Origin of the sequence: Enterococcus sp. AZ035, assembly GCF_050548325.1 — a bacterium.
GTDB lineage: Bacteria > Bacillota > Bacilli > Lactobacillales > Enterococcaceae > Enterococcus > Enterococcus faecalis.
Genome location: NZ_CP172958.1, coordinates 1 through 57671 on the forward strand (window position 1 = coordinate 1; position 57671 = coordinate 57671).

50 protein-coding genes and 1 other annotated feature are annotated in these 57671 nt (G+C 38.1%); of the genes, 43 read left to right on the forward strand and 7 right to left on the reverse strand.

What is annotated here, in order from left to right; all coding sequences use genetic code 11:
* The 14 genes from dnaA (at window position 1) to IGL32_RS00070 (ending at window position 17273) form a co-directional block, all read left to right on the forward strand.
* Window positions 1-1344 carry a chromosomal replication initiator protein DnaA gene (gene dnaA, locus IGL32_RS00005; protein ID WP_002356013.1) on the forward strand — a complete coding sequence of 448 codons (1344 nt, stop codon included), beginning with the start codon at window positions 1-3 and terminating at the stop codon, window positions 1342-1344.
* A gap of 201 nt (window positions 1345-1545) precedes the next feature.
* A complete protein-coding gene (gene dnaN, locus IGL32_RS00010; RefSeq protein WP_002356014.1) occupies window positions 1546-2676 on the forward strand; it encodes a DNA polymerase III subunit beta in 1131 nt (376 codons plus the stop codon).
* A gap of 578 nt (window positions 2677-3254) precedes the next feature.
* Window positions 3255-3500 carry a S4 domain-containing protein YaaA gene (yaaA, locus tag IGL32_RS00015; protein WP_002356015.1) on the forward strand — a complete coding sequence of 82 codons (246 nt, stop codon included), beginning with the start codon at window positions 3255-3257 and terminating at the stop codon, window positions 3498-3500.
* Window positions 3487-4614, forward strand: a complete 1128-nt coding sequence (gene recF / locus IGL32_RS00020) for a DNA replication/repair protein RecF (RefSeq protein WP_002356016.1) — start codon at window positions 3487-3489, stop codon at window positions 4612-4614. The genes yaaA and recF overlap by 14 nt, the downstream gene beginning before the upstream one ends.
* On the forward strand, window positions 4611-6560 hold the full coding sequence (gene gyrB, locus IGL32_RS00025; RefSeq protein ID WP_156210211.1) for a DNA topoisomerase (ATP-hydrolyzing) subunit B: 1950 nt from the start codon (window positions 4611-4613) through the stop codon (window positions 6558-6560). Before recF ends, gyrB begins: the two co-directional genes overlap by 4 nt.
* 55 nt (window positions 6561-6615) lie before the next feature.
* Window positions 6616-9117, forward strand: a complete 2502-nt coding sequence (gyrA, locus tag IGL32_RS00030) for a DNA gyrase subunit A (RefSeq protein ID WP_002361457.1) — start codon at window positions 6616-6618, stop codon at window positions 9115-9117.
* Between the two features lie 174 nt (window positions 9118-9291).
* Window positions 9292-9594, forward strand: a complete 303-nt coding sequence (gene rpsF, locus IGL32_RS00035) for a 30S ribosomal protein S6 (RefSeq protein ID WP_002356019.1) — start codon at window positions 9292-9294, stop codon at window positions 9592-9594.
* A gap of 44 nt (window positions 9595-9638) precedes the next feature.
* The gene (gene ssb / locus IGL32_RS00040) at window positions 9639-10205 is read left to right on the forward strand and encodes a single-stranded DNA-binding protein (protein WP_002379277.1); all 567 of its coding nucleotides are present in this window, start codon (window positions 9639-9641) and stop codon (window positions 10203-10205) included.
* 25 nt (window positions 10206-10230) lie between these two features.
* A complete protein-coding gene (rpsR, locus tag IGL32_RS00045) occupies window positions 10231-10470 on the forward strand; it encodes a 30S ribosomal protein S18 (protein WP_002356021.1) in 240 nt (79 codons plus the stop codon).
* A gap of 156 nt (window positions 10471-10626) precedes the next feature.
* Window positions 10627-12651, forward strand: a complete 2025-nt coding sequence (locus IGL32_RS00050) for a DHH family phosphoesterase (RefSeq protein WP_002363542.1) — start codon at window positions 10627-10629, stop codon at window positions 12649-12651.
* Window positions 12652-12656: 5 nt separating this feature from the next.
* Entirely contained in the window at window positions 12657-13109 is a 453-nt protein-coding gene (gene rplI / locus IGL32_RS00055; protein ID WP_002356023.1) for a 50S ribosomal protein L9, read from the forward strand.
* Window positions 13110-13382: 273 nt separating this feature from the next.
* Window positions 13383-14750 (forward strand): replicative DNA helicase, encoded by a 1368-nt coding sequence (gene dnaB / locus IGL32_RS00060; protein WP_002381331.1) that lies wholly within the window; start codon window positions 13383-13385, stop codon window positions 14748-14750.
* A 236-nt stretch (window positions 14751-14986) separates the two neighbouring features.
* Window positions 14987-16279, forward strand: a complete 1293-nt coding sequence (locus IGL32_RS00065; protein ID WP_002376293.1) for an adenylosuccinate synthase — start codon at window positions 14987-14989, stop codon at window positions 16277-16279.
* 124 nt (window positions 16280-16403) lie between these two features.
* The gene (locus tag IGL32_RS00070; protein WP_002359214.1) at window positions 16404-17273 is read left to right on the forward strand and encodes a DegV family protein; all 870 of its coding nucleotides are present in this window, start codon (window positions 16404-16406) and stop codon (window positions 17271-17273) included.
* Between the two features lie 39 nt (window positions 17274-17312).
* On the opposite strand, the gene IGL32_RS00075 is transcribed toward IGL32_RS00070, so the two are convergent.
* Window positions 17313-18944 (reverse strand): ABC-F family ATP-binding cassette domain-containing protein, encoded by a 1632-nt coding sequence (locus tag IGL32_RS00075; protein ID WP_430600056.1) that lies wholly within the window; start codon window positions 18942-18944, stop codon window positions 17313-17315.
* A 252-nt stretch (window positions 18945-19196) separates the two neighbouring features.
* Between IGL32_RS00075 and IGL32_RS00080 the strand changes: the two genes are divergently transcribed.
* The 7 genes from IGL32_RS00080 (at window position 19197) to IGL32_RS00110 (ending at window position 27110) form a co-directional block, all read left to right on the forward strand.
* Window positions 19197-22082, forward strand: a complete 2886-nt coding sequence (locus tag IGL32_RS00080) for a sigma 54-interacting transcriptional regulator (RefSeq protein ID WP_002415226.1) — start codon at window positions 19197-19199, stop codon at window positions 22080-22082.
* Window positions 22083-22284: 202 nt separating this feature from the next.
* Complete coding sequence (locus IGL32_RS00085; protein WP_002385473.1) at window positions 22285-22797, forward strand: mannose/fructose/sorbose PTS transporter subunit IIB; 513 nt, start codon at window positions 22285-22287, stop codon at window positions 22795-22797.
* A gap of 234 nt (window positions 22798-23031) precedes the next feature.
* A complete protein-coding gene (locus IGL32_RS00090) occupies window positions 23032-24024 on the forward strand; it encodes a mannose/fructose/sorbose PTS transporter subunit IIA (protein ID WP_010775468.1) in 993 nt (330 codons plus the stop codon).
* A gap of 34 nt (window positions 24025-24058) precedes the next feature.
* Window positions 24059-24862 (forward strand): PTS mannose/fructose/sorbose transporter subunit IIC, encoded by an 804-nt coding sequence (locus tag IGL32_RS00095; RefSeq protein ID WP_002356031.1) that lies wholly within the window; start codon window positions 24059-24061, stop codon window positions 24860-24862.
* A gap of 22 nt (window positions 24863-24884) precedes the next feature.
* Window positions 24885-25796, forward strand: a complete 912-nt coding sequence (locus IGL32_RS00100; RefSeq protein WP_002356032.1) for a PTS system mannose/fructose/sorbose family transporter subunit IID — start codon at window positions 24885-24887, stop codon at window positions 25794-25796.
* A gap of 161 nt (window positions 25797-25957) precedes the next feature.
* Complete coding sequence (locus IGL32_RS00105) at window positions 25958-26335, forward strand: DUF956 family protein (RefSeq protein ID WP_002356033.1); 378 nt, start codon at window positions 25958-25960, stop codon at window positions 26333-26335.
* A gap of 247 nt (window positions 26336-26582) precedes the next feature.
* Window positions 26583-27110, forward strand: coding sequence for an HdeD family acid-resistance protein (locus IGL32_RS00110; protein WP_002356034.1), 528 nt, complete (start codon window positions 26583-26585; stop codon window positions 27108-27110).
* 44 nt (window positions 27111-27154) lie between these two features.
* Here the strand turns inward: IGL32_RS00110 and IGL32_RS00115 are convergent, their stop codons facing one another.
* On the reverse strand, window positions 27155-27358 hold the full coding sequence (locus IGL32_RS00115) for a hypothetical protein (RefSeq protein WP_002383512.1): 204 nt from the start codon (window positions 27356-27358) through the stop codon (window positions 27155-27157).
* Between the two features lie 197 nt (window positions 27359-27555).
* Between IGL32_RS00115 and IGL32_RS00120 the strand changes: the two genes are divergently transcribed.
* The 5 genes from IGL32_RS00120 to mprF all read left to right on the forward strand — a co-directional run bounded on the left by IGL32_RS00120 (window position 27556) and on the right by mprF (window position 34536).
* Window positions 27556-28326, forward strand: a complete 771-nt coding sequence (locus IGL32_RS00120) for a MurR/RpiR family transcriptional regulator (RefSeq protein ID WP_156210214.1) — start codon at window positions 27556-27558, stop codon at window positions 28324-28326.
* Between the two features lie 148 nt (window positions 28327-28474).
* Complete coding sequence (malX, locus tag IGL32_RS00125) at window positions 28475-30043, forward strand: maltose/glucose-specific PTS transporter subunit IIBC (protein WP_002378674.1); 1569 nt, start codon at window positions 28475-28477, stop codon at window positions 30041-30043.
* Between the two features lie 14 nt (window positions 30044-30057).
* Window positions 30058-31272: a MalY/PatB family protein gene (locus tag IGL32_RS00130; RefSeq protein WP_016618494.1), complete on the forward strand. Its 1215-nt coding sequence runs from the start codon at window positions 30058-30060 to the stop codon at window positions 31270-31272.
* Window positions 31273-31371: 99 nt separating this feature from the next.
* The gene (locus IGL32_RS00135) at window positions 31372-31752 is read left to right on the forward strand and encodes a RidA family protein (RefSeq protein ID WP_002356039.1); all 381 of its coding nucleotides are present in this window, start codon (window positions 31372-31374) and stop codon (window positions 31750-31752) included.
* 192 nt (window positions 31753-31944) lie between these two features.
* On the forward strand, window positions 31945-34536 hold the full coding sequence (gene mprF, locus IGL32_RS00140; protein WP_430600057.1) for a bifunctional lysylphosphatidylglycerol flippase/synthetase MprF: 2592 nt from the start codon (window positions 31945-31947) through the stop codon (window positions 34534-34536).
* A 1325-nt stretch (window positions 34537-35861) separates the two neighbouring features.
* Here the strand turns inward: mprF and IGL32_RS00145 are convergent.
* The 3 genes from IGL32_RS00145 to IGL32_RS00155 form a co-directional block, all read right to left on the reverse strand.
* The gene (locus IGL32_RS00145; protein WP_002361467.1) at window positions 35862-38477 is read right to left on the reverse strand and encodes a YfhO family protein; all 2616 of its coding nucleotides are present in this window, start codon (window positions 38475-38477) and stop codon (window positions 35862-35864) included.
* Window positions 38478-39020: 543 nt separating this feature from the next.
* The gene (locus IGL32_RS00150; protein WP_002405038.1) at window positions 39021-39530 is read right to left on the reverse strand and encodes a ClbS/DfsB family four-helix bundle protein; all 510 of its coding nucleotides are present in this window, start codon (window positions 39528-39530) and stop codon (window positions 39021-39023) included.
* 7 nt (window positions 39531-39537) lie between these two features.
* Entirely contained in the window at window positions 39538-40005 is a 468-nt protein-coding gene (locus IGL32_RS00155) for a VOC family protein (protein ID WP_002395258.1), read from the reverse strand.
* A gap of 64 nt (window positions 40006-40069) precedes the next feature.
* Between IGL32_RS00155 and IGL32_RS00160 the strand changes: the two genes are divergently transcribed.
* Window positions 40070-41017 carry a helix-turn-helix transcriptional regulator gene (locus IGL32_RS00160; protein ID WP_002389777.1) on the forward strand — a complete coding sequence of 316 codons (948 nt, stop codon included), beginning with the start codon at window positions 40070-40072 and terminating at the stop codon, window positions 41015-41017.
* A 91-nt stretch (window positions 41018-41108) separates the two neighbouring features.
* On the opposite strand, the gene IGL32_RS00165 is transcribed toward IGL32_RS00160, so the two are convergent.
* Together IGL32_RS00165 and proB are read right to left on the reverse strand one after the other, a co-directional pair.
* The gene (locus IGL32_RS00165; RefSeq protein WP_156210216.1) at window positions 41109-42362 is read right to left on the reverse strand and encodes a glutamate-5-semialdehyde dehydrogenase; all 1254 of its coding nucleotides are present in this window, start codon (window positions 42360-42362) and stop codon (window positions 41109-41111) included.
* Window positions 42349-43164, reverse strand: a complete 816-nt coding sequence (proB, locus tag IGL32_RS00170) for a glutamate 5-kinase (RefSeq protein ID WP_002389550.1) — start codon at window positions 43162-43164, stop codon at window positions 42349-42351. The genes IGL32_RS00165 and proB overlap by 14 nt, the downstream gene beginning before the upstream one ends.
* Before the next feature lie 319 nt (window positions 43165-43483).
* Between proB and IGL32_RS00175 the strand changes: the two genes are divergently transcribed.
* The 16 genes from IGL32_RS00175 to IGL32_RS00250 all read left to right on the forward strand — a co-directional run bounded on the left by IGL32_RS00175 (window position 43484) and on the right by IGL32_RS00250 (window position 57553).
* A complete protein-coding gene (locus IGL32_RS00175; RefSeq protein WP_002361472.1) occupies window positions 43484-43969 on the forward strand; it encodes a dUTP diphosphatase in 486 nt (161 codons plus the stop codon).
* A gap of 78 nt (window positions 43970-44047) precedes the next feature.
* Window positions 44048-45418 (forward strand): DNA repair protein RadA, encoded by a 1371-nt coding sequence (gene radA, locus IGL32_RS00180; RefSeq protein ID WP_002356050.1) that lies wholly within the window; start codon window positions 44048-44050, stop codon window positions 45416-45418.
* 103 nt (window positions 45419-45521) lie between these two features.
* On the forward strand, window positions 45522-46667 hold the full coding sequence (locus IGL32_RS00185) for a PIN/TRAM domain-containing protein (protein ID WP_002368622.1): 1146 nt from the start codon (window positions 45522-45524) through the stop codon (window positions 46665-46667).
* Window positions 46668-46685: 18 nt separating this feature from the next.
* The gene (gene ispF, locus IGL32_RS00190) at window positions 46686-47159 is read left to right on the forward strand and encodes a 2-C-methyl-D-erythritol 2,4-cyclodiphosphate synthase (RefSeq protein ID WP_033594376.1); all 474 of its coding nucleotides are present in this window, start codon (window positions 46686-46688) and stop codon (window positions 47157-47159) included.
* Window positions 47160-47211: 52 nt separating this feature from the next.
* A complete protein-coding gene (gene gltX / locus IGL32_RS00195; RefSeq protein ID WP_002381335.1) occupies window positions 47212-48669 on the forward strand; it encodes a glutamate--tRNA ligase in 1458 nt (485 codons plus the stop codon).
* Window positions 48668-48874 (forward strand) — a binding site (T-box leader). Its footprint overlaps the gene before it by 2 nt.
* A 64-nt stretch (window positions 48875-48938) precedes the next feature.
* Entirely contained in the window at window positions 48939-49478 is a 540-nt protein-coding gene (gene epsC, locus IGL32_RS00200; RefSeq protein ID WP_002356054.1) for a serine O-acetyltransferase EpsC, read from the forward strand.
* Window positions 49471-50883, forward strand: coding sequence for a cysteine--tRNA ligase (cysS, locus tag IGL32_RS00205; RefSeq protein ID WP_010706818.1), 1413 nt, complete (start codon window positions 49471-49473; stop codon window positions 50881-50883). Before epsC ends, cysS begins: the two co-directional genes overlap by 8 nt.
* Window positions 50880-51278: a Mini-ribonuclease 3 gene (locus tag IGL32_RS00210; protein ID WP_002356056.1), complete on the forward strand. Its 399-nt coding sequence runs from the start codon at window positions 50880-50882 to the stop codon at window positions 51276-51278. The genes cysS and IGL32_RS00210 overlap by 4 nt, the downstream gene beginning before the upstream one ends.
* Window positions 51268-52125 (forward strand): 23S rRNA (guanosine(2251)-2'-O)-methyltransferase RlmB, encoded by an 858-nt coding sequence (rlmB, locus tag IGL32_RS00215; protein WP_002378685.1) that lies wholly within the window; start codon window positions 51268-51270, stop codon window positions 52123-52125. The genes IGL32_RS00210 and rlmB overlap by 11 nt, the downstream gene beginning before the upstream one ends.
* 14 nt (window positions 52126-52139) lie before the next feature.
* Window positions 52140-52670, forward strand: coding sequence for an NYN domain-containing protein (locus IGL32_RS00220; protein WP_002356058.1), 531 nt, complete (start codon window positions 52140-52142; stop codon window positions 52668-52670).
* A gap of 85 nt (window positions 52671-52755) precedes the next feature.
* Entirely contained in the window at window positions 52756-53322 is a 567-nt protein-coding gene (locus IGL32_RS00225) for a sigma-70 family RNA polymerase sigma factor (protein WP_002356059.1), read from the forward strand.
* A gap of 57 nt (window positions 53323-53379) precedes the next feature.
* Window positions 53380-53682, forward strand: a complete 303-nt coding sequence (locus tag IGL32_RS00230) for a Veg family protein (protein ID WP_002383497.1) — start codon at window positions 53380-53382, stop codon at window positions 53680-53682.
* A gap of 180 nt (window positions 53683-53862) precedes the next feature.
* Entirely contained in the window at window positions 53863-54714 is an 852-nt protein-coding gene (gene ispE / locus IGL32_RS00235; RefSeq protein ID WP_002356061.1) for a 4-(cytidine 5'-diphospho)-2-C-methyl-D-erythritol kinase, read from the forward strand.
* Between the two features lie 166 nt (window positions 54715-54880).
* On the forward strand, window positions 54881-55834 hold the full coding sequence (locus IGL32_RS00240) for a metal ABC transporter substrate-binding protein (RefSeq protein ID WP_002379847.1): 954 nt from the start codon (window positions 54881-54883) through the stop codon (window positions 55832-55834).
* Between the two features lie 25 nt (window positions 55835-55859).
* Window positions 55860-56552 (forward strand): metal ABC transporter ATP-binding protein, encoded by a 693-nt coding sequence (locus IGL32_RS00245; protein ID WP_002356064.1) that lies wholly within the window; start codon window positions 55860-55862, stop codon window positions 56550-56552.
* A gap of 161 nt (window positions 56553-56713) precedes the next feature.
* Entirely contained in the window at window positions 56714-57553 is an 840-nt protein-coding gene (locus tag IGL32_RS00250) for a metal ABC transporter permease (RefSeq protein ID WP_002383493.1), read from the forward strand.
* The last annotated feature ends 118 nt before the right edge of the window (window positions 57554-57671 follow it).

Below are 57671 nucleotides of genomic sequence, written 5' to 3' on the forward strand. Positions count from 1 at the left end.
ATGCCCGACGTGGAAAGTTTTTGGCATAGCCTTGAAGAAGCCTATCAAGCGATTTTGTCGGCGCCAAGTTTTGATGCTTGGATTAAAACCACACGCCCTTTGAAATTAGACAACAATCAATTGTGGCTAGAAGTCCCTTCTGCAGTTCATCGTGATTACTGGGAAAAAAATCTTTCGGCAAAAATTGTCGAAACTGGATTTAAATTGACCGGTGCAGAAGTGATGCCCCATTTTGTTGTTGCCGATGAAAAAGACGCAGCACTGGCACAAGAACTCGAAGAACCTGCCGAAGAAGAAGTTGTTTTTAGTGAACAAAGTAAAAAAGCGATGCTTAATCCTAAGTACACTTTCGACACCTTCGTTATTGGTAAAGGAAACCAAATGGCTCATGCTGCAGCGCTTGTTGTTGCCGAGGATCCAGGTTCGATTTACAATCCCCTTTTCTTCTATGGTGGTGTAGGGTTAGGGAAAACCCATTTGATGCATGCTATTGGTCATCAAATGTTAGTGAATCAACCAGATGCCAAAGTCAAATATGTTAGTAGCGAAACGTTTACGAATGAATTTATCAACTCAATTCAAACAAAGACATCCGAACAATTTCGGAAAGAATATCGCAATGTTGACTTATTATTAGTCGATGATATTCAATTTTTGGCGGAAAAAGAAGCAACATTGGAAGAATTTTTCCATACCTTCAACGATCTTTACAATGAAAATAAACAAATTGTTTTAACAAGTGATCGCCCGCCGAATGATATTCCAAAATTACCTGAACGATTAGTTTCTCGCTTTGCTTGGGGTTTGTCTGTCGATATCACCCCGCCTGATTTAGAAACACGGATTGCAATTTTGCGCAAAAAAGCAGATGCCGAGCGTTTAGAAATTCCGGATGATACACTAAGTTATATCGCTGGTCAAATTGATTCCAACATCCGTGAATTAGAGGGTGCTTTGGTCCGTGTTCAAGCCTTTGCAACTATTAATGGAGAAGATATTACCACTAGTTTAGCGGCGGACGCCTTGAAATCTCTAAAATCAGTTGGTAGTAAAAATCAATTGTCCATTTTACAAATTCAAGAAGAAGTATCCAAATATTATCATGTGCCTCTTAAAGATTTAAAAGGGAAAAAACGGGTGAAAACAATTGTGGTTCCTCGTCAAATCTCAATGTATCTTGCTAGAGAAATGACCGACAATTCCTTGCCAAAAATTGGTGCCGAATTTGGCGGCAAAGATCATACAACGGTGATTCATGCGCACGAAAAGATTCAGCAATTATTGGAAAAAGATCCAGCGATTCAAAAAGAAGTCAGTGAAATTAAAAATTTATTGAACTCTTAGGATGTGGAAAACTAAACAAAAAAGAACAAAGTTATCCACAACTTATGCACAAGTGGATAACTTAGTAAAATCAATGCTCTTTTGACTTTTCCACAGAATCAACATGCCCTATTACTTTTATTATTTATTTATATATAATATACAAAACAGTGGCGTACAAAATTAGAACGTATTGAAAATACTTAAAAAGGAGTTTACATTATGAAATTAACGGTCAAACGAAGTGTCTTTTTACAAGAATTACAAACTGTTCAACGAGCAATTTCTTCTAAAACAACGATTCCAATCTTAACAGGTGTTAAAATTGTGTTATCAGAAGATGGCTTATCACTTACTGGGAGTAACGCGGATATTTCAATTGAAAGTTTTTTAAGTAAAGATGATGAAAAAGCTCAAATGACCATTGAACGCACAGGTAGCATCGTTTTACAATCTCGTTTCTTTGGCGAAATTATTCGTAAATTACCAGAAGATATGTTCACAATGGAAGTTCTAGATAACAATCAAGTTGCAATTACTTCAGGAAAAGCTGATTTTACGGTTAATGGATTAGATGCTGATAATTATCCGCACTTACCAGTAATTGATACTCAAAACCAAATGAAATTACCTGTTCATTTATTGACAAAAATTATTAGTGAAACAGGTTTTGCTGTATCGATGCACGAAAGTCGTCCAATTTTAACTGGGGTTCACTTTATTTTAGAAAATCAAAAATTACTTGCCGTTGCGACAGATTCACATCGTTTAAGTCAACGTGTGATCCCGACAGAACAAGCAGTAGAAGACTTTAACATTGTAATTCCAGGAAAAAGTTTAACTGAACTTTCTCGTTCATTAACCAATGAAGAAGAAATGGTTGAAATCAGCATTATGGAAAATCAAGTGCTATTTAAAACAGAAACAATGTACTTCTATTCTCGTTTGTTAGAAGGAAATTATCCTGATACCAACCGTTTAATTCCAACTAGCCATAACACGCAAATTGAATTTTATGTACCAGAATTGCTTTCAGCAATCGAACGTGCCTCTTTACTTTCTCATGAAGGACGTAACAATATTGTTCGCCTTTCAATTTCACCAGATTCTGTTGTTTTATATGGAAATTCACCTGAAATTGGAAAAGTCGAAGAAGCTTTAAACTATGAAAATGTTTCTGGTGAAGCGTTGGATATTTCTTTCAACCCAGATTATATGAAAGATGCGTTGCGAGCGTTTGGCGATATGAATATTACCGTGAAATTCCTTTCTCCAATTCGTCCGTTTACATTGGAGCCAACCGAAACAGAACTAGATTTCATTCAACTAATTACACCGGTTCGTACAAATTAATCATGTTTAAAAAAGACCTTCGGAAAATCAATATGATCGCCGAAGGTTCTTTTTTGTCGTCTGTTTAAAGCCGATAAACGCTGCTAGATAAGCTTTTTATAACTAGAATAGCTTTTACGCTAATATGATTGTGAATGTTTGAACTATCGTTTGACGAATAAATTCTGCCTTTTTTTCGTGGATAAAGAAAAAAGCCCTTTAATTTTTCGTTTAAGGGCTGTTCATTTTTTTATGAATATTTCCTAGTGAAAGAAGTTTACGTTGCTTAAAACGACGCTCAGACCTCTACAAGCTACTTTTCTTCATTGCGCGCCCTCTTCGTTTGTCTTTGAGTTACCCCTAATTGTTTTTTAGTTAAACGCTACTCGTCATTTCTGCCAAATCAGGCCCCTTTTTTCTCAAGAAAATATCAATTTCCGTTTTAAAATGCTTTTTAAGAGTTTTTTTATCCTAATAATATTTTCGGTCATTTAGAATTAAAATTGCTTAGAATGAAAATTAGACAGATAAATTTGTTTTCTCTTATGAAAAAGGGTATAATATATATGAGAACGTATTAGAAAAAAGAGGGATGCACATTGAAAAAAACGTTTGTTTTAGCAACTGAGTATATAACGCTTGGTCAGTTTCTTAAAGAAATCAACGTCATTGGTAGTGGCGGCCAAGCCAAATGGTATTTGGCAGATAATAGCGTGTTTGTTGATGGCGAGTTGGAAAATCGTCGCGGACGGAAACTTTATGCGGGCATGATGATTGAGATACCTGAAGAAGGTACTTTTTTTATGGTGAAAAACGGAAACGAGTCCGACGATGCGGCTGAATGAGCTGACACTTCAGCATTATCGTAATTATGAAACAGTCAGCTTAGATTTTCCAAAAACGTTAAATCTTTTTTTAGGCGAAAACGCCCAAGGAAAAACCAACTTGTTAGAAAGCATTTATGTTCTAGCAATGACACGAAGTCATCGAACCAGCAATGAAAAAGAATTAATTGGCTGGGAACAAGCAGCAGCTAAAATTAGCGGTGTGGTTGAAAAAAAGACAGGCACCGTGCCGTTGGAAATTTTAATTTCCAACAAAGGACGTAAAACCAAGGTTAATCACATTGAGCAAAAAAGGCTCAGTGCGTACATTGGGCAACTGAATGTTATTTTATTTGCCCCAGAAGATTTATCTTTGGTGAAAGGTTCACCTCAAGTCCGCCGGAAATTTATTGACATGGAACTCGGACAAGTGAGTCCTATTTATCTTTATGATCTTGTCCAATATCAGTCTGTTTTAAAGCAACGGAACCAATACCTAAAACAACTAGCTGAAAAGAAACAAACAGATACTGTTTATCTGGATATTTTGACAGAGCAGCTAGCTGAATTTGGCGGGAAAGTTCTATACGCTCGGTTAGGTTTTCTTAAAAAATTAGAACACTGGGCAAACTTACTCCATCAAAAAATTAGTCATGGACGCGAAACGCTCACCATTGACTACGCATCAAGCATCCCAATTGACAACACGGATCTTTCCTTAGAAGCACTTCAAAATCAATTGCTCCAACAATTAATGAACAATCGTAAGCGTGAATTGTTTAAAGCGAATACTTTTTTAGGCCCTCATCGTGACGATTTGCTGTTTATTGTCAATGGTCAAAATGTTCAAACGTATGGCTCACAAGGCCAACAGCGAACGACAGCTTTAAGTATTAAATTGGCAGAGATTGATTTGATGCATTCAGAAACAGGAGAATATCCTGTGTTATTACTAGATGATGTCATGAGTGAATTAGATAATGAACGTCAAATTCACTTGTTAGAAACGATTGAAGGCAAAGTTCAAACGTTCTTAACGACAACTAGTTTAGATCACATAAAAGACAAGCTAACAGTTGAACCAGATATTTTCTATGTTCAACAAGGCAAGATAGAAAGGAATTCAGCGACATGACAGAAGAAGAAAAAAACATGAGAGAACGTGCGCAAGAATATGACGCTAGTCAGATTCAAGTTTTGGAGGGCTTAGAAGCTGTCCGGAAACGTCCTGGTATGTACATAGGTTCTACTAGTGGCGAAGGGTTACACCACTTAGTATGGGAAATCGTTGACAACTCTATCGACGAAGCCTTAGCAGGATTTGCTAAATCAATTCAAGTAATTATCGAACCAGACGATAGTATTACTGTTATCGATGATGGTCGTGGAATTCCAGTCGGGATTCAAGCCAAAACAGGTCGCCCAGCTGTGGAAACAGTGTTTACAGTGCTACATGCCGGCGGGAAATTTGGCGGTGGCGGCTATAAAGTATCAGGTGGCTTGCACGGTGTTGGTTCCTCTGTTGTTAATGCTTTATCGACCAGTTTAGATGTTCGTGTTTATAAAGATGGCAAAGTGTATTACCAAGAATATCGTCGTGGTGCGGTTGTTGATGACCTAAAAGTTATCGAAGAAACGGATCGTCACGGAACCACTGTTCACTTTATTCCAGATCCTGAAATTTTTACAGAAACAACCGTTTATGATTTTGATAAATTAGCAACACGGGTTCGTGAATTAGCCTTTTTAAATCGAGGCTTACACATTTCAATTGAAGACAGTCGTGAAGGACAAGAAGATAAAAAAGAGTATCACTATGAAGGCGGGATTAAGAGTTATGTTGAGCATTTAAATGCCAATAAAGACGTTATTTTCCCAGAGCCAATCTTCATTGAAGGAGAGCAACAAGATATTACAGTGGAAGTGTCAATGCAGTATACAGATGGCTACCACTCAAATATTTTAAGTTTTGCCAACAATATTCATACTTATGAAGGCGGAACGCATGAATCTGGTTTTAAAACTTCTTTAACACGTGTGATTAATGACTATGCACGTAAACAAAAATTGATGAAAGAAAACGATGAAAAATTAACTGGGGAAGATGTTCGTGAAGGCTTAACCGCAGTGGTTTCCATCAAACATCCCGATCCTCAATTTGAAGGACAAACGAAAACGAAATTAGGGAACTCAGAAGTACGGACCGTTACGGATCGTCTATTCTCAGAATACTTTACAAAATTCTTAATGGAAAACCCAACAGTCGGCAAACAAATTGTCGAAAAAGGCATGTTGGCTTCAAAAGCTCGTTTAGCCGCTAAAAGAGCCCGTGAAGTCACCCGTCGTAAAGGCGCGTTAGAAATTAGCAACTTGCCAGGGAAGCTGGCTGATTGCTCAAGTAAAGATCCGGAAAAATGCGAATTATTTATCGTCGAAGGAGACTCGGCCGGCGGTTCAGCAAAACAAGGCCGTAGCCGTGAATTCCAAGCCATTTTACCAATTCGTGGGAAAATCTTGAATGTCGAGAAAGCCAGCATGGATAAAATTTTAGCCAATGAAGAAATTCGGTCATTATTTACAGCTATGGGAACAGGCTTCGGCGAAGATTTCGATGTTTCTAAAGCACGTTATCACAAACTAGTGATTATGACCGATGCCGATGTCGATGGTGCGCATATTCGAACGTTGTTATTAACCTTGTTCTATCGCTTCATGCGGCCAATTGTTGAAGCTGGTTATGTGTATATTGCCCAACCACCACTATATGGTGTGAAACAAGGGAAAAACATCACCTACGTTCAACCAGGCAAACATGCTGAAGAGGAACTAGCAAAAGTGTTAGAAGAATTACCTGCTTCACCAAAACCAAGTGTTCAACGTTACAAAGGGTTGGGTGAAATGGATGATCACCAACTTTGGGAAACAACAATGGACCCAGAAAAACGATTAATGGCGCGAGTGAGTGTCGATGATGCCATTGAAGCTGACCAAATTTTTGAAATGCTAATGGGCGATCGTGTGGAACCACGTCGTGCGTTTATCGAAGAAAATGCCCATTACGTGAAAAACTTGGATATTTAATGTGTCGCAACGTTGTAAGAGACGCTAGAACATATATTTAGAGGGGAAAAAATTCATGAGTGAAGAAATTAAAGAAAACATTCAAGACGTCAATCTGACCAGCGAAATGAAAGAATCTTTCATTGACTACGCAATGAGTGTTATCGTAGCCCGCGCGTTACCTGACGTTCGTGACGGTTTAAAACCTGTTCATCGCCGAATCTTATATGGAATGAACGAATTAGGGGTAACCCCTGATAAACCACACAAAAAATCAGCCCGGATTGTTGGGGATGTTATGGGTAAATATCACCCCCATGGGGACAGTGCGATTTACGAATCAATGGTGCGGATGGCACAACCTTTTAGTTATCGGGCTATGTTAGTTGACGGCCACGGAAACTTCGGTTCTGTCGATGGTGACGGCGCTGCCGCTATGCGTTATACCGAAGCACGTATGAGTAAAATTGCTTTAGAAATGCTACGAGATATTAACAAAAATACAGTCGATTTCCAAGGAAACTATGATGATTCAGAACAAGAACCAGTAGTTTTACCTGCTCGTTTTCCAAACTTACTAGTTAACGGAACAACGGGGATTGCGGTGGGGATGGCAACAAACATTCCACCACACAATTTAAGTGAAGTGATTGATGCAACAAGTTTATTGATGGACAATCCTGATGTAACGACGAATGAATTGATGGAAGTGTTACCTGGACCAGATTTTCCAACAGGCGGTTTAGTGATGGGGAAATCAGGGATTCGCCGAGCATATGAAACAGGGAAAGGTTCGATTACTGTTCGTGCAAAAGTTGAATTGACTGAAATGCCGAATGGAAAAGAACGTATTTTAGTAACTGAATTGCCTTATATGGTGAATAAAGCCAAATTAATCGAACGAATTTCTGAATTACACAGAGATAAACGAATTGAAGGAATTACTGATTTGCGGGATGAATCTTCTCGTGAAGGCATGCGGATCGTCATCGATGTTCGTCGAGATGTGAGTGCCTCTGTTGTGTTAAACAACTTGTACAAAATGACTGCCTTACAAACATCTTTTGGTTTTAACATGTTAGCCATTGAAAAAGGCGTACCGAAAATTTTAAGCTTGAAACGTATTTTAGAAAACTACGTCGAGCATCAAAAAGAAGTCATTACTCGCCGGACGATTTTTGACAAAAACAAAGCAGAAGCACGGGCGCATATTTTAGAAGGTCTACGAATTGCCTTAGATCATATCGATGAAATCATTGCCATTATCCGTGGGTCACAATCAGATGACGAAGCAAAAGCAACGTTAATTGAACGCTTTGAATTTTCAGATCGTCAAGCGCAAGCGATTTTAGATATGCGTTTACGCCGTTTAACAGGCTTAGAACGCGACAAAATTGAAAATGAATATCAAGAGCTATTGAAATTCATTGCGGACTTAGAGGACATTTTAGCCCGCCCAGAACGCGTCATTGAAATCATTAAAACAGAGTTAAATGACGTTCGCACAAAATTTGGTGATGCACGACGCACAGAATTATTAGTAGGTGAAGTCCTAAGTCTTGAAGATGAAGATTTAATCGAAGAAGAAGAAGTCGTGATTACGTTAACCAATAACGGCTACATTAAGCGGATGGCAAACTCCGAATTCCGGGCGCAACGCCGCGGCGGACGTGGTGTCCAAGGGATGGGCGTTCACGATGATGATTTCGTGAAAAACCTAGTTTCTTGTTCAACACACGACACGTTATTATTCTTTACGAACACTGGGAAAGTTTACCGAGCAAAAGGTTACGAAATCCCTGAATACGGTAGAACAGCAAAAGGAATTCCAGTAATTAACTTACTGGGAATTGATTCTGCAGAAAAAATTCAAGCGATTATTTCTGTTGAGGGCAAAGCGGAAGCAGGTAAATACTTGTTCTTCACAACCTTAAAAGGAACCGTCAAACGGACAGCCGTAACAGCCTTTTCTAATATCCGTAGTAATGGATTAATCGCCATTAGCTTAAAAGAAGATGATGAGTTAGTTAACGTGGTAACGACTAATGGCAATCAGAAGATGATTATCGGAACACATGCAGGATACTCTGTCACATTTGATGAAAATACTGTACGTGATATGGGCCGGACAGCATCAGGTGTTCGGGGAATCCGTCTCCGCGAAAATGATTATGTGGTCGGTGCAGCGATTCTGGATGAAAACAAAGAAGTCCTAGTCATTACTGAAAATGGTTATGGTAAGCGTACAAAAGCTTCTGAATATCCAGTTAAAGGACGTGGCGGTAAAGGGATTAAGACAGCAAATATCACTGAGAAAAATGGTCCATTAGCTGGTTTAACCACGGTCAATGGGGATGAAGATATCTTATTGATTACGAACAAAGGCGTCATTATCCGCTTTAACGTTGATTCTGTTTCTCAAACAGGACGCGCAACATTAGGGGTTCGTTTAATGAGAATGGAAGATGGTGCCAAAGTGGTAACAATGGCTGTTGTAGAACCAGAAGAAGTGGAAGAAGAAATCGTTGAAGTTGTAGAAACAACAGAAAACGAAACAACATCAGAAACAGAAGAATAACATAAAAAAGTTTCGCCAGTTGGCGAAACTTTTTTATTGGGGCTTTTCAAAACTATTTCTTGCTTTTGTCCATCAATTAGCATATAATTAGAGATTGTGAACTACCTTTTTAGGTATGTTCTCCTTGCTCTTAGCCAACTAAGAGCCTTGAAGTCCATAGGGAGGTGAAAATCAATGAGTCAAGATACGAAGTACGAAATCATGTACATTATTCGTCCGAACATTGATGAAGAAGCAAAAACTGCTTTAGTAGAACGTTTCGACACAATCTTAAAAGATAACGGAGCAGAAGTTATCGAATCTAAAGATTGGGAAAAACGCCGCTTAGCATATGAAATGAACGGATTCCGTGAAGGCATCTATCATATCGTTAATGTTACTTCTCCATCAACAGCTGGCGCAATCAACGAGTTTGATCGTTTAGCAAAAATCAATGACGATATTATCCGTCATATGATCGTGAAGGTAGAAGCATAATTTGTTTCACATGAAACATTTATTGACGAAAGGAGATGTTTTGAATGATTAATAACGTTGTATTAGTCGGAAGATTGACAAAAGATCCTGACTTACGTTACACCGCTAGTGGTTCAGCTGTTGCGACCTTTACACTTGCTGTAAACCGTAACTTTACGAATCAAAATGGTGACCGTGAAGCAGACTTTATCAACTGTGTGATTTGGCGTAAACCCGCAGAAACAATGGCTAATTATGCCCGTAAAGGTACATTATTAGGTGTTGTCGGAAGAATTCAAACTCGTAACTACGAGAACCAACAAGGTCAACGTGTCTACGTAACTGAAGTGGTTTGTGAAAACTTCCAATTGTTAGAATCTCGTTCTGCTTCAGAACAAAGAGGAACTGGCGGCGGTAGCTTTAATAACAACGAAAATGGTTATCAATCACAAAATCGTAGCTTTGGTAATAACAATGCCAGTTCTGGATTTAATAACAACAACAATAGTTTCAATCCATCATCTTCTCAGTCGCAAAACAATAACGGTATGCCTGATTTCGATAAAGATTCTGATCCATTTGGTGGCTCAGGTTCATCTATCGACATTTCAGATGATGATTTACCATTCTAAACGAATTTGATAGGAGGGAACAAGAATGGCACAACAAAGAAGAGGCGGACGTAAACGTCGGAAAGTCGACTATATCGCAGCAAACCACATCGAATACATCGACTATAAAGATACTGAATTGTTAAAACGATTCATTTCAGAACGTGGCAAAATTTTACCACGTCGTGTTACAGGTACTGGCGCTAAAAACCAACGTAAATTAACGATTGCTATTAAACGCGCACGTATCATGGGATTATTACCATTCGTTAGTGACGAACAATAATTTTATGACAATTTCCAGAACCAAAGAGCTTGCTCTTTGGTTCTTTTTTATCTTGACTAGTGTTTCACGTGAAACATAACAAGGTTCGCAGAATGAAGTGTTTTGTGATAAAATAAGGGATGAAATAACTAGTGAATCACCAGAGCAATATGCTCGTTGGAACAAGTCGCCTCAAAGGTCTGCAGAAAGATTGGAGGCAAAAAAATGCAAAAGAAGAGAATTCAAAAAAACGGTTTCTTAATTGTTGTGGGTCTTCTCTTAGTAGAATTTCTCCTCTATTTCTTACTAACAAATAAATGGCTGCTATTGGCGGTAATTATCGCATTAGATATCTTTCTCTTAGTGGTTATTCGGCTGTTGATTAGAGATGTAGAAATTACGAACGTAGAAAAGATTCAAGAAGCAAGTTCCATTGCTGAACAATCGTTGGATTATGTTGTAAATGAAGTACCTGTGGGAATTATTACGTATAACGGGGAAACACGCGCGGTAGAATGGCTTAATCCTTATGCTGCTTCTATTTTTAATAAAGACAATCAGCTAACGTTAACCGCTAGCCAAGTTACGTCTTATTTAGAATTAGCAGAACGAAACCAAGATATTTTTACGATTGACGAAAATACCTATCGCTTTAGCGTCAATAAAGAACAACATACAATTACTTTTGAAGATATCACTAAAGAAAGTAATTTGTATCAAGAAAAAGTCGAAATGCAAACGGCTATTGGCATTGTGTCTGTCGATAATTATGATGATGTCACCGATACAATGGATGAGAAAGAAATTTCTTATTTGAATAGTTTCATTACGACGATGGTTTCTGATTGGATGGACCAATACAAAGTTTTTTATAAGCGAATCAACGCAGAACGTTATTTTTTCATTGCCCAATGGGAAGATATTCAAAAAATGATGGACGAAAAATTTTCTATTTTGGATACGATCCGTAAGGAATCAGCTAACCATGAAGTAGCCATTACGTTAAGTATGGGGATTGCTTATGGGGGCCCAACCTTAGATCAAACCGGGACCACGGCTCAAACAAACCTAGATACAGCTTTAGTTCGTGGTGGTGATCAAGTGGTTGTAAAAGAAGCCAAAGATGAAGCGAAGCCGTTATTTTTTGGTGGAAAAACGGCAGTAACGACGAAACGTTCCCAAGTACGTTCTCGCGCAATGAGCATGGCAATTAAGGGAATTATTGCGGAATCTGCTGACATCTATATTATGGGCCATCGTTATCCAGATATGGATGCGTTAGGTTCAGCATTTGGTGTTGCTCGTTTAGCCTCGTTTAATAATCGAAAAGCGTGGATTGTTTTAGATGAAAATGAAATCATTCCCGATGTCAAAAGAGTGTTAGAGGCGATTAAAGAGTACCCAGAATTAGAAGAGCGCATTATTAGTCCTAAAGAGGCCATGAAGCGCAAGAAAGAAAGTAGCTTATTAGTTATGGTAGATTACCATAAACCGTCTCTATCGATCTCACAAGAGCTCTATGAGCGTTTTGATAAAGTAGTAATCATTGATCACCATCGACGAGGAGACGAATTTCCAGCAAAACCCTTGCTTTCTTATATTGAATCTTCTGCCTCTTCTGCTTCAGAATTAGTCACAGAATTGATCGAATATCAAAGTAATAGCGCAAATAAACTGCAGGCCTTTGAAGCAACCATGATGTTGGCGGGAATTGTGGTTGATACGAAAAGTTTCAATACACGAACGACGGCGCGAACATTTGATGTGGCTAGTTATTTACGAACTTGTGGAGCAGACTCATCTTTAGTACAATATCTATTAAGTTCTGATCTTACAAGCTATCTGGAAATGAACAATTTAATCTCTAAAAGCGAATATGTCACAAAAGATACCGTCGTTGTTGCAGGGAGTGAAGACAAAGAATATGATAGTGTCACAGCTGCCAAAACAGCGGACACATTACTTTCTATGGCAGGGATTAATGCAGCATTTGTCATTACCAAGCGGACGGATCAACAGATTGGCATTAGTGCTCGGAGTAATGGTTCAATTAATGTCCAAATTATTATGGAAAATTTAGGTGGTGGCGGTCACTTTACTAATGCGGCAGTACAATTATCAAACGTAACAGTAGCAGAAGTAAAAGAGCAACTACTTGATGTAATTCGTCAAAATATTAATGAAATGTATGAACAGGAGTGAAGGAAATGAAAGTCATTTTTTTACAAGACGTTAAAGGAAAAGGAAAAAAAGGGGACGTAAAAGAAGTGCCAACTGGTTACGCCCAAAACTTTTTAATTAAAAATGGTTATGCGAAAGAAGCCAATAAAGGGAGCATGAGTGCGTTAGCGGGTCAAAAGAAAGCCCAAGAAAAACATGAAGCAGAAGTTTTAGCACAAGCAAAAGAAATGCAAGCCTTTTTAGAAGATGAAAAGACTGTTGTAGAAATCAAGGCAAAAGCTGGAGAAGACAGCCGTTTATTTGGCTCAATTCCTTCAAAACAAATTGCAGAAGCCTTAAACAAACAATACAATGTAAAATTGGATAAACGCAAAATCGAATTAGCCAACCCAATTCGTTCTCTAGGTTACACTAACGTACCAGTCAAACTACATCATGAAGTTACAGCGAAAATTAAGGTTCATGTCGTAGCGGAATAATACAATCGATAAAAAAGAAGCCGATTTCTCCGGCTTCTTTTTTATGCAAAATAAATTACTAGAATTATTTTTTATAATATTTAAAAATCAAATATACAACAATTTAAATTAACGAAAGTATTATATTTTTATTAATTGTATATTTTTAAAAATTGGAAAGTGAACTAAAAATAGAGAAATCAGCAGAGAAAAAATGTACTTTTTTTAATGAAATTGTGTTAAAATGGATAGACTAAACGAACCAGAAAGTAAGACATCGTGGGAGAGAACAAAATGAATGAATTATTGCAAGATAGGGTACCGCCACAAAATATTGAAGCGGAACAAGCCGTTTTAGGTTCTATTTTCTTAGATGCAGATGTGCTAATAGAAGCGATGGAATATGTGGAACCTAAAGATTTCTATCGTCGTAGTCATCAGTTGATTTTCCAAACGATGATGACCTTAAGCGACCGAAATGAAGCGATTGATGTGGTAACAATCAAAGATCGCCTAGAACAAGAGAATTTGTTAGAAGATGTTGGTGGACTAAGTTATCTGTCAGATTTAGCTTTAGCTGTGCCGACAGCTGCCAATGTCATTTATTATGCAAAAATTGTTGAACAAAAATCGTTGCTGCGCAACTTAATCCAAACCGCTACAGAGATTGTAACTAAAGGCTTTGAGCAAGGTGAAGATGTTGAATCTATTTTGGATGATGCAGAACGAAGCATTTTAGAAGTCTCCGAAAAGCGGAATCGTAGTGGCTTTTTATCAATTTCAGATGTTCTAAATACAACTATTGCGAATATTGACCAATTATACCAAAATGATGAAGAGATTACTGGTTTACCTACAGGCTATCAAGCATTGGATAAAATGACTGCTGGCTTGCAAGCGGAAGAGCTAATTATTTTAGCGGCCCGTCCAGCGGTAGGGAAAACCGCTTTTGCATTAAATATTGCCCAAAATGTCGGCACCAAAACAGATAAAGCTGTCGCTATTTTTAGTTTAGAAATGGGGGCAGAATCATTAGTGAACCGGATGCTTTGTGCAGAAGGATCCATTGAGGCCAGCCATTTAAGAACAGGGCAATTATCTGAAGAAGAATGGCAAAACTTAATTATTGCGATGGGTAGTTTGTCCCGTGCGAATATCTATATTGATGACACACCAGGGATTAAAATTACCGAAATTCGTGCGAAATGTCGTAAATTAGCACAAGAAAAAGGCAACTTAGGTCTAATTTTGATCGACTACCTACAATTGATTGAAGGAACTGGAAAAGAGAACCGCCAACAGGAGGTTTCTGATATTTCACGTCAATTAAAAAAATTAGCGAAAGAATTAAAAGTCCCGGTTATCGCTTTGTCACAGCTTTCTCGTGGCGTGGAACAACGTCAAGATAAACGTCCTGTGTTAAGTGATATTCGTGAGTCAGGTTCCATTGAGCAAGATGCCGATATCGTTGCCTTTCTTTATCGTGATGATTACTACGATCGTGGTGAAGGAGAAGACGGCGATCATGAGCCACCAGAAGTTGACAATGTTGTAGAAGTCATCATTGAGAAAAACCGTAGTGGTGCGCGTGGAACGGTCGAATTACTTTTCATTAAAGAATATAATAAATTTTCTTCGCTTTCGCCGAGGACAGAATTTTAAAAAACGAACTCATTTTTTGAGTTCGTTTTTTTGCTTATTAAGGGATTAAAATCAGAGAGTAAAACACGAACAATATTCGTATATTTTATTATTTTACAAAAACATAACTAAAAATGTTCGTATTTTTGACAGAAACGCTTTTGATTGTGAAAGAATATTCGATTTTTACCCTTGAAAGGGACTGGTTTTACTGGTACAATGATTCAGGACAAAAAAATTATGAACGAGGTGTTCGAATGTCATCAGTAGTAGTTGTTGGAACGCAATGGGGCGACGAAGGTAAAGGAAAAATTACAGACTTTCTAAGTGAAAACGCAGAAGTGATCGCTCGTTACCAAGGCGGAGATAACGCCGGACATACCATTAAATTCGACGGCGTAACGTATAAATTACATTTAATTCCTTCAGGGATTTTCTATAAAGAAAAAATTAGTGTAATTGGTAACGGCGTAGTTGTGAATCCAAAATCTTTAGTAAAAGAATTAGCTTATTTAAAAGAAAATAATGTTGCCACTGATAATTTACGTATTTCAGATCGTGCTCATGTCATCTTGCCGTATCATATTAAATTGGATCAATTGCAAGAAGATGCGAAAGGTGAAAACAAGATTGGGACAACGATTAAAGGAATTGGCCCAGCCTACATGGATAAAGCAGCACGGGTGGGAATCCGTATCGCTGATTTATTGGATAAAGAAATTTTTGCGGAACGTTTGAAAATTAACTTAGAAGAAAAAAATCGTCAATTCGTTAAAATGTTTGATAGCGAAGCCATTGAATTTGATGATATTTTTGAAGAATACTATGAATACGGACAACAAATTAAACAATATGTTACAGATACTTCGGTTATTTTAAACGATGCATTAGATGCTGGAAAACGGGTTTTATTTGAAGGGGCACAAGGTGTCATGTTGGATATCGATCAAGGAACCTATCCATTTGTTACTTCCTCTAATCCAGTAGCTGGTGGCGTAACTATCGGTAGTGGCGTTGGTCCATCAAAAATTAATAAAGTGGTTGGTGTCTGCAAAGCGTACACTTCACGTGTCGGTGACGGCCCATTCCCAACAGAATTATTTGATGAAACAGGAGAAACCATTCGTCGTGTCGGTAAAGAATACGGAACAACAACAGGACGTCCGCGTCGTGTCGGTTGGTTTGATTCAGTAGTTATGCGTCATTCAAAACGTGTATCAGGAATTACGAATTTGTCATTAAACTCGATTGACGTGTTAAGTGGTTTAGAAACGGTGAAAATTTGTACAGCTTATGAACTTGATGGTGAATTAATTTATCATTATCCAGCAAGCTTGAAAGAATTAAGCCGCTGTAAACCAGTTTATGAAGAATTACCAGGTTGGTCTGAAGATATCACTGGTTGCAAAACTTTAGCTGATTTACCAGCTAATGCTCGTAACTATGTACATCGGATTTCAGAATTAGTTGGTGTGCGCATTTCAACATTCTCTGTAGGTCCAGACCGTAACCAAACGAACGTTTTAGAAAGCGTTTGGGCACAAATTTAAGCAGATTTTTAAGGGAACGTAAAGGATGGCTTATGCCAGTTCAGCCTTTACGTTCTTTTTTAATTTTATATAAAAATGAAAAACTATGGTAAAATAAAAGAAAACATGAAGGGGGCAATTGTCCGTGAATTATCAATTAGTGACAGATTCTTGTTGTGACTTGCCGTATACATACTTAAAAGAAAACCAAGTACCTTTTATTAGCATGAATATTCAAATTGACGGGAAAGAATATCGCGATGATTTAGGTGAAACGTTTGATTATCAGAACTTCTTAACGGCTATTAAAAATGGAAGTATGCCCACTACCTCTCAAGTTAATGTGGGACGCTACAATGAATTTTTCCGTCCTTTTGTGGAGCAAGGGTTACCGGTGATTTATTTAGCTTTTTCATCTGGGTTAAGTGGCTCTTATCAAAGTGCGTTGCAATCAGTAGAGATGTTAAAAGAAGAGTACGATAATGTAGAAATTCATATTATTGATACAAAAGCAGCTAGCTTAGGTCAAGGGATGTTAGTCCGAGAAGCCATTCGATTACAAACAGATGGTCATTCATTAGGAGAAGTTGTTGCCTATCTTGAAGAGCAAAAAATGAAACTTCACTCGTGGGTAACGGTAGATGATTTAAAACATTTAGAACGTGGCGGACGGATTTCTAAAACAGCGGCTGCACTTGGTGGCTTAATGAACATTAAACCAATTATTCGCGTGGATGCGGCGGGCAAACTAGCATCCGTTGGTAAAACTCGTGGACGAAACAAGTCCTTGCAAAAGATTGCGCAAGAAACGATTCAAGGCATTGTAGAGCCAATGAAACAAACACTGTTGATTGCATATGCAGGAACGAAAGATGACGCGGAAAAAGTCAAAGAATTAATTGAAAAAGAAATAGAGGTTAATGAGATACTGATTTATCCTCTAGGACCCACCATTACTAGTCATACTGGAATAGGTTGTATTGCTGTGTTTTCTTTTGGTGAAAAAAGAAAATAAAAAATAGAGAAGTCATTTTTTAATGACTTCTCTATTTTTTTAATAATCTGAACTGAATAAAACGTCCATTTGTTTTTGAATTTCTGGGTTTTCCAAGAATTCATCATAGGTTGTTTCTGCCCGATCAATGACCCCTTTATCAGAAACAGCAATAATTCGGTTTGCTAATGTTTGGATAAATTGGTGGTCATGTGAAGCAAAAAGAATTGAACCAGTGAAATCCATCAACCCATCATTTAACGCAGTGATTGATTCTAAGTCTAAGTGGTTCGTTGGATCATCTAAAACTAAGACATTGGCTTTGGAAAGCATTAATTTTGAAAGCATGACACGCACTTTTTCGCCTCCGGAAAGAACATTGACTGGTTTTAGTACCTCTTCACCAGAGAATAACATCCGACCTAAGAAACTACGTAAGAACGTATTGTCATCTTCTTCTTTACCAGCAAATTGACGTAACCAATCTAAAATGGTTAATGGCTCTTCAAAGTCTTTGCTGTTGTCTTTTGGTAAATAAGCTTGGCTAGTTGTAACGCCCCAACGAACAGAACCTGTATCGGAAGTAATTTCGCCCATAATCACTTTGAATAACGTAGTCGTTGTAATATCTGAGTCAGCGATGAATGCCACTTTATCATCTTTTGTTAAGTTGAACGAGATATTATCTAAGATTTTTTTGCCATCAATCGTTACAGAGACATTTTCAACTTGTAATAAGTCATTGCCGATTTCACGTTCTGGTGTAAAACCAACGAATGGATAACGACGAGAGGAAGGTTGAATGTCATCTAAGGTAATTTTATCTAACATTTTTTTACGTGACGTTGCTTGTTTTGATTTTGAGGCATTGGCGCTAAAACGAGCGATAAAGTCTTGTAATTCTTTGATTTGTTCTTCTTTTTTGGCATTAGATTGTGCTTGCAATTTTGTCGCTAGTTGGCTTGATTCCAACCAGAAATCATAGTTACCAACGTAAAGTTTGATTTTACTAAAGTCTAAATCTGCCATGTGAGTGCAGACTTTGTTTAGGAAATGACGGTCATGGGAAACCACGATAACGGTATTTTCAAAGTTGATTAAAAATTCTTCTAACCAATTGATTGAGCGGGTGTCTAAACCATTTGTCGGCTCGTCTAATAGTAAGACATCTGGTTTACCAAAAAGAGATTGAGCTAATAATACTTTGACTTTTTGACCAGCTGTTAATTCGCTCATTTTTTGATCATGTAATTCTTCTGGAAGGTTTAGCCCTTGGAGTAAAACAGCTGCCTCAGGTTCTGCTTCCCAACCGTCAAGTTCAGCAAATTCGCCTTCTAGTTCTGCGGCACGAATTCCATCTTCATCTGAAAAATCTTCTTTCATATAGATAGCATCTTTTTCTTTCATTACTTCGTAAAGACGTTTATGTCCCATAATTACAGTTTCTAAAACAGTGTAGTCTTCGTAGTCAAAGTGATTTTGTTTCAGCGTTGCTAGTCGCTCATTAGGACCCATTGAAACCACGCCAGTTGTCGGTTGAATCTCACCTGATAAAATTTTAAGAAACGTTGATTTTCCTGCACCGTTTGCGCCGATTAAGCCGTAACAGTTGCCAGGAGTAAATTTAATATTCACTTCTTCAAAAAGTTTACGATCTGGAAATTGTAAACTTACATCATTAACAGTAATCAATTGTTTTCCTCGCTTTTAATATATTCTTGAACCTCTCTGCATTATATCGGCTACAGAACCTTTTTTCAAGGAGTTTCAATCTTTTTACAGAAACGAATAAAAAGGTGGGTTTTTTATAGAAAAAAGGCGCTTTTTTAAAATGTTTCATGTGAAACAGAAATTTTTTTAATGAAAGGGTTTTTAGTGTATTTTTTTAATGATACACTGTATCATGTAAATTAATTAGTGTATCGATTAAAGGAGCCATCAAAAATGAAGCGGATTGAAAAAATCTATCAATATGTTAAAGAGCAAACGAAGAATTTAACGCCAATGACCTTAACAAGTGATGCGGGAGTCACGACACAAGAAATTTCAGAACGTTTAAACATTCAGCGGACCAATGCTAGTAAAGATTTGAATCAACTCGTTCGTGAAGGGCGCTTGAAAAAATTATCTGGTCGACCAGTAAAATATGTCGCGCAGGTGGCGTTTCAGCATCGACCATTAACCAAGCCAGTTAAAAGTTATCGGGAAAAATCAATGGATCACTCCACAAAAACTTTTATCGAACCATTGGTTGAACCAGTAGTCACGACCAGTAAAACCCCAGAAGTTGAAGATATTTTCAAAAAAATTATCGGTTCAGCTGGAAGCATGAAAACGCCGGTGGAACAAGCCAAAGCAGCGATTTTATATCCACCAAAAGGCTTGAATTGTTTAATTACTGGACCAACAGGTTCTGGGAAAACTTATTTTGCTCATGCCATGTTTCAATTTGCGAAGCTGAACCAAATTGTGGCCAAAGAAAAAGAGTTTGTGGTGTTTAACTGTGCAGACTATGCGCATAATCCAGAACTTTTGATGTCGCATTTATTTGGGTATGTAGAAGGGGCCTTCACAGGCGCTACGAAAGCGAAAGAAGGGATTATTGATGAAGCAGATGGCAGCATTCTGTTTTTAGATGAAGTACATCGGTTACCACCCGAAGGACAAGAAATGATTTTTTATTTTATGGATCACGGCGTGTACGCGCGTTTAGGTGAAACAGTGAAATCACATCATGCGGATGTTCGGATTATTTGTGCTACGACGGAGAATCCTACTTCTTCTTTATTGAATACTTTTGTGCGACGCATTCCGATTATCATTCAATTACCGAACTTTAGTGACCGTCCTGCGAAAGAAAAAATTGACCTCCTAAAAGTGATGGTTTCAATGGAAGCAGCGCGGATTCAACGGCGAATCTCTTTGTCAGAAGATGTGGTCAAAGCATTAATCGGAAGTGTTTCTTATGGAAATGTCGGTCAGCTAAAATCGAATGTGCAACTTGTGACTGCGCGAGGGTTCCTTAATCAGATGGAACAAGAGGAATTAATGATTACGATGGACGAATTAACGGACAATATTAAAGAAGGCATTATGCAACTTGCCAGTAATCGAGAAGTATTGTCGGAGTTGTCGAAATATCTGGAACCGCAATTAGTGGTATCACCAAATGAATCTTTAGTAGCTATTCAGTCAGATGCCTATGAATTGCCTTACAATCTATATGAGATTATTGGAGATAAAGCGGCTCTCTTAAAAGCAGACGGCTTGGACCAAGAACTAATTAATAATTTTATTACAACGGATATCAATGTTCATTTAAAATCTTTCTACAAAGATTATGGATTCACCTTTGATACAGAAAATAAATTGGCTGAAATTGTTGACCAACGAATTATTGATGTCACTAAGAAAATTTATAATTTTGCAGCGAAGCGGTTATCGTATTCGTTTCAACCCAACTTTATTTATGCAATGAGTTTACACATTAGTTCTTTCTTGAAACGCATCCAATTAGGTAAAGATCCTAAGCATCCTTTAAATGAAAGTATTCGAAATATGGTTTTAGATTATCCAACAGAGTTTGAAACAGCAAAAGAAATTAAAAATATTATTGAAAGTAGTTATCAGATGGAGATTCCTGAATCTGAAAGTTACTATTTAGCTGTTTTGCTCATTTCTTTAAGAGAAAATCCTGAGGCTGGCCGGATTGGCATTGTCGTGGCTGCGCACGGAAATAGTACCGCTAGCAGTATGGTACAAGTGGTTTCTCAATTGTTAAATGTTGATAATTTGAAGGCTGTGGATATGCCTTTAGATATGCCACCGAAAGAAGCTTTGCGTAAAATCGTTGAAGCAGTTGGTGAAGTGAATGAAGAAAATGGCGTACTATTATTAGTGGACATGGGTTCATTAAGTACGTTTTCAGAAGAAATTGTACGCCAGACAGGCATTGATGTGCGGACAGTAGACATGGTGACCACGCCAATTGTTCTTGAAGCGGCCCGCAAAACCGCATTAATTGATACGCAATTGGAAACACTTCACGAGTCTTTAAAAAACTTTCATGGCTATGCCGATATTCGCCAAAGTGAAACGAAACAAATCATTGAAAATTGGAAAACAAGAGCAATTATTGCTATCTGCGCTTCTGGAGAAGGAACTGCGCGCCGAATGAAAGAGCTTATTGAGGAAGCTGTCTTGCCACAAATAGACTGGCATTTAGAAGTGATTCCTTTGTCCATTGTAAATATGAAAGAAGTCTTGCCTAAAATTCAAGAAGACTATGAAATTATTGCGACAACTGGGATTACCAATCCCAAAATTGGTGTTCCTTATATTTCCATGGAAAATTTCTTTTCCGGTGAAGCAGAAAAAATTATTCAGCAATTACTAGCAGAGCGGAAAGAAGAAGTAATGAATAAGCCGTTGGACGAAGCGGCAGCAAAAGAAATTTGTCTAAAATATATGGAGCAAAGTTTCACTTTCATTAATGGAAAAAAAATCATTGAGCTGTTGTGGTCATTCGCTAAAAATATCCAAACCCAATTAACGATGCCAGAAGAGTACACATTTTACATCAATTTGATTATGCACACATCGGGCATGTTGGAGCGTATTTTACGGAATGATACACTGACGGTTTCAGAAAAGGAACTTGGTCGATTGGTTCAAGAACCAATTTATCCAGTGATTGTGGCCTCAATTGAGACTATGGAAGAAGCTCTTAATATGGATGTTCCAGCAGAAGAAGTTTATTTTATCGCACAGTTAGTCAAAAATGCCCAGTGTATCGAAGATAAAATCACCGAAATTGATACACTAGATTAATACAGAAAAATCGATACACTATTTATTAGTGTATCGATTTTTTGATTTTCTTAAAAAAACCTATAATTTTCTAGGTTTCAAACCGATACACTAAAGTTGGCACGAAACTTGCTTATAATAAGGTGTCCCTTTTTACCTAAAATTTTTAAGTAAAAAGACAAAGGTCCTAACCTTTAAAAATGAATTTAAAGGAGCATTCCCGATGGTAATGGATATTCGTTTAGCTCGAATTGATGATCGATTAATTCATGGCCAAGTAGCAACTGTTTGGGCAAAATTGACGAACATTAATCGCATTTTAGTGGTTAGTGATTCCGTTGCTCATGACAATTTGAGAAAAGCCTTGTTGGTTCAAGCTGCTCCACCTGGTGTCAAAGTAAATGTCATCACTGTTCAAAAAATGATTGATGTTTACCCTGATCCTCGTTTTGATTCGTTTCGAGCCATGTTGTTATTCACTAATCCTTTGGACGTGAAACGAGTGGTCGAAGGCGGTGTACAACTAACTTCTGTGAATATTGGCGGAATGAGTTTCAGCACAGGCAAGCGAATGATTACGAATGCAGTCGCAGTGGATGCCAACGATTTAAAAGCATTTCTGTTTTTAAATGAACAAGGTATTGAATTGGAAATTCGAAAAGTCGCAGCAGACAGCCAAGTGAATTTGATGGATTTACTGAAAAAAGAGCGTAGCAAAGAAAATAACGCCAGCTGACGTTTATTTTTACAGACGAAAGACATTGAAAGGATGTGGTGGCCTAGGACCAACATCATTGCTTCATGAACTGTATTGATAAAGGCAAGTGCTGATGTTGAAAAAAATCAAGAACTATTGAAATTTTTTCATTTATTTTTGTCAGAATCTGATTTATCTGATTTTTTTCAAAAAGTGAAAGCGTTTAGCAGTACAACCATGAAAAAAAACATCAATTATACAGGAGGTATAAAAATGGTAGGAATTATCCTAGCAAGTCACGGTGAATTTGCTGAAGGGATCTTGCAATCTGGTGCAATGATCTTTGGCGAACAAGAAAATGTAAAAGCAGTTACGTTAATGCCTAGCGAAGGTCCCGATGATGTAAAAGCAAAAATGCAAGAAGCCATTGCATCGTTTGACAATCAAGACGAAGTACTATTTTTAGTTGACCTATGGGGAGGAACACCATTTAACCAAGCGAACTCATTGTTAGAAGATCATAAAGACAAATGGGCAATCGTTGCAGGTATGAACTTACCAATGGTTATTGAAGCATATGCTTCTCGTTTCTCTATGGAATCAGCACAAGAAATTGCGACACACATTCTTGAAACAGCAAAAGATGGTGTCAAAGTTAAACCAGAAGAGTTACAACCAGCAGAAGCACCAAAAGCTGCTACGACAGAAGATGCACAGCCAAAAGGTTCGTTACCACCAGGTACAGTTGTTGGCGATGGCAAAATTAAATTTGTGCTAGCACGTATTGATTCACGTTTATTACATGGTCAAGTAGCAACAGCTTGGACAAAAGCAACACAACCAAACAGAATTATTGTTGTTTCTGATGCCGTTGCAAAAGATGACTTACGTAAGAAATTAATCGAACAAGCAGCTCCTCCAGGAGTAAAAGCCAATGTTATTCCAATCAGTAAAATGATTGAAGTAGCGAAAGATCCACGTTTTGGCAATACAAAAGCATTATTATTATTTGAAAATCCTGAAGACGTCTTAAAAGTGGTTGAAGGCGGCGTAGAAATCCCAGAAGTAAACGTTGGTTCAATGGCTCACTCTGTTGGAAAAGTCGTTGTAAGCAAAGTATTATCAATGGGTCAAGAAGACGTTGATACGTTTGATGAATTAAAAGCCAAAGGCATCAAATTTGATGTGCGTAAAGTGCCAAATGATTCAAAAGCGAATATGGACGAAATTTTGAAAAAAGCAAAAAATGAGTTAGCAAACGCGTAACTCGCCAAATACAAATCAAAATAGGAGGCTTATCATGTCTGTTATATCAATTATTTTAGTTTTACTCGTTGCCTTTCTAGCTGGTATGGAAGGGATTTTGGATGAGTTCCAATTCCACCAACCGTTAGTAGCATGTACATTAATCGGATTAGTTACTGGTAATTTAGAAGCCGGAATTGTTTTAGGTGGTACTTTACAAATGATCGCGTTAGGTTGGGCGAACATCGGGGCTGCCGTTGCGCCGGATGCCGCTTTAGCATCTGTTGCCTCAGCAATTATTTTAGTTTTAGGTGGCCAAGGTGTTAAAGGTGTTCCTTCAGCGATTGCTATCGCAGTTCCTTTAGCGGTTGCAGGTTTGTTCTTAACAATGATCGTTCGGACAGTTGCGGTGCCAATCGTTCACATGATGGACGCGGCTGCTGAAAAAGGCAACATTAAACAAGTTGAAATGTTACACATTTTCGCTGTATGTTTACAAGGTATTCGTATTGCGATTCCAGCAGGTGCGTTACTATTCATTCCTGCTGACACTGTTCGTAATTTCTTAGAATCAATGCCAGCTTGGTTAACTGATGGTATGGCTATCGGTGGTGGTATGGTCGTTGCCGTAGGTTATGCATTAGTAATCAACATGATGGCAACAAAAGAAGTATGGCCATTCTTCATTATCGGTTTCGTAGTCGCAGCGATTTCTCAATTAACATTAATCGCATTAGGTGCTTTAGGTGTCGCTTTAGCTCTTATTTACTTGAACTTATCTAAAATGGGCGGTTCTTCTAACTCAAATGGCGGAGGCAACTCTGGCGACCCATTAGGCGATATTTTAAACGACTACTAATTCTGAAGGAGGAGCAAAGAAAATGGCAGAAAAAATTCAATTAACTAAAAAAGATCGTTTAGCTGTAGCTTGGCGTTCAACATTTATCCAAGGTTCTTGGAACTATGAACGTATGCAAAACGGCGGCTGGGCATTCTCAATGATTCCAGCAATCAAAAAATTATATAAAACGAAAGAAGAACGTTCAGCGGCGTTAAAACGTCACTTAGAATTCTTTAATACACACCCATACATTGCCTCACCAATTCTTGGTGTAACATTAGCTTTGGAAGAAGAACGTGCCAATGGCGCACCAGTTGATGACGTAGCGATTCAAGGGGTTAAAGTTGGGATGATGGGTCCTTTAGCCGGTGTCGGTGACCCAGTTTTCTGGTTTACTGTTCGTCCAATGTTAGGAGCTTTAGGTGCTTCCTTAGCAATGGGTGGTAACATCTTAGGCCCAATCTTATTCTTCGTTGCTTGGAACTTAATTCGTTGGTCATTCATGTGGTATACACAAGAGTTTGGTTACAAAGCAGGTTCTAAAATTACTGATGACCTTTCAGGTGGTTTACTACAAGATATTACAAAAGGTGCTTCTATTTTAGGGATGTTCGTACTGGCCGCATTAGTTCAACGTTGGGTATCGATTAAGTTCTTACCAATTGTCTCACAAGTTAAGTTAGACAAAGGTGCTTATATCGAGTGGGATAAACTTCCTGCTGGCGGTGAAGGAATGCATAAAGCCTTTGAACAAGTGAACCAAGGCTTGGCGCTTTCACCAACGAAAGTTACTACTTTACAAGATAACTTAGATCAATTGATTCCAGGTCTAGCACCATTACTACTTACATTCTTATGTATGTGGTTATTGAAGAAAAAAGTTAGCCCAATCGTTATCATTCTTGGTTTATTCGTAGTCGGCGTAGTCGGCCACTTAATCGGCTTATTATAAGAATGACGAGGTAAGTTTATTACTTCTAATCAAAAAAAGCGGAAGAGAAGTCGAGAAACTTTTCTTCCGCTTTTTTAAACAAAGATGTAATTTTGTTTGTTTCGATCAGGAAAGAAACGTATAATAAAGAGGAATTAGTCGAATGAAATGGAGCAGATAACATGGTACAATCATTAAACACAAAAGTTGATTTAGTTATAGATGCGACGGCATTTACAGGATTAACAGATTATGGACAAATTATGATAGGTGACCGCGGGTTTGAATTTTACCATGCCAAAGATCCACGTAAGTTTATCCAAATTCCGTGGGAAGAAGTCGATTACGTGTTGGCTTCAGTAATGTTCAAAGGAAAATGGATTCCTCGTTATGCGATTCAAACCAAGAAAAATGGGACGTATACGTTTGCTTCAAAAGAGCCGAAGCGAGTGTTACGAGCTATTCGTGAATATGTTGACCCAGATCATATGGTCCAATCTTTGAGTTTCTTTGATGTCATAAAAAGAGGGATTCTCTCGATTGGGAAAAAGAAAAAATAATTTATAACTGTTACTTTTTTATAAACTAGATGAAAAAGTAGCGGTTTTTTTGTGGGAACACGAGGGACTTATTTATACAAAAAAGACACAATTGTGCACCAAAAAAGAGACAATCAAGTGATACGTTGTTTTTAATGGAGTTATCATTGAAATGGTTTTCAGAAAGCACGATGAAAATATTTGACACCTTGTAAAATAGTAGTAACATAATAAGTGTAATAAATTATTTTATAGAGGAGTGAGTGTCATGGAACAACGACAACATCATGGAATGGACTGGGGTTCATTAGTATTAGGAATTCTATTTGTTCTGACTGCATTAATTTCTTTCCAAAATCCTGCCGGTAATTTAATTGCCATTGTGATGGTTTTTGCGATTTTTGCTATTATTAAAGGGATTTTCGAAATTTTTGTACGTAATCGTATGAAAGAATTGCTAGGCTACAAAGCTTATGCACCAATCATCTTAGGGATTATTGATATCCTAATTGGTGTTTACTTATTGTTTAACTTAAATATTGGTGTCGCTGTGTTACCATTTGTTTTTGCAATTTGGTTTTTATTCGACTCAATTTTCGGCTTATTTACTTTAGATTTTGCTAAACGAGTAAGCACAGGTTACTTCTGGTTCACATTAATTGTTGATGTTTTAGGGATTATCTTAGGTGTAATGTTATTATTTAATCCATTGTCTTCAGCATTAACTCTAAGCTTCTTAGTTGGCTTCTACTTTATGATGTTTGGTATTAGTAATATTGTATATGCTTTTAGATAAAAGAAGTAAAAAAACAGGTTTTCCGAAAAGGAAAACCTGTTTTTTTAATAACGACGGTGGCAGTTGCCATTATTTCCCGAAATTGTTCGAACAAGCCACACGATAATCGCTACGGGAACTAAAATTTTTACTGCTAGCCACAATAAGCTTCCCACGATACCGACAACGGCACTAAAGAGTGAACCGACAACTAAAAATAAAAGGACCACTAAAAGAATATTTATAAACATTGGTCGTTGATTATTCATACGTACTACCTCCAAATTTTTCCTGTTTTCTATATACAGAGTATAGCAAGAAAGCGCAACAAGCACCTCCATCGGAAGGCTGATTTTTTTCTCTGGCGAATGATGGAGCCGCTGTTGGTTATTTTGGACTTTCTTATTGAAATAATCAGAATATTCTGGTGTATAATTATAAAAAAGGATTTAAAGTGAGGGATTGGATGTCGACTGAGGGATTAATCGCTTTGTTAGAAAAGAAACGAAATGATTTAAGTAAAATTGAAAATCAAGTACTGGATTATATTTTGACGCATATGACGGAAATTAGTTCACAAACCATTTATGAGGTGGCGCAGGCGTTGTTTGTCTCAACAGCCACTATTTCTCGAACAGCAAAACACTTAGGTTATCGAGGCTTCCAAGAATTAAAATACGCGATCGTCCAATCGGTGCAGAGCGAGAGCACAGAAAGCGATAGTCGTAATTTTCAAGCCATTACACAACAGTTGATCGCCAATGTGCAAGACAGTTTTCAACAAATGGATGAAGCCAAAGTCGCGGAAATGCTTAAAATGATTGAGCGTGCGAATACGATTGAAGTGTTCGGTGTTGGTGGCAGTTTTCCTATTTGTACTGATTTTGCACGAAAGCTAACATTTTTAGGAAAAAAAGCCTATGCACGATCTGATTGGGATGAACAAGCGGCAGCAGTTAAGAATCTGGATGGACAGGATTTAGCCATTTTTGTCAGTTATACAGGAGAAACTAAGGGGATTTTAGCGTATGCACGTGTAGCGCAGGAACAGCAAGTGCCGATGATTAGTTTGATTTCGACTAAAGGAAGCACCTTGGAAAAATTGTCGACGACGACGTTATTTGCCAAAGGGACGACACGTTATCATCAGCGCGTGGATTTAAGTTCAAGAATTGCTGTCATTTGTTTGTTCGATACGGTTTTATTAATGTACGCAGAGGCAAAGCAACCGCGGTAATTTTATGCAACACCATACTAAATGATGTAAGGGGATACAGAAAAAGTGTAGCCTCTTTTTTCTTTGTTTTGGGCTAGTTATAATGAGGGCAATGAATGTAAACGCAATCATTTTTAGTTTTGTAAAGAATGAATGGAGGAGTTAAGAAATGGCAGTAAAGAAAAAGAAAGCGACTTTCTGGGAGTTTTTCCAAGGATTAGGTAAAACGTTTATGTTGCCAGTGGCTTTATTAGCTTTTATGGGGATTTTGTTGGGATTAGGAAGTTCTTTTTCCAGTGAATCCATGATTGAAACGATCCCGTTTTTAGGAAAGCCCGCAGTGAAAATTATTTTCCAATTTATGTCGACAATTGGTGGTTTTGCGTTTGCCTATTTACCTGTCATGTTTGCAATGGCCATTCCGTTGGGGTTAGTTCGGAAAGAAAAAGGAATTGCTGCGTTTTCAGGTTTCGTAGGCTATACGGTGATGAATTTAGCGATTAATTTCTACTTAGTGCAGACGAATCGCCTCGTGGATCCTGAGCAGTTGCGGGAAGCCGGCCAAGGAATGGTTTTTGGGATTCAAACGATTGAAATGGGCGTTCTTGGTGGAATTATCGCTGGGCTTATTGTCTATAAGTTGCATAATCGATTTTACACGGTGCAACTACCAGATAGTTTTGCCTTCTTTTCTGGCGCACGGTTTGTACCAATTATTACTTCATTAGTGATGGCATTCGTGGGCTTAGTAATTCCGTTAGTTTGGCCACTTTTCGCGCTAATGATTATGGCGATTGGCCAACTTATCCAACGTTCTGGTATTTTTGGGCCTTTTCTGTTTGGGTCAGGGGAACGTCTACTGTTGCCGTTTGGGTTGCATCATATTTTGGTTTCCATGATTCGTTTTACTGAAGCAGGGGGTTCAGCGGTGGTGGCTGGCAAAGAAGTGTTTGGTGCGTTAAATATTTTCTATGCAGAATTGCAAAATAATTTACCGATTTCACCAAGCGCAACAGCTTTCTTGTCACAAGGGAAAATGCCGACCTTTATTTTTGGCTTACCAGCGGCGGCACTTGCGATGTATCATACTGCAGCTCCGGCGAATCGACATAAGATTAAAGGCTTACTCCTTTCGGGTGTAATTGCTACGGCTATCACTGGCATTACAGAACCAATTGAATTTTTATTCTTATTTATTAGTCCATTATTATGGCTGTTTCATGTCATTATGACTGGTCTAGGTTTCATGGTAATGGCTTTATTGGGTGTTGTGATTGGAAACACTGATGGCGGGCTACTGGACTTTGTTATTTTTGGCTTGTTACAAGGAACTTATACAAAATGGTGGTGGGTTCTCATTGTCGGCGCTATCTGGTTTGTTGTTTATTATTTCGTCTTTAAAACAGTCATTGTAACCTTTGATTTAAAAACACCTGGACGAGACAAGGTCTTAGATGAGACTGAATATACCGATCAAGAAGTTCAATATAAGAAAACGGGTGGCTATGATGCGCCTGGGATTTTAGCGGCTTTGGGTGGGCAAGAGAATATTCAAGCTATTGATAATTGCATTACGCGTTTACGTTTAGTGTTAGCAGATGCTAATAAAGTAGATGATGACAAATTAAAGCAATTAGGGGCTTTAGGCGTCGTGCATTTAGATGCGCAGAATGTGCAAGTGATTATCGGAACCAAAGTGACAACGGTCCGTAATCAATTAGAGATGATTTTAGGTTAGAAAAAAGACAGAAGGTGAAGAGTGTGTCGTTTGATAAAGCAATTGATCGACGAGGAACGTATTGTACACAGTGGGATTTTGTAGAAGATCGATTTGGGGAAGCGGACTTGCTTCCCTTCACTATTTCCGATACGGATTTTGCTGTGCCAGAGGCAGTTCTGGCAACATTACAGGAGCGTTTGAAACATCCCGTATTTGGCTATACGAGGTGGAACCATCCACAATTAAAAGAAGCAATTCAAACGTGGTACCAGACAAGATTCCAGACGAAGATTGAAGAACACTGGATTATGTATACCCCGACCGTTATCTATGGGATTTCTGCGTTGATCCAATTATTAACTAATGAAGGGGAGGGCATTATTTTACAAACACCTGCGTATGATGCATTTTTTAAAGTTATTCAGGAAAATAAGCGGCAAGTAGTGGCAAATGAACTGCTTTATCAAGAGAAGCGCTACAGCATTGATTTTATTGATTTAGAAAAAAAACTAGCGCAACCAGAAAATCGCTGTTTGCTTTTATGTTCCCCGCATAATCCAACAGGACGTGTTTGGGAGCAATGGGAATTAGAGCGAATGGTTTCATTGTGCCAACAGTATGATGTGTTTTTACTTTCTGATGAAATTCATATGGATATCGTTAATAAAGGCCAAGTTCATCGACCAATTACGCAATTTGGTTATAAAAAATCTGCCATTATTACCAGTGGCACGAAAACCTTTAATTTTCCAGGGCTGATTTTTGCTTACGCCCTAATTCCAGATAACGAATTACGTGACGCTTTTCAGCTCAAATTAAAAAATGCCGATGGTTTATCATCAACAAGTATTTTGGGAATGCTAGCAACCATGACGGCCTATCAAAAATGTGGTACTTGGGTTGACGAGTTGAATGATTATTTAGCGGAGAACCAACGTTACGTGAAAGATTTTTTACAGACATATTTGCCAAAAATTAAAGTGACGGAGCTGGAAGCCACTTACTTAATGTGGTTGGACGTATCAGCGGCAGTTCCAGATGTGGCCCGCTTACAAGAGGCTTTAGTTTCTGTGGGGAAAGTCGCCATTATGGACGGCTCGATTTATGGCGGTAATGGACAACGATTTTTACGGTTAAATATTGGCTGTTCGCAAGCAAAACTACACGAGGGACTTGAAAGGATGCGCCAAGGTTTTGAAGCTGTTTTACAAAAGGATGGTACAGCATCAGCGCTTGGGAATAATTGAGAAAAGATAGCATTCCGAAAATGGTTGCAGTACAATGGAAAAATAGAAACAAATAAAATAACAAAAAGTAACAACTTGTCATTTACTGGGGGAAAAGAAATGAAAACAATTAAAACAAAGCAAGCACCACAAGCAATTGGACCATATTCACAAGCAAAAATTGTGAATGGTTTATTGATTACTTCTGGTCAGATTCCACTGGATCCTGAAACAGGCAAGGTGGTTGGGACAACGATTAAAGAACAAACCAATCAAGTACTGAAAAATATTCAAGGGATTTTAACAGAAGCTGGTAGTGATTTTGCTCATGTAGTCAAAACGACATGCTATTTACAAAATATGGCGGATTTCACGGCATTCAATGAAGTCTATGCTGAGTATTTTAGTGCGGAATATCCTGCACGCACAACGATTGAAATCTCTAAATTACCGATGGATGTGTTGGTGGAGATTGAGATTATCGCAGAAGTAGTGGCGTAAAAAATACAGTTAAAAGAGTGAGAAAAAAATCGTCTTAGATTTTTTTCTCACTCTTTTTTTTCAATAAAACAATACGATTCAGCCAAAATGTCTAGCCGTGCTGGAAAATTTTCAGCAAATAGGCTACCATGGAAGAAAATCGATAAAACGAAAGTTAAATGAATAGAAAAGAGATATGAAAGAGGCTATAAGATGAAAAAAAATATTAGCCAACTAACGCAGTGGTTGAAAGAACACAGTTTATTATTGAAACTAATTTTTCTTGGTTCTGTATTAGTTTTCGTGGCTAACCAAGTGACACATATCGCTCAAGGCATGACCTGGGCGGATATTTTTTCCACGATGGAACAACAAAGTACGGGGCGTTTAATTGGTATGGTCTTGGCAGGACTATTAGGGGTTATTCCGATGCTCCTTTATGACTATGTAGTCGTTAAATTATTGGAAAAAGAAGGTAAGCCACCAATGAAACGAATGGATTGGTTAACTTCGGCTTGGGTCACCAATACCATTAATAACTTAGCGGGTTTTGGCGGCGTGGTTGGTGCAACGCTACGGATTAATTTTTACGGAAAAGATGTACCACGGGGCAAGGTTGTAGCAACGGTCTCAAAAGTTGCTCTGTTCTTGATTTCAGGGTTATCTATTTTATCTTTTGTGGCGTTTGTTGATTTATTTTTTATTCGAACCCAAAATGTTTTTCGTGAATATTGGGTTTGGTTATTATTGGGCAGCCTGATTGCGCCAGCGCTCTGGTTTTTCACGTATTTAAAACGGCGAACATTGTTTAAAACATTTTTTCCAAAAGCGGTGCTCCTATTATTCGGCGCTTCATTAGGTCAATGGCTAGGTGGGATGTTTGCTTTCTTAATGATAGGTCGTTTGATGCAGGTACCAGTTTCGATGGTTTCTGTTTATCCAATGTTTGTTATCGCTACGTTAATCGGGATGTTAACCATGGTTCCTGGTGGTATGGGAACGTTTGATGTCTTAATGATTTTGGGCTTATCACAATTAGGGATTGATCGATCACAAGCGGTCGTCTGGTTGTTGTATTATCGTTTGTTTTATTATGTGACGCCTTTTATGACAGGAGTTATTTTGTTCTTGCAACAAGCAGGCATGAAAGTTAATCAATTTTTTGATAATTTACCTCGGTTATTTTCACAAAAAGTGGCGCATTTTATTTTGGTGGCGGCGTTATATTTTGCAGGAATTATGATGGTTCTATTGTCGACTGTGACGAATTTGTCGAATGTCAGTCGTTTATTCCAAGTGTTACTTCCCTTTTCTTTTAATTTTTTAGATCAGACATTGAATTTATTTGTAGGATTCTTGTTATTAGGTTTAGCTCGAGGCATTTCTATGAAAGTGAAAAAAGCTTATTGGCCTACAATTATTTTACTAGGATTTTGTATTGTAAATACGGTGGCACGAACGACTTCGTGGCAGTTGATTACTGTTTATGCTGTTATTTTATTGGCGGTTATTTTGGCTCGTAAAGAATTTTATCGTGAAAAGTTTGTTTATTCATGGGGCGCTTTAACGGTAGATAGTATTTTGTTTGGCTGCTTGTTTATCGGTTATGCGGTTGCTGGCTATTACGCCGCACGACCAGCTGGTGGCAATCAAGTTATCAATCACTTTTTGTTGTTTCCGTCAGATGATGTTTGGTTTAACGGATTGATTGGATTAAGTATTTCCTTGATTGGTTTATTCTTTTTGTATCAATATTTAGCCGGAACAACTGTTACTTTAGGTGAGGGGTTTGAGGAAGCGCGGTTGACACGCTTTTTGGAAAAATTTGGTGGCAACGAAGGCAGTCAATTTTTGTATTTAAAGGATTATGGTCATTTTTATTACCAAGAAGAAGGCGAAGATCAAGTACTTTTTGGGTTTCAAATGAAGTTTAATAAATGCTTTGTCTTGGCGGATCCAATTGGGCAACGAGAGAAATGGACAGCGGCGACACTGGAGTTTATGGATCAAGCTGATTTGTTAGGTTATCAATTAGTTTTTTATCGTATCTCGGAAGAATATGTTATGAATCTTCACGATTGCGGCTTTGAATTTATGAAAGTTGGGGAAGAAGGCTTGATTCAATTTGATGAGCCGTCAACAGTGAATCAAACAGCCTGGACGGAAACAGTGACTGAAAAAATAGCAGCGGAAGCAGCGGATTTTCAGTTTGAATTTTATCCCGAAACGATTAGTGATGCCTTATATCAAGAGTTAGAACGAGTTTCTGCGGACTGGTCACGGAATCAAAAAGAGCGCTACTTTATTGGTGGACGGTTGGATCCCGAGTACTTGAAATGCAGTAGCGTGGGCTTGGTGAGACAGAAACAAACGGTCATCGGTTTCATTACGGGAAAAGAAATGGAAAAAGGCAAAAGTATTTCGTATGATTTGTTACGTATTCGTTCAGAAGCACCTGCTTTTACTAGAGAATATTTGTTCACTCATTTTATTGAAACCTATCAACAGCAGGGCTATCAATTAATTGATATTGGGATGGCGCCGTTGGCTAACGTAGGGGAGAGCAAGTACTCTTTCTTAAAAGAACGCTTTGTTAATATTTTTTACAAGTATAGTTATCAAATTTATGCGTTTCAAGATACACGCAAGCGCAAAGAACAATATGTCACTAGTTGGCAACCACGTTATTTTGCTTATCCTAAGCGGACCAGTGTCCTCTTTGCTTTTGTGCAACTTTCCTTGTTGATTACGAAAGGAAGACATCAAAGTGTTTCGCTTGTGGAAGAAGCAATGACTGAAATTTAACTCTAATATAAATAAAAAAGTTAGACTTTGGTCTAACTTTTTTATTTATCACAAATTATTAATCAAAGAATATATTTTTTTATTAAAGAATGGTTGACATTAAGTTTGCTTATTATTAGAATTTAATTAGAGTGGCGGTTGTTTATCTTTTAATATGGAATCTCGTTATGTCGATATTTAACGTAAAATTTTGAGATTAGTAAGGCCGATAAACAGAAAGAACATAATTTTATAAGACCAGAAGTTAAGTATTCAAGTGAATAATTTGGCTAAGTATGTAATTGAATATTGTTTAGAACACTATCATAATGGCCTGTAATGTAAAAATGTCGAGCTGTTTTATTCAAATTCATGGACTAGGATTAACTAAATCAAAATTAGAATTAATCAAGATGTTTTACAATGATTATAAATAATTAGCCATTTTGGTAGAAAATGCCTCACTAGGAATGCGATTGGAAGCAGCAGGTGCATTTAATTATTTTAGTTTTACATAACGAATCAGAATATAACTATTTTGCTATAAACTTAGATGAGGTAGGTGAGCCAATTGAAAACGAAGAAGTGGAACTGGTCGATACTTGCATTTTTTATACCGTACCTTGTTTCAAATATTTTTTTATTTTTTACTCTTACAGAAAAAGATAATAAGCTATTAAAAATGATTGAAGAGTCGTCAAAACTATTAAATATTTCAAACGGAGAATTTAATTTTTTTATGATAGTTATTGTTATAATCGCTAATTTGTGTATCTTTTTTGTTACGTTCATAATTTTGAAAATTGTTTTACTTATTTTTGGGTTTAAAAAAAATTATAATCAAGATATATTTATAAGTCTGCTATTGTCAGTAAGCGTAGTTAATCTTCTTGTTCTTTTTATATCTGAAATAGTAACAATTGATAGATTACCGTTATCAATTAGTACTTCTTCTATTGAAGTGATAATCTTTTTATTGCTATTTTACAGTAATACCAAAGATGTAAAAGCAACTAAATTGTTGTTTTTTGGTAAATTATGGTTGCTTTTATTTAATATAGTGTCATTAGTAGTTTAAATGGAAATCATAGGAATTACATAAAAAAATCAAATTAATGTTTGTCTTGTTGGATAAAATTAGCAATTTGAAATTAAAAGGTTGAGGAAGCATAGATATTTCATAGAATAAACGAATATCTATTTTAACTGCCTGAATCATTTATAATAAAAAAATCTGAGACAGAATGAATCCCATTCTGTCTCAGATTTTGTTTTTCACAACTCATCAGACCTTATTGATAAAGAGTCATTTTAATAATAACCCTTAGTTTTTTGTGAAAGCTTTTTTATTTGTCTTCTTTTTTACGGTTTCGTCTAGCAGGAATCAAGGTTACGTAGGCAACGAAACCACCAGTACATAGAACGAATAACACGATGCCAGGAATCAATCCTTCTGGTAAATAAGAGAACTGAATAGTATGGGTTCCAGCGCTGACAGGAACGCTTAGAAAGGCATCTTTAAAGGCTTTTGGGGTAACTTTTTTGCCATCAATTTTGACACGCCAACCTTTGTCATAAGGAATTGTAGTGACGAGTACTTGATCTTTGTCGGCGGTAAAGGTACCTGAAGCAGAGCGTTTGCCAGTGGTTAAATCAACGCCTTTTTCTTGCACGGCGGAAATGGCTTTTTCAAATGCATTGGTATTTAAGCCAACTACTTGCGGCTGAACAAAACTTACTGCTTTGGTTCCATAAAAACTTACTTTGAAGTTAACAGTTGTATCTTTGGGATAGTAACCTAAGTTATAATATTGGCCAGTAATGCCAATTTGTGATTGCTGACTCGAGCCGTTCACGGTGACCGTCGCAGTGGAACTTTCCAATTGAGCAAAATCTGTTGGGAATAAACTCAAATAAGCTTGCGTATTGGCGGGCACATTGACTGTATAAGAAATCTCTTTGGCTACGTTATGTTGTTTCTCCGTAAAAGTTACGCCAGCTGTATTTTGCGTAATTGTCACGTTATTTTGAAGCGTCATCGTTGGTTGATAAAAGGTAAAATACCGTTCATTGGTATTGGCTAAAGCATTTAGTAAATTTGTTTGACTACCTAAATTATCATTGAGAGGTTGCCGAACATTGTAAATCTCTTTGTCTGCTAAAAATCCTAACGGCAAAGCATTTTCGTTACGATAAAGCTGATATTTACCAGCAGCAGCTTGTCGTTCAAAGCCGAATTTCATTGGATTATTTTCAGCAATATTGTATTTAATGCCCATCAAAGCATCCATTAACAAGGTATTATTTTGGTAACGAATATTTAAATTCGTGCCTCGTGAGCGGAAACCTAAGGCGTTTAGGTATGTTGAAGAATGTCGGTTCCGTACGGAAGAAAACATGCTAATGCCACTGTAGCCATAGTTAATGCCGTCATTGGCCGAAACACCATTTAAATTTTCCAAGCGGTAAAAGGTATCATTTTCTTTTTTTGTTTGATCGACTAGATTTTTTAAGTCAGGATAAGGTTCAGAATACAAGCTGCGTGATGCGTAGTTCCAATCATCTAAAATACCAGTGACCATCGCCCGTGTATTAATGATTGCTTCACCAGAAACGAGCAGCAACAACAAAATCACTAAGTATTGCATAGGCGCTTTTTTCAATTGATAAAAAGCAATTCCGAAAAAGTATAATAGTAAAAAAGTTGCCGTTAATACGAAAGAGGTTAAAGTCACATACGTATAACTAGTAGCACCTTTTGTGCCCATTGCAAGAGCAAAAATTGCTAAAAGAATCAAAATCAAGCCGCTTAAGACGCCGAGATCATCCTTTTCAAATTTTTCCCAACCATAACCAGCAAGCAAAATAACTAGGAATGAAAAGAGGAAACTATAGCGGAAAAGAAACATGTTCGGCGCATGCATACCGTGCCAGAATAAATTTAAGGGCGTGATGTAAAAGCTAGCAATCAATAGGACAAACAAACTGCCAAAAAGTAGTTTGTTTTTCAATGGAACTTCTTTCGTAACGAAATAGAAGAGACAAAAAATCAAAGGCAACAACCCAATGTAAATAAAAGGAATGGACCCATATTTGGTTGTATCGTAAACGCCAATCATATTTTTCATAATAATATCTAAAAAGGCAGTCGCTTCTGTTTTAAAGGTTGTAATTTCAGAAAGAGTTTCACCATTGGTTCGTAAATCTAAGACAGCAGGTAAGACCATAATCATGGATGCTCCACCAGCTAAAAGAGAAGTAGTAAAATACGCAACGATTCGAGATTTATATCGTTGCCAGTCTGTAAACGTTCGTGCAAAATAGTACAGGAAGGAAAACAACCCAATCATAAAGCCAAAATAATAATTTGTAATGAAAAGCAAGAAATAACTGACAAACAATAATGTCGGTTTTCGTTGGTCCATTAAACGATGAATTCCTAAAATTACGAGTGGCAGATAAATAAAGGCATCCAGCCACATAATTAATTCTGAATGGGCCACAATGAAGGACATTAGCGCATAAGACACACTTAAAGTCACATGGGACCATTTAGGAATCTTAAAGGTTTGTTTTGCCAAGAACCAAAAACTCAAGCCAGCACTCCCAATTTTCAACAACGTTAGGAAATAGAGCGCATCAGGCATGTTTTGATTGTTAAAGAAAAAGACGAGCGGCGTAAATAAGCCACCAAGATAATAGGAAATTAAGGACAAGTAGTTTAGTCCCAAAGAAGCATTCCACGTATAGAAAAGACTTTGTTTTCCATGAAGAACATTGTTAAAGCTTGCGTGAAAATTTGAAAATTGAGAAAAGGCATCGCTGGCTAAAACACTGCGACTACTTCCTGGATAAATCCCAATACTCAAATAGATAATTGCCATAATTAAAAATGGAATGAAGAAACTGGCTAACATATAAGGCCAGTTGTTTTTTAAAAACTGCCTACTTTTATTTTTCATAAATAACCTCACCTGATTTTTCGAAAGTACCTATAGTTTATCATACTCTTTATTTGATGTACCAATAGAAGAAAAACTTTAAAATTTTATTAGGATCCTAAGGGTGGAGTGAAGAAGAATTAGGAGTAAGGGATTGACATTCAAATGCTAAATCACCACATCAAACAACGAATATTCTCCGAAAAATTGCTGAAAACTCCCTGTGGATAACTTTGTGCATAACTCTGTTGAAAACCACAAAAAAGCTTTTTATCTCGGTTTATCCACAAGGATAAGTTTTCGAGTTGCTAAAAAAAATAGACGTAAGTTCAGAAGTCCTGCTTGCTAAAAGTAAAGGAACCCATAAAGTTGAAAGAAGATAAAAACGTTATTAAAACAACGTTTTTATCTTCTTTTTTCTAGAATTTACAAAGATTTAATGTCGAACAAATAAGCACTGTGGAAAAGTTTTTTGGAAAAAACAAGAAATTTCATCCACAAAGTTTTCTGTGGAGAATTTAAAAATGCTTGTCAAGCTTTTTTTGAAAAAATGTGGATAACTTTTTAAAGACACACTTTTTTCCATTTGCGAATTTGCGTTCGGAAACTAGTAAAAGGGGCAACGCTATTAATGTGAATCCATTTCCAAAGAGGCCATTGTGCTTTGGTGGTCGCCCAAGCCCGTTGTTGAGGTAAAAATAATTCGTCTTCGGAAAGCGAGTCAATCCAATGAAGTAATTTTTCTAAGGTGTCTTGCAACGCAATCAGCTGACTTTCTAAACTCATTTGTCCATAGGTTTGATAAAATGATTGATAGAGAGCGCCCAGTTGATTCCATTTATAGCCTTCAGCTGGCGTTTGAACGGTCAGACCACGTTGTTCTTGTTCTTCCCAAGAAAGCAGCAAGTTGAGCCAACCTAATTGATAGGCTAAGTTCTCTGAAGGTGTTTTAGCTACTGTTTCAATTCGGTGATCTTTAAGTGTTTCAGGAATTTCTGCAAATTCAGCTAAATATTTTTGTGAAGCTATTTGAATGGCCTCAATCAAGGCTTCTTTTGATTCATAGGTTCGCATTCTTCGGCTAACTTCCTTTCTTGGTAGGATCTGCTTGTTTTTCTTGAGTAATTTGAGTGACTAAACCAAAAGGATCTTTCACAATCGCATAAAATGTTGCAAATTCATTTTCAATTGGTTCTTGGATAATACAGGATTCGGGATGGCGCGTGAGTTTTTCAAAAATTGTTTTGGCAGAGTGACGGCTGTCGACGGTTAAGCTGAGGGTCAATTGTTCTGTGGGCGTGGTATTCATTCCTGCAAACAAAGGATTATCAGCTAGTTGTAATTGAAAAGTGTCCATTTGTAAAATCGAGTGAGACAGCCAGTGTTCTTCGCCAGCGGGAATGGTCAAAGAAGGATTTAAGCGCTCTTTAAATTCTTGATTAGTAATTTTAAAAAGAATATCACCAGCAAAGGCTTCTTGGTAAAACGTCAAGGCTTCCGTTGCTCGTCCATTTAAGACCATAAAAAGGGCAAATTGTGTGTTTTTCATTGTTTGAACCTCCTAAGATTGATAAGATAAGCATAACAATAAAAGGTGTCAAAAAGTGACACCGATGGAGGGAAAAATGAAAAAATCAGAACGTTTAAATCAGGAACTTTTTTTCTTGAGAACCCATCCTCAGTTTAATTTAAATCAGTTAATGAAAACTTTTGGAATTTCTAAAAGCACAGCTTTGCGGGATATTGAAGCTTTGGAAAATTTAGGCGTGCCGCTATATGTGGAGAATGGTCGTTATGGTGGCTATCGAGTTTTAAACAAACCGTTGTTGCCGCCGATTTATTTTAATGAAAACGAAGTGTTAGCGATCTTTTTTTCGTTACAATTACTGAAATTAGTCGCAGAGTCACCGTTTGGTCATTCCTATCAGCAAATTAAGCAAAAATTATTGCATTCTTTAGATGAACCAACCCAATTTAAAATCAGTCAAATGAGTAAGGTCGTCTATTACGAAGGAATTGAACAAGTAGAAGCACCAGGCAATTTAGAGCAGCTGTTTCATTGTATTTTGGCGCAACAAGTAATTCAGTTTAACTATACCAGATATGAAGCAACAACGAAAAAAATCTTACCAACCCGGTTAACTATTTTAGAAGGGTATTGGTATTGTTCAGGCTATGATGTGACTAAAAAGGCTTGGCGTACTTACCGCTGTGATTTTATGGAGGCTATTCAGCAGTTAAACCAAACACTGGATTTTACGACTGAAGAACTGAAAGAATCGTATCGCCATCAACAAACGACGGCACGTACGATTCCATTTAAAGCAATCATTACAGAAAAAGGCAAAGAATTTTTTTATAAACATCGCTTTGACAATATTCAGTTGGAAGAAACGCCCACGCAGTGTTTTTTAGTTGGACAGATTCATCCAACAGAAACACAATTTTTAGCCAACTATTTTATGGGCTTTGGTGAAGAAGTGACAATTTTAGAGCCAGTCCAAGTGAAACAAGCGTATGTAGAAAGTATAATGAGGATTCAAAAAAAATATCAAGAATAGATTGTGGGACTGTGAACAATCTCATGTGTAAAAATGCACATTGGAGAGGAGAAAGAAAAAACCTTGATTTAAAAATCAAGGGTTTTTCTTTCTAAGAACGTGCTTGCCCATTTCCATAAATAACATATTTTGTCGAAGTAAGCTCTGCTAGACCCATAGGTCCACGGGCATGTAATTTTTGCGTACTAATGCCGATTTCGGCGCCAAATCCAAATTCAAAACCGTCCGTGAAACGAGTTGAAGCATTCGCATAAACAGCGGCTGCATCCACTTGTTGTAAAAATTGTTGTGTGGCAAAGTAATTATCACTAATAATACTTTCAGAATGTTTTGTATTGTAGCGATTAATATGCTGGATGGCTTCGTCCAAAGAATCAACGACTTTCACTGCTAAGATAAAGTCGAGAAATTCCGTTTCCCAATCTTGTTCAGTCGCTGGAATGGCTTCTTCAAAAATTGCTAACGCACGTTCATCTGCCCGAAGTTCCACGTGAAACTCCTTCAAGGCTTTTTCAATTGTTGGTAAAAAGGCTTCAGCCACTTCTTGATGAATTAATAACGTTTCGGCGGCGTTACAGACGGAAGGACGTTGACATTTAGCATTGACAATAATTTCAGTTGCCATTGTTAACTGGGCGTCTTTGTCCACGTAAATATGACAATTGCCTGTGCCTGTTTCAATAACAGGCACAGTGGCTGTTGTCAAAACAGTTTTGATTAAATTGGCGCCGCCACGTGGAATGAGGACATCCAAGTAGTCATTTAAGCGCATAAGTTGTTGGGCTGTTTCTCTAGAAGTATCATCAACAAATTGAATGAGATGGGGAGAAACGGCTTCTTGGATTAGCGCTTCTTGTAAAATTGTCACCAATATCTGATTGGAGTGAAACGCTTCTTTTCCGCCTCGAAGAATAACAGCATTTCCTGATTTGAAACAAAGGCTAGCGGCATCTGTTGTCACGTTTGGCCGCGATTCATAAATGATTCCAATAACACCTAAAGGCACGCGTTGTTGCCCAATTAACAGCCCCGCTTCATTGCGCCACATTTTATCTACTTCCCCAATTGGATCGGGTAGAGTAGCGACTTGACGTATGCCCTCGGCCATCGCTGTGATCCGTTCTTCTGTTAAACGTAAGCGGTCTTGCATTGTTTCAGAAATTCCGTGGGCAGCGGCTTGCTCTAAATCTAATACGTTTGCTTGTAAAATGCGGGGCGCATTGGCTTCAATGGCTGCGGCCATTTTGTTTAACAAAGTATTTTTTTGACGAGTATCCATCAAGCCTAGCGTATAAGAGGCTTCTTTAGCTTGTTGCCCTAGTTGCTTTAAATCAGTCACTTTCATGCCCTCCTTTAATAAATAACGTACCGATATCTTTTCCTTCTAAAATTTCAAAAATGATTTTTGGCTGCTTTCCGTTTGCTAAAATCATCGCCTGTTGATTAGCTAACACACGTTCAGCAGCTTTTAATTTACTAGACATCCCACCAGTGCCAAAGCGGCTCCCCTTACCACCGGCTAATTGGAACAAGTCTTCATTAATTTCATTGATTTCAGAAAATAACGTGGCTTCTTTGTTGACAGTAGGGTTATCTGAAAAGAAACCATCAATATCTGATAACATAACTAACAAGTCAGCTTGAACAATTTGGCAGACAATGGCAGACAATTGATCATTATCCCCGAACTTGGTTAAGTGGTCCAATTCTTCAATTGCGACAGTATCATTTTCATTGACGATAGGAATAATATTCATTTTTAGCAGTTGTTCAAAAGTATTGGTAACATTATTGCGACTTTCAGGATATTCAATAACATCACGAGTTAATAAAACTTGTGCCATTTGTTGGCTATAGGTTGAAAACCGCTGATTATAAATGTTCATTAATTCTGCTTGGCCGACTGCAGCGACTGCCTGTTGTTCGGGAATTGTCGTTGGGCGCACAGATAGATTTAATTTATTCAGTCCGACACCAATTGCGCCAGAAGAAACTAAAATAATTTCTTTGCCTTGGTTGCTTAAATCACTCAAAGTAAAGGCTAATTGATCAATTGCTTTTAAGTTAATATTGCCATTGGGATAAATCAGAGAACTGGTTCCGACTTTGATCACAATTCGTTTGGCCTGTTGGAGTTTGTTTCTCATAAGTGCCTCGTTTCTTTTTACAGTAAAATTTGACACTCATTATAACAAAATCAGCGGCTACTAGAAAGTGCTAAATAATGAATAGTAAAGAAAGTTTAATGAAAGTGTGAACTTTTTGAGGGAATCTTGGGACTTTTTGGGATTTGGTCTGTTTATTTTAAGAGAAGATGATAGACTAAAAGAAGGAAAATAAACAAAAATTCTCCTCTTTTTTGCGTAGTCTAGATTAACTGGGCTTTTAGAAATGAGAAACTTACTAAAAACAACCAGAGTATCAGAGATTATGGTAAAATAGGAGTAGTTTAGACAGTAGGGGAGAATGAATATGAAACAACGTGGTTTTGAGATTATTTCTAAGTATCAAGAAGAGGGCTTGAGTGTCCCACAACGAGCAACAAAAGGTGCCGCGGGGTATGATTTTCAAGCAGCCGAAACGGTCGTTGTACCAAGTCTTTGGAAGTTACAACAAGCTGGAGAAAATCCCAAACCAATTTTAGTTAAAACAGGAATTAAGGCGTATATGCCTGATTCTGAATATTTAGAATTGGTAAGTCGTTCTTCGAACCCGCTAAAACGATTCCTACTTTTAGCGAATGGTGTCGGAGTCATTGACAGTGATTATTATAATAACGAGAATAACGAAGGACATATCATGTTCCAATTTTTAAACTTTGGATATGAAGATGTTGTCATTGAAAAAGGTGAACGAATTGGCCAAGGGATTTTTAAGCCGTTTTTATTAGCGGATGATGACCAAGTCGAGGCAGAAAGAACGGGCGGTTTTGGTTCGTCTGGACAAAAATAAAGCCCATTTTTTCAGTAGGCAACGTTATTCAAACCATTTAATAAATGTTAAAATAAACAACAGATAAGGAGATTCTACATGGCAAAAAAAGCAAAAGTTCAATTTGAATGTCAAAGCTGTGGGTATGTGTCTCCAAAATATCTCGGCCGCTGTCCTAATTGCGGACAATGGAATTCGATGGTGGAAGAGGTTATTCAAGATACTTCTGATCGTCGTGCTAGAGTAAGTTTGACTGGTAAAAAGACACAACCACAACGGCTATCTGAAGTCGTACCTAAAAAAGAGCCTCGTGTAAAAACTGAATTAGTGGAGCTGAATCGGGTTTTAGGTGGTGGCGTTGTTCCAGGTTCGTTAGTTTTAATCGGTGGCGATCCCGGAATAGGTAAGTCAACATTGCTCTTACAAGTATCGCAACAATTAGCAGCCACAGGTGGCACGGTTTTATATGTTTCTGGTGAAGAAAGTGCTGAGCAAATTAAATTGCGAGCGGAGCGTTTAGGCACGGTCAACGAGACATTTTACTTATACGCAGAAACAGATATGCACGAAATTTCACGAGCCATTGAAAAATTAGAACCAGACTATGTCATTATTGACTCGATTCAAACAATGACGCAGCCAGATGTTACCAGCGTTGCTGGTAGTGTCAGTCAAGTCCGAGAAACAACTGCCGAATTATTGAAACTGGCAAAAACGAATGGGATTGCCATTTTTATTGTCGGACACGTAACGAAGGAAGGGTCTATCGCAGGGCCACGGATGTTGGAACATATGGTAGACACGGTTCTTTATTTTGAAGGAGATAAGCATCACACCTTTAGAATCTTACGGGCTGTCAAAAATCGGTTTGGCTCAACGAATGAGATTGGTATTTTTGAAATGCAGACACATGGATTGGTTGAAGTTATGAATCCTTCTCAGGTCTTTTTAGAAGAACGTTTAGAAGGAGCCACCGGATCTTCAATTGTGGTAGCAATGGAAGGTTCACGCCCCATTTTGGTGGAAATCCAAGCGTTAGTTACCCCAACGATGTTTGGCAATGCCAAGCGAACGACCACCGGGTTGGACTTTAATCGCGTTTCTTTAATCATGGCGGTTTTAGAAAAACGGGCAGGCCTTTTATTACAAAACCAGGATGCGTATCTAAAAGCGGCTGGTGGAGTCAAAATTAATGAACCAGCTATTGATTTAGCGTTAGCAATCAGTATTGCTTCTAGCTATAAAGAAAAAGGAACCTCATCTTCAGAATGTTTCATTGGTGAGATTGGTTTAACTGGTGAAATCCGCCGCGTGAATAGTATTGAACAACGAGTGCGTGAAGCGCAAAAACTAGGCTTTACAAAAGTCTATGTCCCTAAAAATAACCTTGGTGGCTGGGAAGCGCCTGAAGGGATTGAAATTATTGGCGTTTCAACAATTGGTGAAACGTTAAGAAAAGTTTTTAAATAATGAAAAAAGTAGAAATAATCCGTTTAGGTTTTTGGTGGCGTATGATTTTTGTACGCCCCACAACACTAGACGTCTTTATTAAATAAACGAGGAGGATGGCTATATGCAAAAACGAATCATCACGTTGCTGATGATCATTGCTGGTGCAAGTTTAGGAATTTCTCTTTTCCCAATGGCTTGGGAAATGGCTAAGCAAGGCAATAACAGTTGGTTAAACAATAACTTTACGAACGGATTAATCGGTGCAATTATTTTCTTTATTTTATCTTTAGGGTTAGCAAAGTATATTGTTTCCGCTGTTAAAAAAATCGAAGCAGCTTTAAATGAAATGAGTTTAACCTATTTATTATTTGGAAGTATTGGTGCCATCATTGGTTTAACAATTGGCGTCATTATCTCCATTCCAATGTACAACTTACAAATTCCTGTCGTGAATAGTTTACTACCAATTCTAGTTATGATTATTCTGGGTTACTTAGGTTTCCGAATGGGAACAACACGGATTGAGGAGTGGAAAAAAGTTTTCACACCTCGCCAAAAGAAAGCAAATACGGAAGACACCGAAGGACAAATGTTGGAACGTAAAGTGGAAGACAACTTCCATAAATACAAAATTTTAGACACCAGTGTCATCATTGATGGCAGAATCTACGATATCGCTAAAACAGGCTTTTTAGAAGGTGTTTTGCTCATCCCTAACTTTGTTTTATATGAATTACAATACATTGCTGATTCTGGAGACAGTTTAAAACGGGTGAGAGGTCGTCGTGGCTTAGATATTTTAAATGCTTTACAAAAAGAAGAAGGTATCTCCGTTGAGATGTATGACGGAGATTTCGAGGATATCTCTGAAGTAGACAGTAAATTAATCAAATTAGCAAAATTATTAGATGGCGTGGTTGTGACCAATGACTACAACTTAAATAAAGTCTCTGAATTTCAAAATGTGCCTGTTTTAAACATTAATGCTTTAGCTAATGCTGTGAAACCAGTGGTGATTCCAGGTGAAACGATGAATGTGATGGTTGTAAAAGCCGGAACAGAGCGTCAACAAGGGGTCGCTTACTTAGATGATGGCACAATGGTTGTGGTAGAAGATGGCCAGCATTACATGAATGAGCAAATCGAAGTGGTCGTTACAAGTGCTTTACAAACCGCAGCTGGGCGTATGATTTTTGCCAAACCGGCGCACGCGGGTCGCGGGATTAATGATCGCAAGGATAACCATCCTAAAAACGATAAAAATTAAGCAAAGTGAGGACTTAGTATGATTCGAATCGGTCAAGGTTTTGATGTTCATCAATTAGTTCCGCAACGACCTTTAATTATTGGTGGGGTTACTCTTCCTTATGAAAAAGGTCTGTTAGGTCACTCAGATGCCGATGTTTTAACACATGCAATTATTGATGCAATCCTTGGTGCCGCTGGTCTGGGTGATATTGGGCAACTGTTTCCCGAAACCGATCCGCAGTTCAAAAATGCGAATTCTGTAAACTTATTAAAAAAAGTAAATGAAAAAGTTGGGCGGTCGGGCTTTACTATTGGCAATATTGATTGTACAATTTTAGCGGAAGAGCCAAAGATGAGCCCATACTTGGCAGAGATGGAAAAGAATCTAGCCGCGAGTTGCCACTTAGCGGTCACACAAGTGAACATTAAGGCAACGACCATGGAAGCGATGGGCTTTGTTGGTAAAAAAGAAGGAATCGGCGCAATTGCCGTTGCTTTATTGGAAAAATAACTGAAAACGACGTTAAACCGTCTGTTTTTAAAAAATGGAAAGAGGAATGAACATGACGAAAGTTCGTGTGCGTTACGCACCAAGTCCAACTGGACACTTGCACATTGGGAATGCAAGAACAGCATTATTTAACTACTTATTTGCCCGCCACAATGACGGAGAATTTATCATTCGTATCGAGGATACCGACCAAAAACGGAACATCGAAGACGGCGAGAAAAGTCAGTTGGAAAACTTAGCATGGTTAGGGATGGAATGGGATGAATCACCTGCTCATCCGGGAGAATATGGTCCATATCGTCAATCAGAACGTAAAGAAATTTACCAACCATTGATCGATCAATTATTAAGTAGCAATCGTGCGTATAAGTGTTATTGTACGCCAGAAGAATTAGAAGCAGAACGTGAAGCACAACAAGCTCGTGGGGAAATGCCTCACTACGCAGGCACTTGTGCGAATTTAACACCTTCTGAACAAGCAGCCAAAGAAGCGGCTGGTCTAGAACCAGTGATTCGTTTCCGTGTGCCACGTAATACAGAATACAAATTTGATGACATCGTGAAAGGTGAAATTACTTTTGAGTCAGATAACATTGGTGGCGATTTTGTCATCCAAAAACGCGATGGGATGCCAACGTATAACTTTGCCGTTGCAGTAGATGATCACTTAATGAAAATTTCTCATGTTTTACGTGGCGATGATCACATTGCGAACACACCAAAACAATTAATGATTTACGAAGCGTTTGAATGGACACCACCTGTCTTTGGCCATATGACCTTAATCATTAATTCAGAAACTGGCAAAAAATTGAGCAAACGTGATGAAACAATTTTACAATTTATTGAACAATACCGTGAATTAGGTTACTTACCAGAAGCCATGTTCAACTTTATTGCTTTACTAGGATGGTCTCCTGTTGGCGAAGAAGAAATCTTCTCACAAGAAGACTTGATTAAATTGTTTGATGAACAACGCTTAAGCAAGTCACCAGCGGCCTTTGATGCGAAAAAATTAGAATGGATTAACAATCAATACATGAAACAAATGGACTTAGGTGAACTAACAGATATGTGTATTCCTTATTTAGTCGCTGACGGTCGTGTTGAAGAAAATCCATCTCCTGAAAAAATCGAATGGTTAAAACAATTAGTTAGCTTGTATCAACCACAAATGAGTTATGCAGCTGAAATTGTGGAACTATCAAACTTGTTCTTTAATGAACATCCAGTTTTAGATGATGCTGCGAAAGAATTCTTGCAAGGAGAAACAGTGCCAACTGTGTTACATGCGTTTAAAGAACAATTAGAAGCCTTGGACGTTTTCGATGTCCCAAGTATTAAAGCAGCGATTAAAGCCGTCCAAAAAGAAACCGGCGTTAAAGGCAAAAACTTGTTTATGCCAATTCGAATTGCTGTTTCTGGACAAATGCATGGTCCTGAATTAGGCGAAACCATCGAGTTATTAGGCAAAGAAAAAGCTTTAGATCATTTAAATAAAGTGTTATAAAAACACAAAGAATAGAAGAAGTAGACAATCAGATGGATTTCAGAGACGCTGTGGGTGGTGAGAACAGCGAGCATCTTTTGTCGAAATGCATCTATGAGTGGCTTTGGTGAAAAAAGTAACCGAAGACGTCGGCAGGCGTTAACTGTATCGAGGCAAGAGCTAGTTCTTGTGAAGAAAAGTGGAACCACGCATGGGCGTCTTTTAAGCAACGTTTTTTTGTTGCTTAAAAGACGTTTTTTATTTTTGTATAATAGAAAGGAGTTCACCATATGAGTTGGTTGAAACGTAGCGTCGCAGCTGTTAAAAGAAACGATCCTGCAGCGCGGACCACACTAGAAGTTCTTTTAACGTATCCTGGCTTGCACGCCCTGTTTTGGCATCGCTTGTCTCATTTCTTATATAGGCATCAGTTGTTTTTGTTGGCGAAGATTCATGCACAATTTTGGCGTTTCATAACGGGCGTAGAAATTCATCCCGGAGCCACAATTGGTGCGGGGGTTTTTATCGATCACGGCATGGGCATTGTGATTGGGGAAACCGCGGAAATAGAAGAAGATGTTGTTTTGTTTCACGGAGTGACGTTAGGTGGGACCGGTCGTGATACGGGTAAACGCCATCCAACAGTGAAAAAAGGAGCGATGATTTCGGCACGAGCTCAAATTTTAGGGCCAGTTGTGATTGGTGAACGTTCAAAAATTGGGGCGGGTGCTGTTGTTATTTCAGACATCCCAGCAGATGCCACAGCTGTGGGTGTTCCTGCGAAAGTCGTTCGTCTAAATGGAAGAAAGGTGGAAAAAGGGCATGATTAAAATTTATAATACATTGACCAGAGAAAAAGAAGTATTTACGCCAATTGAGGCGCGTAAAGTTCGGATGTATGTCTGCGGACCAACCGTGTATAACTATATCCATATCGGTAATGCGCGCAGTGCGATCGCCTTTGATACGATTCGTCGTTATTTTGAATATCGTGGGTATGAAGTGAATTATGTCTCGAACTTTACAGATGTCGATGATAAAATTATCAAGGCAGCTAAAGAATTGAAAATTACTGCGCCGGAAGTGGCGGAGCGTTTTATCAAAGCCTTTGAAGAAGACACGCAAGCATTGAATGTCCAACCAGCAACGTTACATCCTCGGGTGATGGACCACATGCCTGATATCTTAGCTTTCATCGAAGTTTTAATTGAAAAAGGTTTTGCTTATGAGGTCGCAGGTGATGTGTATTATCGCACCCGTAAATTCCCTAATTATGGTAAATTAAGCCATCAATCGATTGATGAATTAGAAGTGGGGGCAAGTCAACGAACTGGCGTTGAACAACAATTAAAAGAAGACCCATTGGATTTTGCTCTTTGGAAAAGTGCCAAAGAAGATGAAATTTCTTGGGATTCTCCTTGGGGGAAAGGACGTCCCGGCTGGCATATTGAATGCTCTGTCATGGCGACAAAACACTTGGGAGAGACGATTGATATTCACGGTGGTGGACAAGATTTAGAATTTCCACATCATGAGAATGAAATTGCACAGAGCGAAGCCAAAACAGGCCATACCTTTGCCAATTACTGGATGCATAACGGCTATGTCACAATTGGTGAAGACGATGAAAAAATGAGTAAATCCCTAGGTAACTTCATTACTGTTCATGAAATGATTCAAAAAGTGGATCCGCAAATTTTACGTTTCTTTATGTCCACCACCCAGTACCGTCGCCCGATTCGTTATAGCGAAAGCACTCTAAAAGAGGCAGCAGCCAATTATCAAAAATTGAAAAATGCGTTTGAAAATTTACGTTTTAGACAAGCAGATGCGGTCGCAAGTTTGCCAGAGGATGAACACTATTTGGCTCAATTAAACGAATTAGAACAACGTTTTATTACGGAAATGGACGATGATTTCAATGCAGCTAACGGGATTACGGTCGTTTATGAATTAGCGAAGATGATGAATCAGTACAGTGAACAGGCGACAGTTTCGGAGCCAGTTCTAGTGGCGATGGATAAGCTTTTCAGTGGCTGGTTAGCTATTTTTGGTTTATTCTTTAAAAACGAAGAATTAGTGGATGCACAAGTCGATGCGTTAATTGAAGAACGGAACCAAGCACGGAAAGACCGTGATTTTGCCCGAAGTGATGAAATCCGCGATTTATTAAAAGAACAAGGCATTGTTTTAGAAGATACTCCGCAAGGAACGAGATGGAGAAGAAGTGAATGAGAGATTACAAACAATTAAACGGTTTAGCTTTGGCCTATGTTGGCGATGCGATTTATGAAATTTACATTCGTGATTATTTAGTTTCCTTGGGACAAACGAAACCGAATGTTTTGCATCGCATGGCGACACATTACGTGTCAGCAAAAGCCCAAGCAAGCTTAATGCAAGCGATGTTAGCGGGAGAAATGCTAACGGAGGAAGAAGAAGTGATGTACAAACGCGGTCGGAATGCTAAAAGTCACACCTTTGCCAAAAATGCTGATGTGACGACCTATCGGGTAGCGACCGGTTTCGAATCCTTGATGGGTTATTTACATTTAACACAACAAAAAGAACGTTTAGAAGAATTAATTAACTGGTGTATCAAGAAAGTAGGTGAAACCAATGAAAAATGAAAAATCTCGTCCTTTTAAAAAAGGTAAGAAACGTCCAGAACGTTCAGATAAGCGTTCAAAAGAACGGAACCCACGACCAGCGACAGCAGGTGCTGATGGAACCTCAGAAGAGCTAGCAGATAACTTTGTCTTTGGTTTCCATGCCACTGTTGAGGCGTTGCAGCAAGGACGCGGGAATAAATTGTTTTTACAAGAAGATGCTCGTGGCGAGAAAATTGAGCAATTAAAACAAGCAGCGAAAGAACAGGCTGTTCCAGTTAAATGGGTGCCTAAAGCAAAATTAGATACGATGAGTGATCACGGCGTGCATCAAGGCATGGTTTTAGCAATCACGGCGTATCAATATTTAACTTTAGAAGAATTATTGGAACAAACAAAAGAAAAGACAGCAACACCATTTTTCCTAATTTTAGACAGTCTAGAGGACCCACATAACTTTGGCTCAATTTTGCGAACAGCTGATGCGACAGGCGTGGACGGTATTATCATTCCGAAACATCGTGCAGTGGGAATTACACCAACCGTAACCAAAGCGTCAACAGGGGCCGTGGAACATATTCCAGTGGCTCGTGTAACGAATCTAGCGCAAAGTATTGCAACGCTAAAAGAGAATCAATTTTGGATTTTTGGTACAGATATGTCTGGGACGGATTATCGTCGCTGGAATACACAAGGCGCAATTGCCTTAATCATCGGAAATGAAGGTCGTGGCATGAGTCAAGGTCTTCATAAAGAAGTGGATGAATTATTAACGATTCCAATGACTGGACACGTTCAAAGCTTAAACGCTGGTGTGGCTGCAGGCTTGCTAATGTATGAAGTCTATCGTGGCCGCAACCCATTATAGAAGAAGGCGATTGTATGAAAAAACAATTGTTAATCGTTGATGGCTATAATATGATTGGTGCTTGGCCAGAATTGGTCCAGTTGAAAAAGCAAGAGCGTTTAGAGGATGCGCGTGAACTGCTTCTTAGTCGTCTGTCCAATTACGCCAAATATGAAGGGTTGGAAATCATTGTGGTCTTTGATGCCCAATTAGTCCCAGGTATTCAGCAAACGTACAAAAAGTACCTTTTGACCGTGGTTTTCACCAAAGAAGATGAAACAGCAGATAGTTATATTGAACGTCTAGCTGGTGAAAAAAATGATCGTTTAACGCAAGTAACAGTCGCAACGAGTGATTTGGCTGAACAATGGGTGGTCTTTTCACAAGGTGCATTGCGGACTTCGGCCAATGAACTTTACAAAGCTGTCCAGAAAACAGAAAAGACGATTGCCATTCATGCAACGGATATCCATTTCCAGCAATTTCGTCGAAATTCTCCATGGAACGTGGAGCAGTTATCAAAACTTTCTGAGAAGCTAGAAGAATTGTCTCAAAAAAAAGATTAAACAAATGTTCGCTTAAGTCATAAATTTCTAACATGCTATGCTCTCCTAAATCATTCGATACGTTTATCGAAAAGGAGGGCTTTTTATGTTAGAACAGATTCAACAAGCATTAGCAGGAGACCAAGAACAATTTCAAGCCTTATATGGGCAATATCAGCCAGTGATTTATAAGTGCATGAAAAAATACTATTTAAAAGATTATGATACTGAGGACTGGCTTCAAGAAGGGCGAATTGTCTTCTTTCGGACGTTAGAACGATTTGATTCAGAAAAACAAGCATCATTAGGAAAGTTTTTTAAACGAAATTTTGAAAATCACGTACATAGCTTAATTCGCCATCAATGCGCCTATAAGCGGCGAACAGATACCTTGTCTATTTCTCTGGAACAACGATTAGAAAGCGCTGGTGAAGAGTTAGTGGACTATTTAGGGACAGCGGCTACCGACCCATTAGGTCAATTAATGATTCAAGAAAAATTGGCAGCTTTTCCGACACGTCTTTCCTCGTTGGAACAACAAATTTTAAACGCATACTTAAAAGGCTACACGTTAGAAGAAATTGCTAAAGTACGTGGGGGAACTTTTTCAGCTGTCCGAAGTGCCTATGATCGTGCCAAAGCAAAAATGAAATATACATTAGAAAATGAATAAAAATTCGACAAAACAGCCGGTTTGTCGAGCAAAAGTAGTTGCAAACAGACTTCTAGTATGATAAACTTGAAATTTTTTAAAAAAAGTGATATAATGTTTCTCGAGGTGAATGCAATGCCAACAACGTTATCGTCAATTAAGAAAGATTTGGAAGGCCGTATCGGCAGTGAAATTATGTTAGTTGCTCAGACTGGAAGAAAGCGCCAAACAGAACGTAAAGGAATCTTAACGGAGACTTATCCATCTGTTTTTGTTGTTGACTTGGATCCAGACGAGAACTCATTTGAACGTGTATCTTATAGCTATTCAGATGTTTTAACACGCACCGTTGAAATCGAATTCATCGGTCAAGCCGTATAATTTAGAAAGTCCGCTTAGGAGTGAAGGAAGAGCCCTTCGTTCCTAAGCTCTTTTTAATTTCACCCATCTGTTGTCAGAGAAAGAGCAATCTTCGGTGTACTTCTTCATGGACATATGATAGAATCTAAAAGATTAAAATGTTGGTAGACAAAAGATTAAGGAAGGTGAATCAGGGAACCGATGGAAATAATCGAACGAGCTCCTGCGAAAATTAATCTTGGGTTAGATGTTCTGCATAAACGTGTGGATGGCTATCATGAAGTTGAATCTATTTTTGCAAGTGTAGATTTAGCCGATCATTTAACTTTTGAAAATCTAGAAGAAGACATCATTCGTATTGAAACGGACAGCTCTTTTTTACCCGTGGATCGACGGAATCATGTCTATCAAGCAGTTGACTTATTAAAGCGTACCTATAATATTCATAAAGGAATTAAAATATATATTGAAAAACGTATCCCCGTGGCAGCTGGTTTAGCAGGGGGGAGCAGTGACTGTGCCGCAGCATTACGAGGCTTGAACAAACTGTGGAATCTGGGGTTGACGATGGACGAACTCTGTGAAATTGGCAGCCAAATTGGTATGGATGTTCCTTATTGTTTAAGGGGCGGAACAGCCTTTGCAAACGGACGTGGGGAGAAAATTGAAGCATTACCGACCATGCCTCAATGTTGGATTGTGTTAGTTAAACCAAGAATTAGTGTATCTACTAGTACCGTTTTTAATGATTTAGCGGTAGATGAATTGCACCATCCAGATATTGCTGGACTAAGAATAGCTATTGAAAATGGTGATTATACTGGGATGACCCAAACGGTTGGCAATGCGTTGGAAAGTGTCACGATTGCCAGACATCCAATCGTGCAACAAATCAAGGATCGCATGCTGAAGTACGGCGCTGATGCAGCGTTGATGAGCGGCAGTGGACCGACAGTCTTTGCTTTATGTGAAAAGAAAACACGAGCACAACGGATTTATAATGGACTCAAGGGCTTTTGCGAAGAAGTTTATTTGGTTCGGACATTGAAATAAATAAAAACAACAGAGCGTGGAGCAAAAATCCAAAGTGATTTTTGTCCCACGCTCTGTTGTTTTTTTAAATTTATTCCTTGACGTCCCGTGATCCATTTGGTAAAGTATTCCTGGCAAATCGTAAATATTACGATTTATAATAGGTAAATCGAAAAGAGGACAGAACATGACGAAAATCTACCGCCGTTTGATAATCGGCGTTACTTTAGCAATCAGTGCTTTTCTTTTAGCTAGCTGTGGGCAAACCACACAATCGCCAAAAGAGAAGAAAGAGCTCACGGTAATGACTACTTTTTATCCGATGTACGACTTCGCAAAACAAGTCGTTGGTGATGAGGGAGAGGTTGAGCTGTTGATTCCAGCTGGAACGGAACCACACGATTATGAACCAAGCGCAAAAGACTTAGCGAAAATTACTGATGCGGATGTCTTTGTTTATAATAGTAAAGAGCTAGAAACTTGGGTTCCGAATGTTATTGAAAACTTGGATACGAAAAAAGTTTCAATCGTGGAAGCCAGTCAATCCATTCAATTGATGCAAGGAACAGAAGAGGAAGAATCTGGCGAAGAAGGTCATGAAGGCCATAACCATTCTCACGAACTGGATCCGCATGTCTGGTTAGATCCCGTGTTAGCGCAAAAAGAAGTGATAGCGATTCGGGATGCGCTTATCAAAAAATATCCTGAGAAAAAAGCCGTATTTGAAAAAAATACCGCTGCTTATTTGGAAAAATTGACTGCGTTAGATAAGGAATACCAAGCTGCATTTGCAGGCGCTAAAAATCGGACCTTTGTGACGCAACATGCTGCATTTGGCTATTTGGCGAAACAATATGGCTTGACCCAAGAACCGATTGCTGGGATTTCTCCAGACCAAGAACCTTCGCCAAGTCGTTTAGCCGAATTAAAAAAATATATTAAAACAAACAATGTTTCTGTGATCTATTTTGAAGCATCGGCTTCTACAAAAGTAGCCAAAACATTGGCAGACGAGACAGGCGTCGAATTAGCCGTATTGAATCCTTTAGAGAGTTTAACTCAAAAAGAACAAGAAGCAGGCGAGAACTATGTGTCTGTCATGAAAGAAAACCTCGCCGCTTTACAAAAAAGCATTCATTAATCTGGCAACAGAAAGGAGCCAACTTATGCACTATATTGAAGTCGAAAATTTAACCTTCTATTATGATGATGAACCTGTTTTAGAAGATGTTTCTTATTATGTTGATCCAGGGGAATTCGTTATTTTAACAGGAGAAAATGGCGCTGCCAAGTCAACGCTGATCAAAAGTACCTTAGGGTTATTAAAACCAACAAGTGGCAAAATTACGGTCGCTAAAAAAAATAGTGCTGGTGAAAAAATCAGCATTGGCTACATTCCACAACAAGTCGCTTCTTTCAATGCGGGCTTTCCTAGTACCGTCATTGAATTAGTACGTTCAGGTCGCTTTCCCAGAAATCGTTGGTTCAAACCATTGACGAAAAAAGATCATCTTCATGTGGAAAAAGCTTTGAAATCAGTGGACATGTGGGAAATGCGCCACAAACGAATTGGCGAGCTTTCTGGAGGGCAAAAGCAACGAATTAGTTTAGCACGAGTGTTTGCGACCGATCCAGATTTATTTATTTTAGATGAGCCAACAACAGGTATGGATGAACAATCGCGAAACGAATTTTATCAATTGTTGCAACACAGTGCGCATGAACATGGAAAAGCTATTTTGATGATTACGCATGATCATGAAGATATCAAAACCTATGTGGATCGTCAAATTCGTCTTGTCCGCAAAGAAGATTCGAAATGGCGTTGCTTCCATATGAGTGAAGAATCGTATACGTAAATTTTCCAATAAAACGTTATCTGGCTCGATCATAACGAAAGCCAAGGAACGGCTTAAAGAAATGTTGGAAAAATTTAAAAAATAAGCAGGAATTAAAAAATTAATTCGCTTAAACGTCGCTACAATGGTAGTGTTCATTTTAGCGGTAAGGAGTGAATCGTATGGCAGAAATGCTTTCTTATGCATTTATGCAAAAGGCCTTTTTAGCAGCACTGTTTATCTCAGTGATTGCCCCAATGCTCGGCGTCTTTCTAGTTATTCGCCGACAATCTTTAATGGCAGATACCCTTTCACATGTGTCATTAGCCGGTGTGGCACTAGGCTTCTTTTTTAATTGGAATCCTAATTTAATGACCTTAATTGTCGTGATTGTGGCTGCAATCATTCTAGAATATTTACGAATGATTTATAGCACCTATTCAGAAATTTCGATTGCTATTTTAATGTCAGGCGGTTTGGCTTTGGCGTTAGTTTTAATGAATTTAACAGGAGGCAATTCAGCTGCTAGTATTCAATCGTATTTATTTGGTTCCATCGTCACGATTACATGGGATCAAGTGGTTATGTTGGCAATTTTATTCGTAGTTTTAGTTCTATTGTTTATGTTATTTAAACGCCCAATGTATGTTTTAACATTTGATGAAGATACTGCTCATGTTGATGGGCTACCTATTCATTGGATGTCGATGCTTTTTAATGTAATTACTGGTGTGGCGATTGCTGTGATGATTCCGATCGCGGGAGCCTTGTTAATTTCAGCAATTATGGTCTTACCAGCTGCGATAGGTATGCGAATTGGTAAAGGCTTCAACACGGTGATTATTATCAGTGTGTTTATGGGCTTGATTGGCATGCTAACAGGGTTGACTAGCTCGTATTATTTGGAAACACCACCGAGTGCAAGTATTACCCTAATTTTTATTGGTTTATTCTTATTAGTCAATATTTATCGCCGAGTGGTTGTTATGGTCCAACGAAAACAAAAAATGCAAAGAAACTAAGGAGAAAAACGAAAGTTTTTCTCCTTTATTTCTTTTTTTTAAAAGAAATGGCGAACTATTTTCAGTTATTTGAAAAAAATCCTCGAATTTTTCGGTTAAACCCCTTATAATAAGGAAC

Bases quoted from the DNA above. Each gene is read 5' to 3' on its own strand.
- gltX (WP_002381335.1), top strand. From the start codon at position 47,212: ATGACGAAAGTTCGTGTGCGTTACGCACCAAGTCCAACTGGACACTTG.
- IGL32_RS00250 (WP_002383493.1), top strand. From the start codon at position 56,714: ATGGCAGAAATGCTTTCTTATGCATTTATGCAAAAGGCCTTTTTAGCA.
- IGL32_RS00095 (WP_002356031.1), top strand. From the start codon at position 24,059: ATGTCTGTTATATCAATTATTTTAGTTTTACTCGTTGCCTTTCTAGCT.
- IGL32_RS00145 (WP_002361467.1), bottom strand. From the start codon at position 38,477: ATGAAAAATAAAAGTAGGCAGTTTTTAAAAAACAACTGGCCTTATATG.
- epsC (WP_002356054.1), top strand. From the start codon at position 48,939: ATGAGTTGGTTGAAACGTAGCGTCGCAGCTGTTAAAAGAAACGATCCT.
- IGL32_RS00090 (WP_010775468.1), top strand. From the start codon at position 23,032: ATGGTAGGAATTATCCTAGCAAGTCACGGTGAATTTGCTGAAGGGATC.
- dnaN (WP_002356014.1), top strand. From the start codon at position 1,546: ATGAAATTAACGGTCAAACGAAGTGTCTTTTTACAAGAATTACAAACT.
- IGL32_RS00240 (WP_002379847.1), top strand. From the start codon at position 54,881: ATGACGAAAATCTACCGCCGTTTGATAATCGGCGTTACTTTAGCAATC.
- rlmB (WP_002378685.1), top strand. From the start codon at position 51,268: ATGAAAAATGAAAAATCTCGTCCTTTTAAAAAAGGTAAGAAACGTCCA.
- ssb (WP_002379277.1), top strand. From the start codon at position 9,639: ATGATTAATAACGTTGTATTAGTCGGAAGATTGACAAAAGATCCTGAC.
- dnaB (WP_002381331.1), top strand. From the start codon at position 13,383: ATGAATGAATTATTGCAAGATAGGGTACCGCCACAAAATATTGAAGCG.
- IGL32_RS00230 (WP_002383497.1), top strand. From the start codon at position 53,380: ATGATAAACTTGAAATTTTTTAAAAAAAGTGATATAATGTTTCTCGAG.
- IGL32_RS00085 (WP_002385473.1), top strand. From the start codon at position 22,285: ATGGTAATGGATATTCGTTTAGCTCGAATTGATGATCGATTAATTCAT.
- IGL32_RS00100 (WP_002356032.1), top strand. From the start codon at position 24,885: ATGGCAGAAAAAATTCAATTAACTAAAAAAGATCGTTTAGCTGTAGCT.
- IGL32_RS00120 (WP_156210214.1), top strand. From the start codon at position 27,556: ATGTCGACTGAGGGATTAATCGCTTTGTTAGAAAAGAAACGAAATGAT.
- IGL32_RS00160 (WP_002389777.1), top strand. From the start codon at position 40,070: ATGGAGGGAAAAATGAAAAAATCAGAACGTTTAAATCAGGAACTTTTT.
- ispF (WP_033594376.1), top strand. From the start codon at position 46,686: ATGATTCGAATCGGTCAAGGTTTTGATGTTCATCAATTAGTTCCGCAA.
- IGL32_RS00165 (WP_156210216.1), bottom strand. From the start codon at position 42,362: ATGAAAGTGACTGATTTAAAGCAACTAGGGCAACAAGCTAAAGAAGCC.
- cysS (WP_010706818.1), top strand. From the start codon at position 49,471: ATGATTAAAATTTATAATACATTGACCAGAGAAAAAGAAGTATTTACG.
- IGL32_RS00155 (WP_002395258.1), bottom strand. From the start codon at position 40,005: ATGAAAAACACACAATTTGCCCTTTTTATGGTCTTAAATGGACGAGCA.
- radA (WP_002356050.1), top strand. From the start codon at position 44,048: ATGGCAAAAAAAGCAAAAGTTCAATTTGAATGTCAAAGCTGTGGGTAT.
- malX (WP_002378674.1), top strand. From the start codon at position 28,475: ATGGCAGTAAAGAAAAAGAAAGCGACTTTCTGGGAGTTTTTCCAAGGA.
- rplI (WP_002356023.1), top strand. From the start codon at position 12,657: ATGAAAGTCATTTTTTTACAAGACGTTAAAGGAAAAGGAAAAAAAGGG.
- IGL32_RS00065 (WP_002376293.1), top strand. From the start codon at position 14,987: ATGTCATCAGTAGTAGTTGTTGGAACGCAATGGGGCGACGAAGGTAAA.
- IGL32_RS00210 (WP_002356056.1), top strand. From the start codon at position 50,880: ATGAGAGATTACAAACAATTAAACGGTTTAGCTTTGGCCTATGTTGGC.
- IGL32_RS00175 (WP_002361472.1), top strand. From the start codon at position 43,484: ATGAATATGAAACAACGTGGTTTTGAGATTATTTCTAAGTATCAAGAA.
- IGL32_RS00220 (WP_002356058.1), top strand. From the start codon at position 52,140: ATGAAAAAACAATTGTTAATCGTTGATGGCTATAATATGATTGGTGCT.
- IGL32_RS00245 (WP_002356064.1), top strand. From the start codon at position 55,860: ATGCACTATATTGAAGTCGAAAATTTAACCTTCTATTATGATGATGAA.
- IGL32_RS00150 (WP_002405038.1), bottom strand. From the start codon at position 39,530: ATGCGAACCTATGAATCAAAAGAAGCCTTGATTGAGGCCATTCAAATA.
- IGL32_RS00115 (WP_002383512.1), bottom strand. From the start codon at position 27,358: ATGAATAATCAACGACCAATGTTTATAAATATTCTTTTAGTGGTCCTT.
- gyrB (WP_156210211.1), top strand. From the start codon at position 4,611: ATGACAGAAGAAGAAAAAAACATGAGAGAACGTGCGCAAGAATATGAC.
- recF (WP_002356016.1), top strand. From the start codon at position 3,487: ATGCGGCTGAATGAGCTGACACTTCAGCATTATCGTAATTATGAAACA.
- mprF (WP_430600057.1), top strand. From the start codon at position 31,945: ATGAAAAAAAATATTAGCCAACTAACGCAGTGGTTGAAAGAACACAGT.
- ispE (WP_002356061.1), top strand. From the start codon at position 53,863: ATGGAAATAATCGAACGAGCTCCTGCGAAAATTAATCTTGGGTTAGAT.
- rpsR (WP_002356021.1), top strand. From the start codon at position 10,231: ATGGCACAACAAAGAAGAGGCGGACGTAAACGTCGGAAAGTCGACTAT.
- IGL32_RS00105 (WP_002356033.1), top strand. From the start codon at position 25,958: ATGGTACAATCATTAAACACAAAAGTTGATTTAGTTATAGATGCGACG.
- IGL32_RS00135 (WP_002356039.1), top strand. From the start codon at position 31,372: ATGAAAACAATTAAAACAAAGCAAGCACCACAAGCAATTGGACCATAT.
- IGL32_RS00185 (WP_002368622.1), top strand. From the start codon at position 45,522: ATGCAAAAACGAATCATCACGTTGCTGATGATCATTGCTGGTGCAAGT.
- IGL32_RS00225 (WP_002356059.1), top strand. From the start codon at position 52,756: ATGTTAGAACAGATTCAACAAGCATTAGCAGGAGACCAAGAACAATTT.
- gyrA (WP_002361457.1), top strand. From the start codon at position 6,616: ATGAGTGAAGAAATTAAAGAAAACATTCAAGACGTCAATCTGACCAGC.
- rpsF (WP_002356019.1), top strand. From the start codon at position 9,292: ATGAGTCAAGATACGAAGTACGAAATCATGTACATTATTCGTCCGAAC.
- IGL32_RS00110 (WP_002356034.1), top strand. From the start codon at position 26,583: ATGGAACAACGACAACATCATGGAATGGACTGGGGTTCATTAGTATTA.
- proB (WP_002389550.1), bottom strand. From the start codon at position 43,164: ATGAGAAACAAACTCCAACAGGCCAAACGAATTGTGATCAAAGTCGGA.
- IGL32_RS00080 (WP_002415226.1), top strand. From the start codon at position 19,197: ATGAAGCGGATTGAAAAAATCTATCAATATGTTAAAGAGCAAACGAAG.
- dnaA (WP_002356013.1), top strand. From the start codon at position 1: ATGCCCGACGTGGAAAGTTTTTGGCATAGCCTTGAAGAAGCCTATCAA.